Here is a 54,673-nt window from a genome sequence, read left to right on the forward strand (position 1 = left end):
AAATTGGCATTGAACATAGTGCACGCTGTTGAGTTCTCAAGAATCGGACACATCCCGCCTCCACACCAGAACGGTGCTTCACAACGAAAGTGATCGAAGAATTTGTTGCTTGCGTCATACGCGTCTTCTCGGTAGACTAGGAGAAGTTTCTTTCCCCTGTCGCCGTGGCAACTTGTATAACTTAGCACATCCGCAGGCCGTGTCAAATCCGGCTTCTTCGCGATGTCGTCACGCTCATAGGCGCTCCGACGTTGCTCGGTTCAGGACCTGAGTCCTGCGCCGGGCGGCGAAGTTGCTGGATCCGAGGGATCCTGCGAAGGCTTTACATCCGTGCGGCAGACCTGCTCCGAAAAGCTGTCTTGCCGAGTGGATGGTCCCGATTGAGGCCGGGACGTAGGAGCTGCTGCTCTTTCCGTTTCCCTGCGGCCTTTGTGGCGACTCGGAATAAGTTACGCAGCGATCGCGGTGCTGTCAAACGACGGGCCGAAATCGCACATCCCGGGCGTGTCGGGATCAGGGGTCCTCCCCGTCGGCGCCCGGTTCCGCGGGCGGATCCGGGGTCCGAGCCGGCTGCATCGGACCGAGGCGGGCACCCGCGCGCGGGATCCGACTCCACCGAGTGGAAGGACCCTCCCCGGAAACGACGAGGAGCGCGCGACCCGGATCGCTCCGGTACCGCGCGCTCCTCGAGGGGATGCCGGGACTACGCCCCGATGCCGACCGCCTCGGGGGAGACGTCCGCACCGGGAGCCGCGGGCTCGAGCGCCTCGGCGACGCGCTGCGAGAGCGACGAGTCGACGTTCGCCCAGTACTGGAGCACGCGCTGCCGCAGCTCCGGACGGGTGACCTTCGACACGTGGCCGGCGATGTTCGCGACCAGGCGGGCGCGCGCGTCGTCGTCGAGGACCTCGCGGTAGAGCGTCCCCGCCTGACCGAAGTCGTCGTCCTCCGGGTGGAGGGTCGCCGCGGCGCGCGTCAGCTCGCCGTCGGTCTCCCAGCCGGCCGACTCCGCCGCCCGGGCGGGATCGGCGTGGGCGCCGCCCATCGTGTTCGGCGCGTAGACGGGCACCTCGGACTTCTGGAAGTCGAACCGCATGGGGCCGTCCTTCGAGTACGAGTGCACCGGCGACTTCGGCGCGTTCACCGGCAGCTGCGCGTGGTTGGTCCCCACGCGGTAGCGGTGCGCGTCGGCGTAGCTGAAGATGCGCGCGAGGAGCATCTTGTCGGGGCTTGCCGCGATCCCGGGCACGAAGTTCGAGGGGGCGAACGCCGCCTGCTCGATCTGCGCGAAGTAGTTCTCGGGGTTCCTGTCGAGCGTCATGGTGCCGACCTGGATCAGCGGGTAGTCCGCGTGGGGCCAGACCTTGGTGAGGTCGAACGGGTTGAACCGGTAGCTCTTCGCGTCCTCGTACGGCATGACCTGCACTGACAGCGTCCACGAGGGGAAGTCGCCGCGGTCGATGGCGGAGGACAGGTCGCGGATGTGGAAGTCCGCGTCCTCACCGGCGATCTGGTCGGCCTGCTCCTGGCTCAGGATCTCGACGCCCTGATCGGTCTTGAAGTGGTACTTGACCCAGAAGCGCTCGCCGGCGGCGTTGATCCACTGGTAGGTGTGCGAGCCGAAGCCGTCCATGTGCCGCCACGAGGAGGGGAGGCCGCGGTCGCCCATGAGCCATGTGACCTGGTGGGCCGACTCGGGCGAGAGGGTCCAGAAGTCCCACTGCATGTCGTGGTCGCGCAGGTGGCTGCCGGGCAGGCGCTTCTGCGAGCGGATGAAGTCGGGGAACTTGATGCCGTCGCGGATGAAGAAGACGGGGGTGTTGTTGCCGACGAGGTCGTAGTTGCCCTCGCTCGTGTAGAACTTCAGCGCGAAGCCGCGGGGGTCGCGCCAGGTGTCGGGCGAGCCCTGCTCGCCGGCGACCGTGGAGAACCGCGCGAGCATCTCGGTCTCGACTCCGGGCTGGAAGAGCGCGGCACGCGTGTAGGCGCTGACGTCGGCGGTGGTGGTGAAGCGTCCGAAGGCTCCGCCGCCCTTGGCGTGGACGACCCGCTCCGGGATGCGCTCGCGGTTGAACTGGGCCAGCTTCTCGACGAGGTAGTGGTCGTGGAGCGCGAGGGGTCCGTCGGCTCCGACGCTCAGCGAGTGGTCGTCACTCGCGACCGGTGCTCCGGAGTTCGTGGTGGTGAATCGTTCCTCGGTCATGTTCCTCCTGTCGGCGAGGGGCACGGGGCCCGCCGCTGCGGTGTAGCGGATGTCGGTCAGTGGGCCAGGGCCAGGCAGTCGGGGCAGGTGCCCCAGAACGTGACGTCGGCGGTGTCCACGGCGAAGCCGCTCGCGGTCTGCGGATGCAGGCACGGCGCCTCCCCGACGACGCAGTCGACGTCGGCCACGGCCCCGCAGCGCCGGCACACCACGTGGTGGTGGTTGTCGCCGACCCGCAGCTCGAACCGGCGGGGGTGGCCCTCCGGCTCGATGCGGCGGACGATCCCGGCGTCGGTGAACGCCGAGAGCACTCCGTAGACCGCCTGGGCCGAAGCCTCGGGGAGGCCCTCGCGCACTCGGGCCAGGACCGCGTCCACCCCGGAGTGCGGGTGCTCCTCGAGAGCGAGGAGCACCGCGCGCCGGGTGGCGGTGACCTTGAGCCCGGAGGCTCGGAGCCGCTCGTCCACTGTCGTCATGCCGAGGACACTACCCGAGTTGTCTTGAGCGGATCAAAACAACGGGCGGCGTGGCGCGCTCGTCCGGGTGAACGGCCGGGAACGCTCCGGCGGCCACGCGGAGGCTCCGATCAGGCGACCGGACCCTCGACCAGCACGACCTGGGCGGAGCGGGCGGCGCCCGCGGAGTCGGTCCACGAGATCGTCACCGACTCCCCGGGCTCGCGCTGCGCGAGCGAGGCGGACAGCTGGTCGGCCGAGGCGACGGTGACCCCGTCGACCGCGGTGACGACGTCCCCCGCCTCGAGGCCCGCCTGCGCGGCCGGCCCGCCCTCGACGACTCCGCCGATCACGGCGCCGGACGCGGTGGTCGCGAGCGCGCGCGAGGTCGGCGACGCGGTGCCGGAGGAGAGGGAGACGCCGAGGAAGGCCGGATAGCCGATCTCGACGGTGGCCGTGTCGGCGCCCGCCTCGATGGTGGCCACGATGTCCAGGGCCTTCGAGATCGGGATCGCGAAGCCGGTGATGTCGACCGTCCCGCTGGAGGCGGCGGTGTCCATCCCCACGACGCGGCCGGCGGAGTCGACGAGCGGGCCGCCGGAGTCGCCGGAGACGATGTCTGCGTCCGTCTGGATCAGCCCGGTCAGCGTCTCGGCGGAGATCCCCGACTCGGAGCGGGTGGTGATCTGCTGATCGAGACCGGTGACCGTGCCGGTGGCGGCGACCAGGTCGCCCGTCCCTCCCGCGTTGCCGACGGCGGTCACGGTGTCGCCCACAGCGACCCCGTCCGTGTCGAGCGAGGCGGGGGTGAGGCCGGAGGCGTCCTCCAGCTGCAGGACGGCGACGTCGTTCGTCGCGTCGGTGCCGACGACGCGGGCGGTGTAGCTGCGGCCCGTCGACTCCACCGTGACCGAGATCGCGGTGGCGCCCTCGACGACGTGGTTGTTGGTGAGGATCATGCCGTCGGAGGTGAGGATCATGCCGGTGCCGGCCGAGCGGGCGCCCTGGTAGGTGAGCTCGGAGGTGATCGTGACGACGCCGGCGGTCTGCGCGGTGCTCGCGGCCACGGCGTCGGTCGCGCCGGTGGCCGGCTCGGCGGCGGAGGAGCCGCCCTGCGTCGAGCCGTACGGGGAGGAGCCGCCCTGCGTCGAGCCGCCCTGCGTCGATCCGCCCTGCGTCGATCCGCCCCAGGAGGGGACGATCACGTACCCGCCGCCGAAGGATCCCCGCGAGCCGCCGGGGTAGACGATCGTAGCGGCGCCGGCCGAGGCGGAGGAGGCCGCCTCGGTGCGGCCGGCGGTGGCGACTCCGCCTGCTGTCACTCCGATCAGCACGGCGAGGCCGAGGCCGCCGGCGATCAGCGCCCGACGACGACGACGGCGGTCGTCCGCGCGCAGCGCGCGCACCTCGTCGGCGCCCGTCGCCTCGGTGGTGGCGGGCTGGTCGGTGAGCTCTCGCTCGTCGGATTCGTGTCGCTCGTTCATGGTGTCGTCCTCGTGCCGGGGCCGCCCCTGACGGCGACCGGTTCCCATTCCACGCCCGGCCTCCCGGCGCCGCCTGGACGATGCTTATGCGGTTCCTATGAGCGCTCGCCCCTCTGAATGGTTGTAGCTTCAACCAAAAGCAGGTAGCGTCTCCGCCGTGACCACCTCCTCCCCCGACCTGCTCGCTCCCGACACCGCGATGGGCGCGGTGACCCTCCGCGTCGCCGACCTCGACGGGATGATCGCCTACTACCGCGACGCCGTGACGCTCGAGCTGCTCTCGCACGACGGACCGGTCGCGGTGCTCGGCCGCGGCGGAGTGCCGGCCGTGATCCTCCAGCACGCGCCCGAGCTGGTGCACGCCTCGCCGCGCAGCGCCGGCCTCTTCCACACGGCGATCCTCTTCGAATCGGAGGCGGCGCTCGCCGCGGCCGTGTACAGCGTCGCGAGCCGGCACCCCGGCTCCTTCACCGGCAGCTCCGACCACCTGGTCAGCAAGGCCTTTTACTTCGACGACCCCGAGCACAACGGCGTCGAGCTCTACTGGGACCGCGACCGTACGCAGTGGTCGTGGACGCACGGGCGGATCGAGATGAGCACGCTCTTCCTCGACCCGAACGCGTTCCTGCAGGAGCACCTCACCGAGGAGTCGATCGCGCAGCCGCGCCTCGGCGGCGCCTCCGTCGGCCACGTGCACCTGAGCGTGGGCGACGTCGCCACGGCGAAGGAGTTCTACGTCGACCGGCTCGGCTTCGAGACGACGATCGCGTACGGCGGGCAGGCGCTCTTCGTCTCGGCGGGCGGCTACCACCACCACATGGCGATGAACACCTGGAACTCGGCGGGCGCCGGACGCCGGCAGCAGGCCCTCGGCCTCGGACAGGTGGAGATCGTGGTGCCCGGCGCCGACGACCTCGGCGCGCTCGGCGAGCGGCTGGCCCGCTCCGGAGTCGCCACCCGCGACGACGGCCGCACCCTCGCCTTCGAGGACCCCTGGGCGAACGCGATCCGCGTCACGACCTCCTGAGCGCCGCCGATCGCGGGGACCCCCGCGGGTACGATGGTCGCGCGGAAGACCGCACTCCCCCGAGACTCCGGAGAACACGGTGCCCACGATCGTCGTTGAAGTCATGCCCAAGGCCGAGCTGCTCGACCCGCAGGGGAAGGCCGTCGCCGGCGCGCTCGCGCGGCTGGGCCACTCCGCCCTCCACGGCGTGCGGGTGGGCAAGCGCTTCGAGATCACCGTCGACGAGGTGACCGACGAGGTGCGCGCCTCGGTGCAGCGCATCGCCGACGAGATGCTCTCGAACTCGGTGATCGAGGACGTCGTCGGGATCCACTACCCGGCGGAGGCCGCCCGATGAGGATCGGCGTCATCACCTTCCCCGGCTCGCTCGACGACCGCGACGCCCAGCGCGCCGTCCGGTTCGCGGGTGCGGAGCCGGTCGCGCTGTGGCACGGCGACCACGACCTCGACGGCGTCGACGCGATCGTCCTGCCCGGCGGCTTCTCCTACGGCGACTACCTGCGCTGCGGCGCCATCGCCTCCCACTCCCCGATCATGCGCGAGGTCGTCGACGCGGCGAACGCCGGGACCCCGGTCCTCGGCATCTGCAACGGCTTCCAGATGCTCACCGAGGCGCACCTGCTGCCCGGCGGCCTGATCGCGAACGACATCGGATCCTTCGTCTGCCGCGACCAGCGCCTGATGGTCGCGAGCACCGAGACCGCCTGGACGAACGGCTTCGAGCCCGGCCAGGAGATCACGATCCCGCTGAAGAACGGCGAGGGCGGCTACATCGCCTCGGCCGACACGCTGCTCGAGCTCGAGGCGGAGGGACGCGTCGTCGTCCGCTACCTCGGCCACAACCCGAACGGCTCCATGAACGACATCGCCGGCATCAGCAACCGCCGCGGCAATGTGGTGGGGCTCATGCCGCACCCGGAGCACGCCGTCGAGGAGGGCTTCGGGCCCGACACGGCCGCCGCGATGCGCTCGGGTGTGGACGGGCTGACGTTCTTCACGTCGGCGCTGAAGTCGCTGCTCGCCTCCGCCTGACGCATCCGGTCCGGGCGGCTCCGCCCGCCCGCGACGCACGAGACCCCCGGTTCCGGCCGGGGGTCTCGTGCGTGATGGGCGATGTTCACGGAGCCGCTCAGGGCCCGGTCAGGACCTCGGGCTCGGGGGTCATCGAGATGGTGGGGATCGAGGCGGTGATCACGGTGCCGTCGGAGCGGCGGGTGCCCTCGATGTCGGACGTGGTCGGCGCGCCGTGCAGGCGGCGGCCCTGGTGCGTGAGCGGGACGCGCACGGGGCTGCCGGCGGCGACGTGCACGCGCTCGTCGCGGACGGTGATCGCGGCGGAGTCGCCGGTCTCGACCGTCAGCAGGACCTCGGTCTGCGTCACCTCGACGCGCACGCGCGTGCCGTGGAGGGTGATGCGGAAGGCGAGGCGGTCCCAGTCGTCGGGAAGGCGCGGATCGAGCGTGATCCGGCCGCCGTGGTCGCGCATCCCGCCGAAGCCGTAGACGAGGGCGCTCCAGACGCCGCCCGTCGAGGCGACGTGGATGCCGTCCGCGGTGTTGCGGTGCAGGTCGGCGAGGTCGACGAACAGCGCCGACAGGAAGTAGTGGCGGGCCAGGTCGCTGTAGCCGACCTCGGCGGCGATGATCGACTGCACGACGGCCGAGAGGGTCGAGTCGCCGGTGGTCAGCGCGTCGTAGTACTCGAAGTCGGCGCGCTTCTGCTCGGCGGTGAACTCGTTGCCCTGCAGCAGCAGCGCGAGCACGACGTCGGCCTGCTTGAGCACCTGGAAGCGGTAGATCACCAGCGGGTGGAAGTGCAGCAGCAGCGGGCGCTTGCTCGCGGGGGTGTTCTCGAGGTCCCACAGCTCCTTCTCGAGGAAGGCCGCGTCCTGCGGGTGGATGCCCGCCCGCGCGTCGAAGGGGATGTGCATCTTCTCGGCGGCGCGCGCCCACTCGAGCACCTCGCCCTCGTCGAGAGCGAGGCGGTCGGCCATCCGCTCGTACGCGGCGGGCTCGACGGCCTTCAGCAGCTCGACGGCGCGTGCGGCCGAGCGGAGGTTCGCCCGGGCCATGACGTTCGTGTACAGGTTGTCGTTGACGACGGTCGTGTACTCGTCCGGCCCCGTCACTCCGTGGATGTGGAAGTGATCGTCGCCGTTGCTGCGCCAGAAGCCCAGATCGGCCCACATCCGCGCGGTCTCGACGAGGATGTCGATCGCTCCGCGGGCGAGGAAGTCGTCGTCGCCCGTGGCACCCACGTACTGCATGAGCGCGTAGGAGATGTCGGCGTCGATGTGGTACTGAGCGGTGCCGGCGGCGTAGTACGCCGACGACTCCTGCCCGTTGATGGTGCGCCAGGGGAAGAGCGCGCCGCGCTGGTTGAGCTCGGAGGCGCGCGCGCGGGCGGCCTCGAGCATGTTCTGCCGGAAGCGCAGGGCGTTCCTGGCGACGAGGGGCGCCGTGTAGCTGAGGAACGGGAGGACGTAGACCTCGGTGTCCCAGAAGTAGTGGCCGCCGTAGCCGGAGCCCGAGACGCCCTTGGCCGCGACTCCGCCGCCGTCGGTGCGGGCGGTGGACTGGGCGAGCTGGAAGAGGTTCCAGCGGGTGGCCTGCTGGATCGCGGGCTGGCCGTCCAGCTGCACGTCGGAGCGGGTCCAGAAGTCGTCCAGCCACTCGCGCTGCTTGACGAACTGCTCTTCGACCGGCGTCTCGCGGGCGCGGTCGAGCGTGCGGTCGCAGCGGTCGGCGAGCTCGCGCACGGGCACGCCGCGGGAGGTGTGGTAGGTCAGCGTCTTGACCAGGCGGACCGGCCGGCCGGCCTTGGCCTTCACGCGGTAGACGTGCTTGGCGAGGTCGTCGTCGATCTGGGAGGTCTGGTCCCACTCGTTCTCGGTCTCGAGCTGGTGCTCGGCGCCGCAGGCGACGGTCATCTGGGAGTTGGTGGTCCGGTAGCCGAGGAGGTAGCGGGTGCCGCTGACGCGCTTGAGGCGCGGCTGGAGCACGCGGTCCTCGAACGACTCCGCCTTGCGCGGGTCGAAGCCGGCCCCCTCGCTGCCGGAGGGGGCGTGGTACTCGTCGACGCCGTCCTGGCGGTTGAGGATCTGGCTCGAGATCAGCACGGACGCGTCGTGGTCGAGCATCTCGACCTCGTAGTCGAGGATCGCGAGGTGCCGGTCGGTGAACGAGACCAGGCGGCGCGAGCGGATCAGGACGCGCTTGCCGGAGGGGGTGCGCCACTCCAGCTCGCGGGTGAGCACGCCGTTCGCGAAGTCGAGGCGGCGCGAGTAGGCGAGGACGTCGGCCTCGCTCAGCACGAAGGGCTCGTCGTCGACGTAGAGGCGGATGATCTTGGCGTCCGGCACGTTGACGATGGTCTGGCCGACGCGGGCGAAGCCGAACGCCTCCTCCGCGTGGCGGATGGGCCAGGTCTCGTGGAACCCGTTGATGAAGGTGCCGTAGGCGTAGCCGTCGCGCCCCTCCTCCACGTTGCCGCGGAGGCCGAGGTAGCCGTTGCCGGTGGCGAAGAGCGTCTCGGTGCGGCCCTGCAGCTCGGAGGCGAACTCGGTCTCGACGAGGGCCCACTCGTCGATCGGGAAGCGGTTCCGGTCGAGCGGGTCGGAGGTGATGGGGTTCATGCGGCGTCCTCGGGGGCGGGAGCGGTGGGGAGGAAGGGGAGCAGCTCGGCCAGGTCGTCCACGACCAGGTCGGCGCCGTGCTCGAGCAGGGTGTCGGCCCCGACTCCGCGGTCGACGCCGACGACGAGGCCGAAGCCTCCCGCGCGGCCTGCCGCGACTCCGGAGTGCGCGTCCTCGAGGACGGCGCACTCGGCGGCCGGGAGGCCGAGGAGCTCGGCCGCGTAGAGGTAGGTGTCGGGCGCGGGCTTGCCGGCGATCGAGCGCTCGGCGGCGAGGAGCCCGTCCACGACGACCTCGAAGCGGTCGCGGAGGCCGGCCGCCTCGAGCACCGGCACGCCGTTGCGGGAGGAGGTGACGACGGCGACCTGCACGCCCGCGGCGATCGCGGCGTCGACGAAGCGGAGCGAGCCCGGGTAGGGAGCGACGCCGGTCTCGGCGAGGGTGCGGTTGAAGGCGTCGTTCTTGCGGTTGCCGAGCCCGCAGACGGTCTCGAGCGACGGGTCGTCCTCGGGCGCGCCCTCGGGGAGGGTGATGCCGCGCGAGGCGAGGAGCGCCCGGACGCCGTCGTACCGCGGGCGTCCGTCGATGTACCGGAAGTAGTCGGCGTCGGTGTAGCCCTCGGCGATCCCGCGCGAGGAGAGGTACTCCGTGAACAGCCGCGACCAGGCCTGCATGTGGACGTCGGCGGTCGGCGTGAGCACGCCGTCGAGGTCGAACAGGAGCGCGCGGACGCCGCGGAGGGCGGAGGCGTCGGGGCGCGTCGGGGATGCAGTCACGGCGGGGAGGACCTCTGATCGGGGGCAGGCGTTCGGCGGTTCCGCCGATGACGGTCGTCCGCCGCGGACTGCAGGTATCGTATACGCCCCCCGGCCGCCGTGTGGAACCGTTTACACGTCCGTCATCTGCGCGCCGCCGGGGGCGTCGATCCGCTCGGGGGCGAGGCGGTGCCGCCCGAGGGGGAGCATCAGCGGGGTGCCCGAGGTCGGGTCGGTGATGATGCGGCTGTCGAGGCCGAACACGGCGAGCACCGTCTCCTCGGTGAGCACCGCGGCCGGGGTGCCGGAGGCGTGCACCGCGCCGTGCGCGATGGCCACGAGGTGGTCGGCGTAGCGGGCGGCCATGTTGAGGTCGTGCAGCACCATCACCACCGTCGTCCCGCGGGTGCGGTTGAGGTCGACGAGCAGGTCGAGCACCTCGATCTGGTGGCTGACGTCGAGGAAGGTGGTCGGCTCGTCCAGCAGCAGCACGTCGGTCTCCTGCGCGAGGGCCATCGCGATCCAGACGCGCTGGCGCTGCCCGCCGCTGAGCTCGTCGACGGAGCGGTCGGCCAGGGCGGCGGTGTCGGTCGCGTCGAGCGCGGTCGCGACGGCCTCGTCGTCGTGCGCGCTCCAGCGGCTCAGCATCCCCTGGTGCGGATGGCGGCCTCGGCCGACGAGATCCGCGACGGTGATGCCCTCCGGGGCGATCGGCGACTGCGGGAGGAGGCCGAGCGTGCGGGCGAGCTGCTTCGCCGGCGTCCGGTGCACGGCCCTGCCGTCGAGCAGCACGGCGCCGGAGCGGGGCGCGAGCAGGCGCGACATCGAGCGCAGGAGCGTCGACTTGCCGCAGGCGTTCGCTCCGACGATCGCGGTGATGCGGCCGGGCGGGACGACGAGGTCGAGGCCGTCGACGACCGTCCGGTCGCCGTAGCCGAGGGTGACCCCCTCGGCCGTCAGGGTGTGCGCGGTGGTCACAGTGAGCCTCCCGCTCTGTTGCTGCGGACGATGAGGTAGACGAGGTACGGCGCCCCGAGGACGCCGGTGACCACTCCGACCGGATAGCGCAGGCCCAGCCCGAACTGCCCGACGAAGTCGGCGACGAGCACGAGCAGCGCGCCGACGAGGGCCGAGGGGATGAGGAGCGACGCGCCGGGCCCGATCAGGCGGGCGGCGATCGGGCCGGAGAGGAAGGCCACGAACGCGATCGGGCCGGCGGCGGCGGTCGCGAAGGCGATCAGCCCGACCGCCGCGACGATCACGACGAGGCGGGTGGCGTTCACGCGGATGCCGAGCGCGGAGGCGGTGTCGTCGCCGAGCTGCGTGGCGGAGAGATCGCGCGAGCGCGAGAGCAGGACGGGAGTGAGGACGACGACCGCGGCGAGGACCGGCACGACCTCGCTCCAGCTCGCGCCGTTGAGGCTCCCGGTGAGCCAGCGGGACGCCTCCTGCAGGTCCCACGCGGCGGCCTGCGAGAGCACGTAGGCGGTGAGGGAGTCGAGCATCGCGGCGACCCCGATGCCGATCAGGATCAGCCGGGTGCCGGCGACTCCGCTGCGGTAGGACAGGGCGTAGACGAGCAGGGCGACCACGAGTCCAGAGACGATCGCGAGGGCCGAGACCTGCGCGGCCCCGAGCGAGAGCGTCACGATCGCGAAGGCCGCGGCGGCGCTCGCCCCGGCGCTGATCCCGATGATGTCGGGGCTGGCGAGCGGGTTGCGGAGCATGGTCTGGAAGCTCACTCCGCCGAGCCCGAAGCACAGGCCCACCAGCAGGGCGAGGACGGCGCGCGGGAGGCGGAGGCGCCCGACGGTGAAGCTCGCCCCGGGGACCTGCTCGCCGAGGATCACGCGCAGCACCTCGTCGGGCGAGTAGACGGTCTGGCCGACCAGCAGGGAGACGGCGAGGACGGCCGCGATCAGGACAGCGAGCACGGCGACGACGATCCGGCGGCGGGCCCCGCGGCGGCGGCGGCCGGCCGCGACGGCGCGGGCGGTGGCGGAGGGCGCCTCGAGCAGCGCGGTCACAGCTCGCGCACCTTCTGGCGGCGGACGATCGCGATGAACACCGGGGCGCCGACCAGCGCGGTGACGATGCCCACATCGATCTCGCTCGGGCGCGCGACGACGCGGCCGACGATGTCGGCGGCGATCAGGAGCACGGCGCCGGTCACCGCCGAGAACGGCAGCAGCCAGCGGTGGTCCACGCCGACGAGGAGGCGGCAGGCGTGCGGGACGACCAGGCCGACGAAGCCGATGGGCCCGGTGACCGCGGTCGTCGCTCCGCAGAGCACGACCGCGCCCAGGGCGGCCCCGCCGCGCGCGAGGGCGACCCGCTCCCCCAGGCCCGCGGCGAGCTCGTCGCCGAGCGCGAGGGTGTTGAGGCTCTTGGCCGAGAGAACGCAGAGGACGAGGCCGGCCAGGAGGAAGGGGAACACCTGCGCGATGCTCGCGGACGTCGCGCCGCCCACTCCGCCGATCTGCCAGGAGCGGATGCCGCCCGCGATGTCGGCGCGCGGCAGGACGATCGCGCTGATCACCGAGACCAGCGCGGCCGAGGTGGCGGCGCCGGCCAGGGCGAGCTTGAGCGGAGTCGCGCCGCCGCGCCCGAGCGAACCGACCGTGTAGACGAAGACCGCGGCGACCGCGGCCCCGCCGATCGCGACCCAGACGTAGGCGGCGGAGCTCGTCAGCCCGAAGAAGACGATGCCCGTCACGACCGCGAGCGAGGCTCCGGTGTTCACCCCGAGGATGCCGGGGTCGGCCAGCGGATTGCGGGTCACCCCCTGCATCAGCACGCCGGCGACGCCGAGGGCCGCGCCCGCGATCGCGGCGAGCACGGTGCGCGGGATGCGCTTGGCGACCGCGGCCTGCGCGAATCCGTCCGTGGACCCGCCGAACGCGGCGACGACGTCGCTCCACGCCACCTCCCGCGACCCCACCAGCACCGAGACCACGGCGGCGGCGAGCAGCACGGCCACGGCCGCGACCAGCCAGAGGGCGCGCAGCCGCCTCGGGCGGCGCACGGCGGCGACGCCCGAGGCGGCGGGAGGAGCGGCGAGGGTCACGCGGGTCGGATCCCGGCTCAGGCGGCCGGAGTGCTCTGCGCGGCCTTGGCGGCGGCCTCGTCGAGCAGGTCCAGGTAGTCGTCGAGGACCCACGAGATCGAGAGCGGCGTCGGGTTGGCGGCGGTGCCGAGCGGGGTGGAGGGCAGGCGCACGATGGCGTCGTCGGCGACCGCGGGGATCTGCGAGAGCAGCGGGTCGGCCTTGAGGGTGCTCACGAGCTCGTCGTCGCCGTAGGTGACGATCACGTCGACGTCGCTGAAGGCGTCGGCCTGCTCGGCGCTCTGCGTGAGCGAGAACTTGTCGGTCGCGGCGGAGGCGGTGGCGATGCTGCCCGGGGTCGCCATGCCGAGGTCCTCGAAGAACGCGGGGCGGGTGTCGTGCGAGGTGTAGAAGCTGACCTGGCTGAGGTCCGTCGGGTCGACGTGGGTGAGGAACATCGCCGAGGTGCCGGCCAGCTGCGGGTGCGCGGCGACCTTCTCCTCGATCTCGCCCTCGAGCTCGGTGATCAGGGCGGCGCCCTCGTCGGCCCTGCCCATCGCCTCGCTGTTCAGCGTGATCATGTCGCGCCAGGAGGTGCCCCAGGCGGTCTCGGGGTAGGCGACGACGGGGGCGATCTCGCTCAGGGTGTCGTAGTCCTCCTGCGTGAGGCCGGAGTAGGCGGCGAGGATGACGTCCGGGTCGGTGTCCGAGACGGCCTCGAAGTCGATGCCGTCGGTCTCGTCGAAGAGGACGGGGGTCTCGGCGCCGAGCTCGTCGAGCTTCTCGCTCACCCAGGGGAGGAGCCCGTCGCCGTCGTCGTCGCCGAAGTTGGCGGCGGCCATGCCCACGGGGACCACGCCCAGCGCGAGCGGGACCTCGTGGTTGGCCCAGTTGACCGTCGCCACGCGCTCGGGGGCCGACTCGATGGTGGTGGTGCCGAGAGCGTGCTCGATCGTGATCGGCGCGAAGCCGCTGTCGGCGGCGGCGGCGTCTCCGGCGGCCGAGCCGCTGCAGCCGGCGAGGCCGATCGTCAGCGCGGTGGCGGCGAGCAGGGCGAGGGGCGTGGTGGCGCGGGGCATGGGTCCCTTTCGAGAGGCTGTGCGGGAGGCGGCGCAGGGTCCGAGTGGACCGGCACTAAGGACAGCCTAACCAAAGAATGTGCGTGCTCTCAGCCCCGATTCCTCGCCTCCCGAGGTCGGAGGCGCCCGGAGGTGCCGCTCGCGGAGCCCGGCGACGGCCCTGCCACGGCCGCGGACGTCACGCCGTCGCGAGCCTCTCGACGGTGCGCAGGTTCCGGGTCGTGGTGCTCGAGCGGTAGGCGGATCGGGCTAGGATCCGTGCGACCGGCGTGTCCGTCGAGGAGCCGCGCGGGCAGCGCCAGTAGAGGACACCGGCGCCCCGGGTGACGAGCTCGACCGCCGGATCCGGCTCGCCGATCGCGGCCTGCGCGGCGTCGAGCGCCTCCTCGTCCGAGCCGAAGACGACGTACGGATGCGCCTCCTCGTCGATCCGCGGGAACGGGTAGGCGGCGAGCACCGCGGCGAGCGCCTCCTGCGTCACGAGCACGATCCAGGCGTCGTAGCCGAACCGCTCGGCGAGCGCAGCCTCGAGCGCGGGCTTCAGCTCGGCGGCCGGGCGGTCGGAGTCGAAGGCCGCGTTGCCGCTCGCGAGGACCGTCCGCACCCGGTCCACGCCGATCCCGGCGACCGTCTCGGCGAGCTCGGCGCTGCGGACGGTGCGGCCGTTCACGTTCACTCCGCGGAGGAGTGCGAGGAACCGGGTCATGCGGCCGACGGTAGCGTGACGGCATGGCGCGCGGAAGCGGACGACGACGACCCCGGCGGACCCTCGAGGAGGAGATCCTGCGGGCGAGCGGGCGCGGACCCGGGGCGAGGACGCGGGCGGAGACCGTCCCTCCCTCCGGACGCCGGCTGGTGGCGCCGCCCGCCTCGGGCACCCTTCTCCACGTCGACGTGGACGCGCTGGTGGCGCTCGCCGCGCGGGAGGACCTGCTGATCGCGCTGGAGCGGCGGATCGGCGAGCACGCGGTGGCCGCGACTCCGGTGCTCTCGTGGTGGTCGGCGACTCCGTCGGTCCCGGGCGAGGAGGAGGAGCACCGGCTCGACGCGCTCGTGCTGCGGACGGTGGAGCTCGGGGCGGGGCCGGCCGAGGACGTGGACTCGCGGCTGCGGGAGCTGGCGCACGAGGGCGATCTGGACGAGCTGGGCGCCGCACTGGCGCTGCTCGCGCGGGTCCCGGATCCGCCGGCGGCGTTCCAGGATCCGGACGGGTTCCTGCGCGTGACGGTCCCGGAGTCGCCGTTCGAGCGGCGGCTCGAGGTCCTCGCGGAGGCGCAGGGCCGGGCGGGCGAGCTGCTGGTGCTGCTGCGCGACTGCGCGTTCACCGCGACCCTGCCGCGGCGGCGCTCGGCGATCGCGGCGATGAGCGGGCGGATCCGGGCGGCCGCGGACCCGGGGCGCCTCGACTCCCGGCGGCTGGACGAGCTCGCGGAGGCGGTGGACGCGGCGCTCGAGAAGCGGTGGACCGTGCTCTGACGGCGGTCCGCGTTACGGGCGCGCCCGTCGCGGTGACCCTTCGCGCACCGGTTCAGCCCCCGCGCACCCCGGGTGAATAGGCTGGACGGATGCCTCTCACCGGTCTCGACCTCCGCCGCTTCCCCGCCGCCCTGAACGACGAGGGCGGTCCCGACGCCGCCACCGCCGCGTGGGCCACCGCGATCAACGCGGGCTTCCACGAGAAGGAGTTCACGCCGGAGAAGCTGCGCGACTGGGCCGAGCACATGGTCGCCGACCAGCGCGTGCTCACCGCGGTCGTCGACTCCTCCGCCCCCGAGGGGCTCGACGGCGCGGGCGTGCCGGTCGGCACCTACGCGGCGTTCCCCGGTGCCCTGCAGGTCGGCGGCGGACGCGAGCTGCCGGCGCACCTGGTGTCGCAGGTGACCGTGCGGCCCACGCACCGGCGCCGCGGCATCCTGCGCGCGATGATCACCGAGGACCTGCGCCTGGCGAAGGAGGCCGGCACCCCGGTCGCCGCGCTCACGGCGAGCGAGGCCTCCATCTACCGCCGGTTCGGCTTCGGCCGCTCGGCCTTCACCCGCTCGATCCGCGTCGACACCGGACCGCGCTTCGGCCTGCAGACCGAGCCCGCCGGCCGCGTCGAGGTGGTCGCGACGAGCTGGCTGCAGCCGCGCATCCCCGCGGTGTTCGCCGCGTTCCAGGCGTCGACCCCCGGCTCGCTGACCCGCCAGTCGCGCTACGAGGCGAACTCCGTCGGCACCGCGTCCGGCGAGACCACGCCCGGCCTCGACGTCCGCTCGGCCGTCCACCTCGACGAGGAGGGGACGCTCGACGGCTTCGTGACCTACCGCGCGGTCGGGCCCGAGGACGACAAGACCCTCGAGATCGTCGACCTCGTCGCCCCCGGCGCCGACGCCTACCTCGCGCTCTGGGGCTACCTCGGCGCGGTCGACCTCGCCTCCGCGGTGACCTGGGACATGGCGCCGGTAGACGATCCGCTGACCTGGGCGCTCCGCGACGCGCGCGTGGTGCAGGTGAGCCACGTGGGCGACCTGATCTGGCTGCGGATCCTCGACGTCGCCGCCGCGTTCTCGGCCCGGCCGTGGACCGCTGACGGCTCGGTCGTCGTCGAGGTGGCCGACGGGCTCGGGCTCGCCGACGGCCGCTACCGCCTCACCGCCTCGGGCGGCGCCGCCACCGTGGAGCGCACCGGGGACGAGGCCGAGCTCGCGCTGGACGTGGCCGACCTGGGCTCGCTGCTGCTGGGCTCGGTGCGGCCGTCGATCCTGGCGAAGGCCGGGCTGGCGCGCGTCACGGGCGAGGCGGGGCGGATGGACCGCCTGTTCGCGCCGATCGCGACGCCGTACTGCATCTCGTTCTTCTAGGGGGCACCGCCCTCCCGGCGGCACCGCCGTGGGGGCAGCGCGCGGCCGGCGGTGTCCGGCTCCCGCGCCGCCGCCGCCGCCCCCGCGCATCCGCGGCCGCCGCGGACTGCCAGCCGCCTCCGGGCGTCCGCGCATCCCGCGTCGGTCATGCTGGAGGACCCGTCCCCGACACCGGCAGGAGTTCCGCGTGGGTGCATCCGTGATCGTCGACGTCATCGTCGTGCTGAGCCTCATCGGCGCGCTCGTCGACGGTCTGCGGCGCGGTCTGCTCCGGACCCTCGGCGGTCTCGCCGGGATCGTCGCGGGCGCGATCGGCGCCTCGTTCGCCGTGCCCGCCGTCTCGTCGTGGGCGGCCGGCAGCGAGTGGCGCCTGCTCGCCGTGATCGGCACCGCCGTGCTGCTGCTGGGCGTCGGCTACGCGATCGGAGCGACGCTCGGCGCGGTCATCGGCCGCGGAGCCGACCGCGTGAAGCTCGGCCTGCTCGACCGGCTCGCGGGCGGCGTCGCCGGCGTCGCGATCTCCGGCCTGGTCTGGATCGCCGTCACCTCGGCCGTCTCCCTCCTCGGCGTCCCCCTCGTCACGACCTCGGTCGCCGGCTCGACGGTCATCCGCACGATCGACGACCTCACCCCCTCCCCCGTCCGCGCCTTCCTCGCCCAGCTGCAGTCGACCGTGGTCGACGAGGGCACGTCGTGGGTCGTCGAGGCGCTCGACGCTCCCACCCGGGCGCCCGCGATCCCGGACGTCTCGACCGACGACCCGGAGGTCGCCGCCGCCACCCGCTCGGTCGTGCGCGTCTCCGGCACGGCCTGGGCCTGTGACGTCGGAGTGACGGGCAGCGGCTTCGTCGTCTCGGACGACCGCGTGATCACCAACGCGCACGTGGTCGGCGGAGTCTCGCAGCCGGTCGTCGAGGCGCCGGGCGAGGCCCCGCGCACCGGCCGCGTCGTCTACCTGGACCCGGCCGCCGACCTCGCCGTGATCGCCGTCGACGGGCTCGACGCCTCTCCGCTCCCGCTCGACGACGCCGTCGCCGCCGGGGACGACGCCGTGGTCGCGGGCTACCCCTTCGGCGGCCCGCTGACCCTCGGCTCGGCCGAGATCTCCTCCGACGCCACGGTCTCGCTGATGGTCGACGGAGCACCGACCTCACGGGAGGTGCTGACCCTCGCCGCCGTCGTCAACCAGGGCAACTCTGGCGGCCCGCTGCTCTCTCTCGAGGGCACCGTGTCGGGCGTCGTCTTCGGCAAGGCCGCCTCCGTCGACAACGTCGGCTACGCCATCCCGCTCTCGGTCCTCACTCCCGTGGTCGAGCAGGCCGCCTCGCTGACGGACGCCGTCGATCCGGGGGCCTGCCGCTCGAAGTGAGCGGTCACGGCAGCGGTCCGTCGACCAGCACGAGGGTGAGGTCGTCGAGCCGCACCGTCTCGGGCCGCGCCGACTCGAGGTAGGCGGACACGCGCGGATCGACGGGGAAGCGCGCCGACCGCTCGATCGCGATGGCGACGATCCCGGCAGACGACGGATCGGTCGTCACCCGGTCGCCGATGTAGGGCACGTAGACGCCCGAGGACATGCCCTGCGCGAGGACCAGGCCGCCGTCGAGGCCGCGCTCGCGCAGCACGTCGGCCACCCGCGCGATCCCGGTCGGCCGCTCCTGGGCGATCCCCGCCGAGGTGGCGATCGCGATCACGAGGGAGGCGGCCACCAGCACCGCGCCGACGCCGCGGGCGAGGGGTGCTGGCAGCACGATCCCGCCGCGCAGCGCCTCCGCGATGCCGATGCCCGCCAGCGCGCAGAGGAGCCACGCCCACGCCGCGTAGTAGTGCGGCAGCGCGACCGAGCTGATCGCCAGGTGGAACACGAGGAGGAGCAGCGTCGCGGCGCCCAGGTAGAGCACCAGCGCGCGGCGCCGCGGAGCGAGCAGGGCCAGCAGGGTCCCGAGGAGCAGCACGGCGAGCGCCGCCGGCCCGATGCCGACGACCATGAACCAGAGGTTCGCCCACCACGGAGGGAAGACGTACGCGGTCCCGGCGACCTCGATCAGGTGGCCGTCGGCGTTGTGCTCGGACTGGAACTCGAGCAGGTACCGGACCGCCTCGACCGGGTGCACCGGCAGGTAGGCGAGCACCCCGGTGACGACGAACGCGACGGAGAGGGCGAGACCGCCCCGCAGAGCCCGGGCCCTGCTCCCCGACCACAGCAGCGGCAGCAGGAGCACGGGCGCGAGGACCGCGGTGGTCAGCTTCGAGGTGACCGACAGCGCCAGCAGTGCACCGGCCAGCGCGATCAGCCAGCCGCTCCGCCTGCCCGGCGAGGCGCGCGACCAGGTCCACGCCGCCGCCATCGCCGCGACGGCGAAGAGCACCATGAACGGCTCCAGGAGCGCGAGGCGGTCGATCCGGGTGCCGGCGCCCACGGCGGTGCGCGGGAGGAGGAGGAACAGGCCGGCCGGGACGAGCGCGAGCGTCGGGCCGAGCTCGCGCCGGAACCAGAGCCAGAGCACCACCCCGGTGAGGAACGCGGCCGCGCCGGCGGCGATCCTGCCCGCGAGCAGCCCCTCGCCGAGCAGCACCTGCGCGAGCCCGATCAGGTACTTCGCCGTCGGCGGATGCTCGAGGTTCGCGCTCACGTCGCCGTGCAGGTAGTCCCACCCCGCGGCGAGGTACACGGGCTCGTCCGACGAGATGTTCGCCGCTCCGAGGTTCCCGAAGCACTGGTAGAGCCCCCACAGCACGGTCCCGATCAGAGCCGCCCGCTTCACCCGCCCGATCCTAGGCGCCGGTGCCCGCACCGCTCCACCGGAGGGCCCGGACCCCGGCGACCGCGGCGGGTAGGATCGACGCGCATCCCGTCCCCCTCCCCTGGAGCCTCCAGCACATGGCAGACAGCCGCACCGCCGTTCCCGACACCACTGCGAACGCGGAGGCGACGCCCGAGCGGGAGCAGCCCTACGCGGCCCTCGGACTCAAGCCCGACGAGTACGCGAGCATCCGCGAGATCCTCGGCCGCCGCCCCACGAGCGGCGAGCTCGCGATGTACTCGGTGATGTGGAGCGAGCACTGCTCCTACAAGTCGTCGAAGATGTACCTCCGCCAGTTCGGGCAGAAGGTCTCCCCCGCCATGAAGAAGAACCTCATGGTCGGCATGGGCGAGAACGCCGGAGTGGTCGACGTCGGCGAGGGCTGGGCCGTCACCTTCAAGATCGAGAGCCACAACCACCCGAGCTACATCGAGCCCTTCCAGGGTGCGGCGACGGGGGTCGGCGGCATCGTCCGCGACATCATCTCGATGGGCGCCCGGCCGGTCGCGGTGATGGACGCGCTGCGCTTCGGGGCGATCGACGACCCCGACACCGCGCGCGTGGTGCACGGCGTCGTGGCCGGCATCTCCTTCTACGGCAACTGCCTCGGCCTGCCGAACATCGGCGGCGAGACCTACTTCGACTCGGTCTACCAGGGCAACCCGCTCGTCAACGCGCTGGCCGTCGGCGTCCTCCGCCACGAGGACCTGCACCTCGCGAACGCCCGCGGCGTCGGCAACAAGGTCGTGCTGTTCGGGGCGCGCACCGGAGGCGACGGCATCGGCGGCGCGTCGATCCTCGCCTCCGACACCTTCGCCGACGGCGGACCGACCAAGCGCCCCGCGGTGCAGGTCGGCGACCCGTTCGCCGAGAAGGTGCTCATCGAGTGCTGCCTCGAGCTGTTCCGCAAGGACCTCGTCGAGGGCATCCAGGACCTGGGCGCCGCGGGCATCTCGTGCGCCACCTCGGAGCTGGCCTCCAACGGCGACGGCGGCATGTTCATCGAGCTCGACTCGGTGCTGCTGCGCGACCCCTCGCTCACGGCGGAGGAGATCCTCATGTCGGAGTCGCAGGAGCGGATGATGGCCGTCGTCACGCCCGAGAAGCTCGACGCGTTCCTCGAGGTCGTCGGCAAGTGGGACGTCGAGACCAGCGTGCTCGGCGAGGTCACCGACTCCGGCCGCCTCATCATCAACTGGCACGGCGAGGAGATCGTCAACGTCGACCCGCGCACCGTCGCGGTCGACGGCCCGGTCTACGAGCGCCCGATCGAGTACCCCTCCTGGCTCGACGCGCTGCAGGCCGACTCCTCCTCCCGACTGCCCCGCTCGACCGGCGGCGACGCGCTGCGCGCCGAGACCCTGGCGCTCCTGGGCTCGGCGAACCTCGCCGACAAGAGCTGGATCACCTCGCAGTACGACCGCTACGTGCTCGGCAACACCGCGCTCAGCTACCCCGACGACGGCGGCATGGTCCGCGTCGACGAGGAGTCGGGCCTCGGCTTCGCGGTCGCGACCGACGCGAACGGGCGCTGGTGCCACCTCGACCCGGCGCAGGGCGCCCGCCTGGCGCTGGCGGAGGCGTTCCGCAATGTCGCCGTCACCGGAGCGACCCCGGTCGCCGTCTCGGACTGCCTCAACTTCGGCAGCCCTGAGAACCCCGAGGTGATGTGGCAGTTCCGCGAGGCCGTGGGCGCGCTCGCCGACGCCTGCCTCGAGCTCGAGATCCCCGTCACCGGCGGCAACGTCTCGTTCTACAACCAGACCGGCGACGTGCCGATCTTCCCGACCCCGGTCGTCGGCGTCCTCGGCGTGATCGACGACGTCGCGCGCCGCATCCCCTCCGGCTGGCAGGACGAGGGCGACAACCTCTACCTCCTCGGCACCACCCGCGACGAGCTCGACGGCTCCGCGTGGGCCGGCACCATCCACGACCACCTCGGCGGGCTGCCCCCGCAGCTCGACCTGGCCGCCGAGCGCGCGCTGGCCGAGCTGATCTCGGCGGGCGCGAAGGAGTCGCTCATCGCCTCCGCCCACGACCTCGCCGACGGCGGGCTCGTGGTGGCGCTGGCCGAGTCGGCGCTGCGCTTCGGCGTCGGGGCGCGCATCTGGCTCGACGAGCTGATGGAGCGCGACGGCGTCGACGCGACGGCCGCGCTGTTCTCGGAGTCGACCGGCCGCGTGCTCGTGTCGGTGCCGCGCGAGGACGACGTGAAGTTCCGCGGGCTCTGCGAGGGCCGGGGCTACCCGGTGCTGCGCATCGGCGTGACCGACGCGGCGACCCCCGCGGTCGAGGTGCAGGGCCTCTTCACGCTGCCGCTGGACGAGCTCCGCTCGGTGAACGGCGCCGTGCTGCCGCGCCACTTCGGCTGAGCCTCCGGGCGATCCGAGTCCGCAGGAGTCGCGGTGGTCGAGCTGGACCACCGCGACTCCTGCGGTACCGGTCAGCTCCGGAGTTCCGTGATTACGGAATGTTTGCAATAGTGGAGGCATGACCTCCTCCCGAGACCTCGCCGGCGAGGTCGACGAGCTCCGAGCGCGGCTCGACCGCCTCGAGCGCGCCGACACCCCCGCCGCGCCCGCCGCCGACGATCCGCTCTGGGCCCTGACCGCTCTCCGCGAGCGCCTGCCCTCTCCCGGCGGAGTCGTCTTCGCCGGCTCGGTCGCCACTCCGGCCGGCCCCGTCGAGTGGCAGTACGGCCTCAGCACCGACGCGTTCTTCGAGCGCGACTGGGGAGCGAGCCCCGGGCCGACCGCGCTCGCAGCGCTGGGCAGCCCCGTGCGCCTGCGGTTCCTGCAGGCGGTGGCCGGCGGAGTCGAGACCGTCGCGCAGCTCGCCGAGAGCGAGGGCGCGGGTACCACCGGACAGATCTACCACCACGTCAACCAGCTGGTCGCCGCCGGCTGGCTGGAGGCGCGCGGCCGCGGCCGCTACGGCGTCCCGCCGGAGCGCCTCGTCCCCCTGCACGTGATCCTGCTCGCCTCCGGAGGACCCCGATGACCCGCCGCCGCCTCGCCCTCGCCGCCGCCTCCGCCGCGGCCGTCGTCCTGCTCGGCGGAGTGCTGCTCCGCCCCTCCGCTCCCACCCTCTCGACCGAGGCGACGGGCGACGCCGAGATCGCCGAGTGGCTCCGGACCGACGTCGGAGACGGCGCGCGGAACCACCTCGTCGCCGCCGTGATCATGCCCGACGGCGTGCGCTACGGCGGACTCGGAGCCGACGAGCGGACCGAGGTCGAGATCGGATCGGTCACGAAGACGATGACCGCGCTCCTCCTCGCCCGGAGCGCCTCCGAGGGGACGGTCGGGCTCGAGGACCCCGCCGCGGAGCACGCCGACGTCGGCGGCTTCACCGGGACGCTCGAGGAGCTGGCGACCCACCGCTCCGGCCTGCCGCGCCTCCCCACCGGTGTCGGCGACCTCGCCTCGACGCTGTTCGCCCAGCTGCGCGGCACGGACCCCTACGCGGGCTGGTCGGCCGACGACGTCCTCCGGCAGGCCGCCGAGGCGGACCAGGGCGAGCACGTGCACGCCTACTCGAACCTCGGTGCGGCGGTGCTGGGCCAGACGCTCGCCCGCGCCGAGGGCCGCGACTACGCCGACCTCCTCCGCGAGCGCGTCCTCGATCCGCTCGGGATGACCGCGACCTCCGTCCCGGAGACCGCGGACGCCCTCCCCGGCGACGCGCCGACCGGCTTCTCGGCGAGCGGGCGGTCCGTCGACGCGTGGACGATGGCGGGCTACGCGCCGGCGGGCGGCGTCCGCTCCACGGCGGCGGACATGGCCCGCTACGCGCAGGCCCTCCTCACCGACGACCCCGCGCTGGGCGTGCCCGCCGCGAGCGTCCTGGATCCCCGGTTCGACGCCGACGGGGCGCGGATCGGCCTCGGCTGGTTCACCTCGGAGTCGGAGGACGGCGGATCCGTCACCTGGCACAACGGAGGGACCTCCGGCTACTCGACGATGCTCGCGATGGACCGGGAGCGCGGCCTAGCCGTGTTCGTCAACGGGGACACGGCGAGCTCGGTCGACGAGCTCGGTCTGCGCCTGCTGCAGCGCGCCGGGGAGGAGTCGTGATGATCGCCTCGATCCTCGTCCTGCTCGTCGTCGCGTTCACCGTCGGCCGCTTCGCCCTGGGGAGCGTCCCCCGGCGCCGGGCGGCCGGGCTCCTCGACCGCGACCGCGTCCGGACGCTCGCCCGCGGCGTCGAGGCCGTCGCCGTGCTGCTGCTCGGGCGGGCGCTCGTCGACTGGTCGGCGCTGACGCTGCTCCCCTGGGCCGCGCTGGTGGCTCTCACCGCGGCCGGGGCGGCCGGCGCCGTGCTGCGCTGGGGCGGGCTGCCGTGGTTCGAGGACCCGGCGCGCCGCCGCTCGCGGACGACCGGGCTCGCGGCGACCGTCGCCGTGTCGGCGGTCCTGATCGGCGTCCTGGGCTGAGCGCCGCGCACGTGCCGTCGGATCCGCGCCTTCCGCGGTGGTCGCGTGCTGCTGCGAGGCGGGAGGGAGTGGCGGCGGGCGCGGGCGGGAGCGGCGTCAGCCGGTCTGCGCGGGGAGGTCGTCGGGCTCGGCGTTGTCGAGGACGCGGCCGTTCTGGTCGCCGACGCTCAGGACGGTCGTCGGGCGGAGGTTGAGGGTGTCGCCGCCGTACAGGCTGTCGATGTCGACGCCGTCGCGGCGCACCGAGTTCAGCGCGGAGAGGTAGTCGGAGCTGATGCAGAACCGGTCCGCGATCCGCTCGCTGATGTCGCCCGCTGCCACCAGGTAGGAGGCCGGGGCGCCGTCGGAGGCGGTGCTCGCCGTCCCGGTCGCGCCGACGCGGGTGCCGCGGTCGCGCACGCGCTCGAGGTCGACGCCGTCGAGCGTCCCCTCGTCGAGCGCCTGGACGACGCACTCGCCCGAGACGTCCTCGACGGGTGCGGGAGTGGTCGAGACGCTCGGCACCGGCCGCGGCGTGGACTCGGCTCCGGCGGCGGGCGGTGCGGTGGAGGCGGTCGGCTCGGCGGGTGGGGCGGCGGGGCTCGTCGCCTCCGCCGTGCAGCCGGCGAGCAGGACCACGGCGGAGAGGGCGATCACGAGGCGCTGCGTCGTCCGGACCATTCCGCGACTCTAACCCGGCACCCGGGCGGCCGGGCGCCACCGCGCCCAGCGGGCTGCGGGCGATCCGGTCGAGGCCGCTGGACCCGGCCGACGCGCAGGCCCGAGGCGGGGCGCGGGGTGGCCCCTGGACGGCGCGCCCCCGATTGACCTCCCCCGTCGATCGCACCCATGCCGAGCACCTGTTGGACACGCGGCCCGAACCGGAGTCGACTGGGACCATGCAGTACACGCACCTCGGCCGCACCGGCCTGTCCGTCTCCCGCACCGTCCTCGGCACCATGAACTTCGGCATGCAGACCGAGGAGTCCGACTCGTTCGCGATCATGGACCGCGCGCACGAGCTCGGCGTCAACTTCTTCGACACGGCCAACGTGTACGGAGGCGAGGCCGGCCGCGGCGCCACCGAGGAGATCGTGGGCCGCTGGTTCGCGCAGGGCGGCGAGCGCCGCGAGCGCACCGTCCTCGCGACCAAGGTCTTCGGCGACATGGGCGAGTTCGCCGCTCCCGGAGCCGAGCGCGGCCGCGACTCCTGGCCCAACGGCGGCCGTCTCTCGGCGCTCACCCTGCGCCGCGCGCTCGACGAGAGTCTCCGCCGCCTGCAGACGGACCACATCGACCTCTACCAGTTCCACCACGTCGACCGGACGACTCCCTGGGACGAGATCTGGCAGGCGATGGAGGTCGCCGTCCAGCAGGGCAAGGTCCTCTACGTCGGCTCCAGCAACTTCGCCGGCTGGCACATCGCCCAGGCGCAGGAGGCGGCGCGCGCCCGCCACTTCACCGGCCTCGCCTCCGAGCAGTCGATCTACAACCTGCTCGTCCGCGACGTCGAGCGCGAGGTCCTGCCCGCCGCGCTGCACTACGGGCTCGGCGTCATCCCCTGGTCGCCGCTGCAGGGCGGACTGCTGGGCGGCGTGCTCGAGAAGACCGCGGAGGGCGGGCGCCGCTCCTCCGAGCGCACCCTCGCCGCGATCGAGGAGCACCGTCCCGCGCTCGAGCAGTGGGAGGCGTTCGCCCGCGAGCGCGGCGAGGCGCCCGGCGAGCTGGCGCTGGCGTGGCTCCTCCACCAGCCCGCCGTCACCGGTCCGATCACCGGGCCGCGGACGCTCGAGCAGCTCGAGAGCGCCGTCGCCGCCGTCGACATCACCCTCGACGCCGAGGCCCTCGCGCGCCTCGACGAGATCTTCCCCGGCCACCGGACAGCCCCCGAGGACTACGCCTGGTGACCACCCACCCCACTGCGAAGGAGCATTCATGAAGCAGCGCACTCTCGGCGACCTCCAGGTCGGCGCGATCGGACTCGGCGGCATGCCGATGTCGATCGAGGGCCGCCCGGACCGCGAGCGCTCGATCGCCACGATCCACGCCGCCCTCGACGCCGGCGTGACCCTGATCGACACGGCCGACGCCTACCACCTCGCCACCCAGGACGACCTCGGCCACAACGAGCTGCTGATCGCGGAGGCGCTGCGCAGCTACGGCGGCGACACCTCCGCCGTGCTCGTCGCCACCAAGGGCGGCCACCTGCGGCGCGAGCCCGGCCCCTGGGACCAGGACGGCCGCCCCGAGTACCTCAAGGAGGCGGCCCGCGCGTCCGCGAAGCGCCTCGGCGTCGACGCGATCGGCCTCTACCAGTACCACCGGCCCGACCCGGCGGTCCCCTACGCCGACTCGATCGGAGCGCTGGCCGAGCTGCTCGACGAGGGCGTCGTCCTCCGAGCGGGCATCTCGAACGCCGACCCGGACCAGATCCGCGAGGCGCACGGCATCCTCGGCGAGCGCCTGGTCTCGGTGCAGAACCAGTTCTCGCCGTCGTTCCGCTCCAGCGAGCCGGAGCTCGAGCTCTGCGCCGAGCTGAAACTGGCGTTCCTGCCGTGGAGCCCGCTCGGCGGCATCTCCTCGGCGGGCGAGCTCGGCTCGCGCTACTCCGCGTTCGCGGCGGTCGCCGAGGCCCGCGGCGTGACGCCGCAGGTCGTCTGCCTCGCCTGGGAGCTGGCGAAGGCCCCGGTCGTTCTGCCGATCCCGGGCGCCTCCCGCCCCGAGAGCATCCGCGACTCCGCCACGGCGGCCGACCTGGATCTCACGCCCGAGGAGTTGGCCTCGCTCGACTGAGCCCGTTCATGACGGAGGAGGGATCCGGTCGAGGCACCGGTCCGACGCGCATCGCGGGATCTCGGCGCTGGTCCCTCCTCCGTTGCGAGCACGATCCGGCTCAGACCGCGTCCTGCAGCGGCTGCGGGAGGGCCGAGACGAACGCGCGGGCCGCGGCGCTCGGCCGTTCCGGCACCGCCACCATCGTCCGCCACACCAGGAGCGGATCGGCGAGCGCCACCGCCCGCAGCCCGGCCGGGCGCTTCTCGGCGAAGTGCGCCGGCACGACCGCGATCCCCATGCCGTACTCGACCAGGTCGAGCAGCGTGTGCACGTCGTTCACCTCGAGCTCGACCTCGAACGCGAGGCCGTGCGCCGCGAACGCCCGCGCCGCGAGGTGACTCGCCGCCCAGTGCTCCTGCAGCCCCACGATCGTCTCGCCCGCCAGGTCCGGGATGCGGCAGCCGACGCGGCTCGCGAGCGGGTGACCCGGGCGCACGAGCACCGCGAAGCCCTCGCTCGCCAGCGGCATCGTCCGCACGCCGCCCGGCACGGCTCCGATGTCGGCGACCAGCGCCAGGTCGAGGCGGCCGGCGGCGACGGAGTCGAGCAGCGTGCCGGACCCCTCGTGGATCAGCCGGAGCGCGACTCCCGGGTGCTGCTCGCGGAAGGTCGCGAGCTCGCGCGGCAGGTGCACGCCGCCGAGGCACTCCTCCGTGCCGACCGCGAGGCTCCCGCGGAGCACCCCCTGCACGGCGAGCACCGCGTCGCGGGCGGCGAGCGCGCTGGCGACCGAGCGCTCCGACTCCGCGAGCATCGCCCGACCGGCCGGCGTCAGCTCGACCCGGCGCGTGCTGCGGGTGAAGAGGGGGCTGCCCAGCTCGCTCTCGAGCGCGCGGATCGACGCCGAGAGGCCCGACTGCGAGATCTGCAGAGCGCTCGCGGCGCGGGTGAAGTGCTGCTCCTTCGCGACGGCGAGGAAGTGTTCGAGCTGACGCAGTTCCATGGGTCCATCCTCGTCGCGCGGGCGGAGGAGCGGGGACCGGACCCGGCACTCCCCAGCGGCCGCTCGGCCTCCCGGTGCGGAGCCGGCCGTCTGGTACGGCGGCGGCCGTCGCGAGGGCCGGCCCGGCTCAGGCGTCGGCGGACGAGATCGCGAGGACGATCGCCGTCAGCGTCGCCCGCAGGCGCTCTAGCGACGCGGGCTCCGACTCGTCCTCGAGGATCGACTGCTTGACCGCGTCGTCGTAGCCCGCCACCAGCAGGCGCACGGCCGTCGTCGGCTCGAGGGAGAACTCGCGGCGCACCTGGCGCAGCGCCCCGTGCACGATCTGCACGAGCGAGGCGTCGAAGCCGGCGCGGAAGTCGCGGTACTGCGGAGCGATCCGGGGGTCGCGGAGCGCGAGCAGCTCGAACTCCGACTCGACCACGCACCAGCGGCGGTTGTCGGTGGCAGGACCCTGGAGGAAGTCGAGGATGACCACGGCCAGCGTCTCGGCCGTCAGCGGCTCGTCGGCCGAGACGACGCGCGGGATCGTACGGTCCATCTGCTCGACGAGGGCGGTCACCCGGGCGCCGTTCTCCCGCTCCATGAGCGCGAAGAACAGCTCCTCCTTGGTGGAGAAGTTGGAGTAGAAGGCGCCGCGCGAGAACCCGGCGCGCTCGCAGATCTGCTCGACGGACGCACTGTGCACGCCGGTCTCGGCGAAGACGTCGTAGGCCGCGTCGAGCAGGCGCTCGCGGGTGCGGCCGCGGCGGGAGGTCTCGGGAGGGGTGGAGTCGATCGCCGTCATCACCAGCCTCCTGCCCGCCCTGTCAACACCTTCGACGCCGTTCACCTTATCCGATACATTCACGTATCGAATACGGTCCTGTATCGGATACGCTCGTGTATCGGAGCCCGGCTCCGCCCTGGTACAGAGACGTATCGCCACCCTCCCCACCCATCGTCAGGAGACCGCGTGTCGTCGCTGCTCTACCGTCTCGGTCGTCGCGTGTACCGCGCCCACCGCCTCGTCGCCGTCCTGTGGCTGCTGATCGTGGTGGCGGGCGGAGGAGGAGCGCTGCTGCTCAACCAGGGCACCGACAACACGTTCTCCATCCCGGGCACGCAGTCGCAGACCGCCCTCGACCAGCTCGAGCGCACCTTCCCCCAGGTCAGCGGCACGTCCGCGCGGTACGTGGTCGTCGCGCCCGACGGGGGCAGCGTCCAGGACGCCGACGTGAAGGGCCCCGTCAGCGACGCGGTCGCCGCGCTCGGCGACGTCGACGAGGTCGCGGCCGTCACGGACCCCTACTCCGACAGCGTGTCCGGCACGATCTCCGACGCCGGGAACGCCCTCGTCATCACCGCCCAGATGGACGGCTCCGCCACCACCACGAGCCCCGAGAGCCGCGACGCGCTGAAGGCCGAGGCGACGACCCTCCAGGACGCGCTGCCCGCCGGCTCCGTGGTCTCGCTCGGCGGCGACCTCTTCGCCCAGAACCTCCCCGGCGTGACCATCACGGAGGCGATCGGCCTCGTGGTCGCCCTCGTCGTCCTCGTGCTCACCTTCGGCTCGTTCCTGGCCGCCGGCATGCCGCTGGTCACCGCACTGCTCGGCGTCGCCCTCTCGATGTCGGCCATCTTCATCGCCACCCGCTTCGCCTCGATCTCCTCGACCACGCCGCTCCTGGCGCTGATGCTGGGCCTGGCGGTCGGCATCGACTACGCCCTCTTCATCATCAGCCGCCACCAGGACCAGCTGAAGCAGGGCATGGACCCGGAGGAGTCGACCGCGCGGGCGACCGCGACCGCGGGCTCCGCCGTCGTCTTCGCGGGCCTGACCGTGATCATCGCGCTCGTCGGCCTCTCGGTCGCGGGCATCCCGTTCCTCACCACGATGGGCGTCGCGGCGGCGGGCGGAGTCGCGATCGCCGTGGTCATCGCGCTCACCCTGACCCCCGCCCTCCTCGGCTTCGCCGGCGCGCGGCTGCGCCCCAAGGAGCGCCGGGCCAAGAGGAAGGCCGCGAAGGCCGCCGCCGCCGCGGGCACCCACGTCGACACCGAGGCGCACGAGGAGGCGGCGACCGCCTCCCCCGGCGGCCACGTGCACGCCGAGGTCCCGCGCGGGTTCTTCCGCGGCTGGGTCCGGGTCGTCACGCGCTTCCCGATCGTGACGATCATCGCGGTGATCGGCGTGCTCGGCGTCGCGAGCATCCCGGCGCTCAGCCTCCGCCTCGCCCTGCCGGACGCCGGCTACCAGGCCGAGGGCACTCCCGCGCGCACCACCTACGACCTGCTCGCCGAGAACTTCGGCGCCGGCTACAACGGCCCGCTCATCGTCACCGGCACGATCATCGGCTCGACCGATCCGCTCGGCCTGATGGACGACCTCAAGGGCGAGATCGAGAAGCTCGACGGAGTCGCCTCGGTGCCGCTCGCGACGCCCAACGAGACCGCCGACACCGGCATCATCCAGGTCATTCCCGAGGGCGGCCCCGACTCCGAGGCCACCAAGGCGCTGGTCGCCGAGATCCGCGACAAGCACGACTACTTCCAGCAGGAGTACGGCGTCGACCTCGCAGTGACCGGCCAGACCGCGGTCGGGATCGACATCTCGGACACTCTCGCCAAGGCCCTGCTGCCGTTCGGCCTGCTCGTCGTGGGCCTGTCGCTGGTGCTGCTGACGATGGTGTTCCGCTCGCTCTGGGTGCCGATCAAGGCGACGCTGGGCTACCTGCTGTCGGTCGGCGCGTCCTTCGGCGCCGTGGCGGCGGTGTTCGAGTGGGGATGGTTCTCGGACGCTCTGCACGTCGACAAGACGGGCCCGATCATCAGCTTCATGCCGATCATCCTGATGGGCGTGCTCTTCGGCCTCGCGATGGACTACGAGGTGTTCCTGGTCTCGCGGATGCGCGAGGACTACGTGCACGGGAGGCCGGCGCGCGCCGCTGTCGAGTCGGGCTTCGTCGGCTCGGCCAAGGTGGTCACGGCCGCCGCGGTCATCATGTTCTCGGTCTTCGCCGCCTTCGTGCCGGAGGGGGACACCAACATCAAGCCGATCGCGCTCGGGCTCGCCGTGGGCGTCTTCGTCGACGCGTTCATCGTGCGGATGACGCTGGTGCCCGCCGTGCTGCACCTGCTCGGCGACCGCGCCTGGCACATGCCGCGCTGGCTCGACCGCGTCCTGCCGTCCTTCGACGTCGAGGGCGAGGGCCTCACGAAGGAGCTCGCGCTGGCCGACTGGCCGGAGCCCGGATCCACCGACGTGATCGCGGCCGAGGACCTCCGCCTCGACGGACCCGACGGTCCCGTCTACAGCGGCGTCTCGCTGCGGGTCGCTCCCGGCTCCTCCCTCGTGGTCCACGGGCCGCACCGCTCCGGCCGCACCGCGCTGCTGCTGAGCATCGCCGGCCGGCTCGCCCCCGACTCCGGGCGCCTGAAGGTCGCGGGCCTTGTCGTGCCGATCCGCTCCGCCGCCGTGCGCGGGCGGGTCGGGCTGGTGCGCCTCGCCGGAGCCGCCGACCCCGTCGCCGACGTCCGGTCGGCCCTGGAGTCGGCCCCGCCGATCCTGGTACTCGACGACCTCGACACGGTCACCGACCCGCAGCTGCGCGGCGCGATCCGGGCCGAGCTCGACGCCGCCCGCGCCGCCGACGACGCGTTCACCGTGGTCGCCTCCTCCGTCGACGCCGAGGCGCTCGACGACCTCCTCCCCTCCGACCGCGGCGTGCTCGCGGTCTCGCCCGCGGCCGAGCGCCGCGCGATCGCAAAGGTCCTCTGACAGATGGCTCTCCTCTCCCTCGAACGCCCCCGCGGCGTCAAGAAGGTGTCCTGGCTGACCCTTCTCGGGATCGTCCTGGTCCCCCTCGTCATCGGCGGCCTCCTGGTGTGGGCGCTCTGGAACCCGACCGAGCGCCTCGACACGATCACGGCCGCCGTGGTCAACGAGGACACCCCGGTCGAGATCAACGGGCAGACCGTGCCGCTCGGGCGCCAGCTCGCGGCCGGCCTGGTGACGGGCGGCACCGACTCCGCGAGCTCGGACGCCCCCTCCTCCACCGCCTCGGCGAGCGCGACGCCGTCCGCGAGCACGACCCCGGTGCCCAACGTCTCCGGCTCGGACTCGACGGGCAACTTCACCTGGGTCCTCACGGACAAGGACGACGCCGCCAAGGGCCTCGCCGACGGCAGCTACGCGACCGTCGTGACGATCCCCTCCTCCTTCTCCGCCGCCGCCACCTCGTACTCCGGCGACGCCGCGGAGGCGACGAAGGCGACCATCGACATCGCCACCAGCGAGAAGGCCAAGCTCGTCGACGACGCCATCTCGGCCACCGTGACCAGCACCGCCACCTCGCTGCTCAACACGCAGCTGACCACGGCCTACCTCGAGAACGTCTACGTCGGCTTCAACACCCTCAACGAGCAGATCGGCCAGGCGGCCGAGGGCGCGGGCACGCTCGCCGACGGCGCCGACCAGCTCGGCACCGGCGCCTCGACCCTCGCCGACGGCACGAGCAGCCTCGCCGACGGGATCGACGAGCTCGCCACCGGCGCCTCCTCGCTCTCGGACGGCGTCGGGCAGATCGGCACCGGAGCCTCGTCCCTCGCCGACGGCGTGGGGCAGCTGGGCACCGGGGCCTCCGACCTCTCCGGCGGAGTCGCGCAGCTGGCCACCGGTGCGCGCGGCCTCTCCGGCGGAGTGGGACAGCTCGCGACGGGCGCCCGCGACTCGGCGACCGGGGCGACCGCGCTGCAGGGCGGCGCCTCCGACCTGGCCGACGGGCTCGACCAGCTGAGGGAGGGAGTGGTGAGGACCGGCGACGGGACCCAGCAGGTCGCCGCCCTCAGCGCCGGCGCCGCCGCCGCCACTGCGGGGACCTTCGAGGCGCTCAGCGCCGCGCTCGAGGGCTGCGAGACGACGCAGTGCCTCGCCGCGCGCGCCGTCATCGCCTCGGCGGACGGACCCACCGGCGCGACCACCCTCGCCACGACGACCGCGGGAGCCGTCGCCGGGATCGACGCGGGCATCCGCCTCGGCGGCGACGGGCAGCCCTCGCTGATCGACGCGGTCGGGCAGTCCGCCACCGGCGCGCGCACTCTCTCGGGGGGCATCGGACAGCTGTCCGGCGGCCTGACGCAGCTCGCCGACGGCGCGGACGACGCCGCGGGCGGAGCGTCCCAGCTCGCCGACGGCCTCGACACCACGGCGGCCGGGTCGGCGCAGCTCGCGACCGGCGCCACCACCGCCGCGGCCGGTGCCCGCGACCTCGCGGCCGGCGCGACCACGGCCGCGGGCGGCGCCGCCGACCTCGCCGCGGGAGCCTCCTCCGCCGCCGACGGAGCCGACCAGCTCGCCGACGGCGCGAGCGGGGTCTCGGACGGCGCCGTGCAGCTCGCCGACGGCACCCGCACGCTCGCGACCGGCCTCGACGCCGCGGTCGCGCAGCTCCCGACCTACACCGAGTCGGAGTCGACGAACCTCGCCGACGTCGTCTCGGACCCGGTCGAGAACGCGAGCAGCGCGACCGACCTGTTCGGAGCCTCCAGCGTCCCGTTCTTCGCGACGATCGCCCTCTGGCTCGGCGCCCTCGCGACGTTCCTGGTGCTCGCCGCGTTCTCGCACCGCGCGCTCTCCTCGACCCGCTCCTCCGCCGCGCTCGCCCTCTCCTCCTACGTGCCGGCGCTCGTGATCGGCGTGGTGCAGGGACTCGCGGTCGCGATCGTGATGAGCGGGGTCGCGGGCCTGGAGCCGGGCCGCTGGGTCGGCTTCGCCCTCCTGGCGATGCTCACCGGCGCCTCGTTCGCCGCGGTGAACCAGGGGCTGGTCGCCCTGCTCGGAGGGATCGGCCGCTTCCTCGCGATGGTCGCGGCGGTGATCGCGCTCGGCGCGGGCATCATCTCGACGGTCCCCGGGCTGTTCGACGACGTGCTCGGGTTCCTGCCGCTCTCGGCGGCGCAGAACGCGCTGTCCGGAGTGGTCGAGGGCACCGACGGCACGGCCGGCGCCGTCGTCGGCCTGGTGATCTGGCTGCTGTTCGGCCTGCTGCTCACCGTCGCCGCGATCGCCCGTCGCCGGGTCGTCTCGGTCCGCGCCCTGCACCGCACCGCGGAGGCGTAGGCCGCGCCTCGCGCCACTCCTCCCCCGAACCGGGGACGGGTGGCGCGAGGATCGCGCCACCGCCGCGCCTCTCCGGGCGACCGGCCCCGGCCGGGGCTAGCCTGACGCGATGGAGTCGGAACCGATGGCGATCCGGACGCGACGGGTGTACGGCCCATCGGTCCTGCGGCGCCTCCGCGCCCTCCTCCTGCGGCTCCTCGGCGCCGGCCTCGCGGCCGTGCTCATCCCGTTCGCCGTCCTCGCGGACCGCCGCGGGGTCCTCGACGAGTCGGTGCTCGCGCTCGGGCTCCTCGCCCTCACCGTCGTCATCGGACTGGCCTCGGCGGTCTCGCTCTTCGTCGTCTCCCCCACCCGCGTGATGACGACCGAGACGCAGGTCGTGCTGATGCGCGGCCGCCGCCGCCGCGAGCAGTGGCCCCGCCGGTCGGTCCGCTTCCTCGAGTCCGCCGACGGCGACGGCTTCGTCGCCTGGTGCCGCGGCGACGGAGTCGAGGTGCGCTGCGGCCACTTCCGCCCGGAGGACCTCGCCGCCCTGCTCGCCGACCTCGGCGCCGCCGCCCGCGTCCGCCACGCCCTGCCGCCCGCTCTGGCCGGGCCCGCCTCGGCCGTCCGCTTCCGGCCGCACCGCGCTCCGCTCCAGCGCCGGGCGGTCGCCCTGGTCGTCGTCGCCACGGAGGCGTTCGCCGCCGGCGTCCTGGCCGTCGCCCTCGCGGGATCCCCGTCGGGCGACCGCGCGCAGATCGCGCTGGGGGCGGTCGTCGTGGCGCTCTCCCTCCCGCTCGGGCTGGTCGCCGCGCGGCTGGCGCTGCGGCCCGGGCTGCCGGGCTCGATCGTGGTGTCGGAGTCGGCCATCCAGATCGACGGGCTGATCTTCCCGCTCGAGGCTCTGCGCTCGGTCGTCGCCTCGAGCCCGACGGGGAGCCATAGCCTCCGCCTGACCCTCACCGAGACGAACGGCCGCGTCACGGAGGTCCCCCTCGGGCTGCGGGTGCCGACGCTGCGGCGCGACCAGCTCTTCCCCGACTACCCGCTGCTGCTCGGCGTGCTGCGCGAGCGCACGGCGGGGCTGCTGCGGATCGAGGGCTGAGCCTCAGTCCTCGGCGCCGTCGGCGATGCGCTGGTGGTGGTGGATGACCTCGGCGACGATGAACCCGAGGAACTTCTCGGCGAACGCCGGGTCGAGGTGCGACTCCTCGGCGAGCGCCCGCAGCCGCGCGATCTGGCGGGCCTCGCGCTCGAGGTCCGCGGCGGGCAGCCCGTGCGCGGCCTTCAGCCGGCCGACCTTCTGCGTGAACTTGAAGCGCTCGGCGAGCAGGTGGATCAGCGCCGCGTCGATGTTGTCGATGCTCTGACGGATCTGCACGAGCTCGGCCCGCGCCAGGGACTCCTCGTGCGACGGCTCCTCGTGCGACAGCTCCTCGGTCATGCCCCGACCCTAACGGACCGCCCCCGGACACGACGACGGCCCCTGCCCGGAGTCCGGGAGGGGCCGTCGAGAGGGCCCGGTCAGTCGACCAGGTTGATCTGCACGGGGATGTTGCCGCGGGTGGCGTTGGAGTACGGGCAGAGCTGGTGCGCCGCATCGGCCACCTTCTGCGCGTCCTCGGAGCTCGCCTTCGGCACGTAGACGTCGAGCTCGACCGAGAGGCCGAAGCCGTCGGAGTCGTTCTTCCCGATCGAGACGCTGGCCGAGACGGCCGCGTCGGTCGTGTCGATCTTCAGCTGGCGACCGGCTCCGTGCAGGGCGCTGAGGAAGCAGGCGGAGTAGCCGGCCGCGAACAGCTGCTCGGGGTTGGTCCCCTCGCCGGAGCCGCCGAGCTCCTGCGGGGCGCGGGTGTCGAGGTCGAGACGGTCGTCCTCGGTGCGGACGTGGCCGTCGCGTCCTCCACCGGAGGCGTGGGCGATGGCGGTGTAGAGAGCATCCATCCCCCCATCCCACCACTCGGCCGCCGTGAGTCGGGTGAACGCGGGATGCACGTCCGTGCGTTCTCCCGGGAATCCCCCTCGGGAACGCTCCGGGGAGCGTCAAGCCCCTCCCCCTCGGCGCCCTCCGGGTGTGCGGTGGAGGGACACCGACCCCGACCGGCGCGAGCCGGAGAACGGACACGAGCATGCGAGCACTCACCTGGCAGGGCATCGAGAAGGTCTCGGTCGAGACCGTCCCCGACCCCCGCATCCAGCAGCCGACCGACGCGATCGTCCGGATCACCTCGACCGCGATCTGCGGCTCCGACCTGCACCTCTACCGCCTCCTCGGGCCCTACATCGACCGCGGGGACGTGCTCGGCCACGAGCCCATGGGCGTCGTCGAGGAGGTGGGCTCCGGAGTCACCACCCTGAAGCCCGGCGACCGGGTCGTCGTGCCCTTCACCATCGCCTGCGGCGAGTGCTTCATGTGCCGCCGAGGGCTGCAGTCGCAGTGCGAGACGACGCAGGTCACCGAGTACGGCTCGGGAGCGGCGCTCTTCGGCTACACGAAGATGTACGGCCAGGTCCCCGGCGGGCAGGCCGAGCTGCTCCGCGTGCCGCTGGCCGACTACAACACGATCGTCGTCGGCACGGACCTGCCGGACGAGCGCTACCTCTTCCTCAGCGACATCGTGCCCACCGCGTGGCAGGGCGTGGAGTACGCGCAGGTGCCCGACGGCGGGACCCTGGTCGTCTTCGGACTCGGCCCTGTCGGCCAGTTCGCGGCGCGGATCGGCGCCCACCGCGGCTACCGCGTCCTCGCCGTGGAGCCCGTCGCCGAGCGGCGCGCGATGGCCGAGCGGTACGGCGTGGAGACGTTCGACCTGTCCGACGACATCGCCGCGCAGCTGCGCGACCTCACGGACGGGCGCGGCCCCGACTCCGTCGTCGACGCGGTCGGCATGGAGGCGCACGGCTCGCCGGTCGGCTCGTTCGCTCAGTCGATGGCGGGGCTCCTGCCCGACCCGATCGCCCGCAAGGCGATGGACACGGTCGGCGTCGACCGCCTCGCCGCGGTCCACGCGTCCCTCGATCTGGTCCGCCGCGGCGGCACCGTCTCGCTGAGCGGGGTCTACGGCGGAGAGGCCGACCCGATGCCGCTGAAGTCGATGTTCGACAAGCAGGTGACGGTGCGGATGGGCCAGTGCAACGTGAAGCGCTGGATCGACGATCTGCTGCCGCTGGTGGAGGACTCCTCCGATCCGCTCGGCGTGATGGACCTCGTGACCCACCGGGCGCCGCTCGAGGACGCTCCGGCCCTCTACGAGACCTTCCAGAAGAAGGAGGACGGCTGCATCAAGGTCGTCCTGCACCCCTAGCCGGGGAACAGCGAAGGCGGCGCCCCCCGAGGGGAGCGCCGCCTTCGCGGTACTGCCGAGACCTACTTGAAGACGTCCTTGACGTCCTCGCCGGCCTTCTTGGCCGAGGCCGCGGCCTGGTCCTTCTGGCCTTCGGCCTTCAGGCTGTCGTCGTTCTTGTGGTCGCCCAGGGCTTCCTTCGCCTTGCCGGCGATGTCCTGAGCGGCGTTCTTGATCTTGTCATCGAGCCCCATGGTGGTGCCTCCTTCGCTGATCGTTGGCACGACCGTAGGACCGGGAACTGCTCGCTTCCTGGGAGCGGGAAGGGGCTTGCCCGGGCGCCCGCTGGACTGCGATGATTCGCGCCCTCGACCGGGGCCGGCCGGCCGAGGGCGCGGGATCAGGTCGCCGGGGTGGCGGACTCGGACGGAGCGGACTGCGAGGGCGCGTTCGTGGGAGTCTGCGACGATCCGTCGTCGGCGCTGGTGGGCACCGCGCTCCCCGACTGGTACGGCGTCTGGGCGTCGCCGGTGCAGCCGGCCAGCAGGCCGATCGTCAGAGCGGAGGCGCCGAGCGCCCCGAGGACCCGTGCGGCGCTCACTTGCCCGTCACCGCGTCCTTGACGGCCCCCACTGCCTTCTCGACGATGTTCGGCTTCGGGTCGGTGCCGTAGAGGCGCTCGTCCGGCTGGGTGGGCGGGGGCATCGGGACGTTGCCGCCGGGCTCCGCGACGCGGTAGCTGAACTCTCCCTTGCCGTCCGGGGTCGGGCCCGAGGCCCAGCTGCCCTCGGAGGCCGCTGCTCCGTCCGAGAAATTGATGTACTCGTACGACACGGAGCGCTCCTCCTTCGAGATCGGGAAGTTCGAGGGCACGGGCAGGTCCTCCCGGCCCTCCGCGCGCAGCTCGGCGGCCGCCGCGATCCACTGGTTCTGGTGCATGGTGTCGCGGGCCAGGAGGAACGACAGGAGGTCGCGCACGCCGTGGTCGTCGGTCATGTGGTAGAGCCGGGCGACCTGGAGCCGACCCTGCATCTCCGCGTTCGCGTTGGCGGTGAAGTCGGCCAGCAGGTTGCCGCTGGCGGTGATGTAGGAGCCCTGCCACGGGTTGCCCATGCTGTCGACGGGGCGCGCGCCGGCGCCGGCCACGATGGCGTGCTGCACGTCGGAGCCGCCGATGACCGCCGCGAGCACGGGGTCCTTCTTCATCGCGTCCTCGGACTGCTCGACCGGGGCCTTCTCGAGCAGCTGGGCGATCATCACGGCGATCATCTCGACGTGGCCGAACTCCTCGGCGCCGATGCCGAAGAGCAGGTCCCGGTACTTGCCCGGGTCGTGGGCGTTCCAGGCCTGGAAGCCGTACTGCATCGCCACGGTGATCTCGCCGTACTGGCCGCCGAGCACCTCCTGGAAGCGGCGGGCGAAGACCGCGTCGGGCTTCGAGGGCGTGGACGTGAACTGGAGTTCCTGACGGTGGAAGAACATGACTGGTTGCCTTTCCGGGGTAGCCGGGCGGATCCGGGTGCGGACGTCCGATGTCTGTCCTCTCGACGGTAGGGAGCCCTGTTCGCGGGTCAGAAGGGGCTTGACGCGGTGGCGGAGCAGTCGATCCACGGGCTCTCGGGCCCCGCCCTCGTGGGCGCGGGATGGTAGCCCCATCGGGGGGTCAGCCGCTATGCCCTTCCCGGTACTCGAGGGCCCGAACAGACTGGCGACGCCGGCACGCATTCATTCCCCACTCGATCCTGGAAGGGACAGACGATGTCGAACATCGATCCCGCTTCACCTCCGTTCGGAGACGGCGCCGCGAACTTCGGCGCGACCGAGACCCCCATCGACAGCGGGGCGCACGTCGCCTCCACGGACACCTCCTCCGGCTCCTCCTCGGGCAGCACGGCCGACTCCGCGAAGGAGAAGGCGAGCGCCGCCGCGGGCACCGCCAAGGACCAGGCCGGCGCCGTCGCCGGCGACGCCAAGCAGGCCGCGAGCGAAGTGCTCTCGACCGGCAAGGACGAGGCCGCCAACGTGGTCCAGGAGGCCAAGGTCCAGGTCAAGGACCTCTACGACCAGAGCCGCACCCAGCTCACCGAGCAGGCCCACGCCCAGAAGGAGAACGCCGCCAAGGGCGCCCGCGCCTTCAGTGACGACCTGACCGCGCTGGCCAACGGCGAGGGCGGCAGCGACAACGCCGCCGCGAAGCTCGTCTCCCAGGCGGCCACCCGCGTGCAGGGTGTGGCCTCGTGGCTCGAGAACCGCGACCCGTCCGAGCTCCTCGACGACGTCCGCGCGTTCGCCCGCCGCCGCCCGGGTGCCTTCATCCTCATCGCCGCGGCGACGGGACTCGTCGGCGGGCGCCTCATCCGCGCCCTGACCGCCGAGGCGAAGGACGAGAAGGAGGCGACGAGCACCCGCACCGACGGACCCGAGTTCGACGCCCCCGCCTCGACCACCGCGCACTCCGACGCCTCCGCGTACGACGCGCCCGTCGCGTCCGCCTACGGCACCGTCGGCTCGAGCTCCCTCGAGCGCGACTACGCGCCGACCGAGCCCGTCTCCGACCCGCTCGACGGCGGCTTCCCGAACGGCGGCCGGCTGTGACCGACCCGACGGGCGTCCACCGCTCGACGGAGACGCCCGACCAGCGGGCCGGGTCGACGTCGCTGGGCGATCTGCTCGGCGAGGTCTCGCGCGACCTCTCCACGCTGATCCGCCAGGAGATGGCCCTCGCCAAGGCCGAGCTCAAGGAGTCCGCCGGCAAGGCGGGCAAGGGAGCGGGCCTCCTCGGCGGGGCGGGCTACGCCGCGCTGATGGCCGTGCTCTTCCTCTCGATCGCCCTCTGGTGGGGCCTGGGCACTCTGATCGGCAACGGCTGGTCCGGAGTGGTCGTGGCCGTCATCTGGGCGATCGTGGCCGCGATCCTCTACGCGGTGGGCCGCAAGAGCCTGAAGCAGGTCGACGGCGCTCCCGAGACGGTCGACTCCCTCAAGAAGATTCCCGACACCCTCAAGCCGAACGGGGCAGGACGATGACGTACGACGCAGGACAGAACAAGACACCCGAGGAGATCCGGGCGGACATCGAGCGCACGCGCCTCGAGCTGGGCGGGGACGTCGACGCGCTGGCCGAGAAGGTCAGCCCGTCCGCCATCGCGCAGCGTCAGACCGACAAGGTCAAGTCGGCCGTGGGCTCCGTCCGCGACCGCGTGATGGGCTCGGCGCACGACGCCTCCGACTCGCTCTCGAGCGGTGCGGGCTCGGCGAAGGCCAAGGCCGAGGGCAACCCGTTCGCCGTGGGGCTCATCGCCCTCGGCGCCGGACTCCTCGTCGCCTCGCTCATCCCCGCCTCCAGCAAGGAGAAGGAGGCGGCGAGCCGCGTCAAGGAGCAGGCCCAGCCGGTCGTCGACAAGGTGACCGACGCGGCCAAGGAGGCGGCGAGCGAGCTCCGCGAGCCCGCGCAGCAGGCGTTCGCCTCCGTCAAGGAGACCGCGACCGACGCCGCGCAGAACGTCAAGGAGGCGGGTACCTCCGCCACCGACGACGTGAAGGACTCGGCCCGCGAGGCCAAGCACGCCGTCCAGGAGGACGTGCAGCACTGATCCGTCGGCGCTGACAGGGCGGTGGGCCTCCGGGCCCGCCGCCCTTCGTCGTGCCGCCGGGAATACACCGCCGCCCGCGCTCCTTGCCCTCCGTATGCGATCGATCGTCTACTCCCGCACCGGTGACTCCTCCGTCCTCTCCCTCGTCGACCGGGAGGAGCGGGTGCCGGGCGCCGGCGAGGTCCGCGTCCGCGTCCTGGCGTCGGGCGTGAATCCGACCGACTGGAAGGCGCGCGCCGACGGCGACCTCGCGTTCGACGAGGTCGTGCCGAACCAGGACGGCGCCGGTGTCGTCGAGGCGGTCGGCGAGGGCGTCGAGGGCCTGGCCGTCGGCGACCGGGTCTGGATGTACCTCTCCGCGCACCGCCGCCCCACCGGCACCGCGCAGGAGTCGGCGGTGCTCGCCGCCGAGCACGTCGTGCGCCTGCCCGAGGGCGTCGGCACCGACGTCGCCGCGAGCCTCGGCGTCCCCGCGATGACCGCCCACCGCGCCCTCACCGTGCACGAGCACGGCCCCTCCCGCCTCGCGCCCGGCGCCCTCGCCGGTCGCACCGTCCTGGTCCAGGGCGGCGCCGGAGCCGTCGGGCACGCCGCGATCCAGCTCGCGGTCTGGGCCGGGGCGACCGTCATCGCGACGGTGAGCAGCGACTCCAAGGAGCGGCTCGCCCGTGCGGCCGGTGCGCAGCACGTGCTGCAGTACCCGGACGACGCGCTCGCCGACCGGATCCGCGAGCTCGCCCCCGAGGGCGTCCAGCACGTGGTCGAGGTCGCACCGGCTCAGAACGCCGCGCTCGACGTCGAGGTGCTCGCCAACCACGGCAGCATCGGGTACTACGCGAACAACAACGGCGACGAGTTCACCGTGCCGATCGTCGCGAGCTTCGCGAAGAACGCCCGCTGGCAGGGCCTGCTGCTCTACACCGTGGGCGAGGAGGCGCTGCAGGCCGCGGCCGAGGACATCACCGCGGCGCTCGCCGACGGCGCGCTCCCGGTGGGCGAGGAGGCGGGCCTCCCGCTGACCTGGTTCCCGCTCGAGGAGACCGCGGCCGCCCACGACGCGGTCGAGCAGGGCGCGACGGGAAAGGTGCTCATCCGCATCGCCGACTGACCGGGAGGGCTCGCCTCTGATCGACTCCCGGCCGGATCAGCCCCGGAGCGGGGGCGAGCCCGGGACGGTCGAGCGGTCGGCCAGGCCGGTCACGAGCTCGGCGAGCGCCTCCTCCGCCGTGCGGGTCGGCGCCCAGCCGAGCTCGGCGCGGGCGCGCTCGGTCGACATCACCGGGACGTTGCCCGCGATGTCGAGCCAGCCCGCGTCGGTGCGCTGCAGGCGCAGGTGCCAGGTCGCGGTGACGACGGAGCGGAGCAGCCCGAACGGCACCGTGACCAGGCGGGCGCCGAAGGCGTGCGCCAGCCGCTCCGGGGTGAGGACCGGCTCGGCCGCGATGTTGAAGGCCCCGCCGGCGCGCCGGTCGAGCGCGCGCCAGAAGGCGTCGGCCACGTCGTCGGCGTGCACGCCCTGGAAGACGATGCTTCTCGGCAGCGGAAGGACCGGGATCCGGACCGCCTTCAGCCACCGCGTCGGGTAGTGGGGTCCGGCGAAGAGCCCGGCGATCTCGGTCGCCGCTCCGCGCTGGAAGACGAGCCCCGGGCGCAGGCGCGTGACGACGATCTCGGGGTGCCGCTCCTCGAAGGCGTCGAGCTGCCGCTCGTTCGCGGCCTTGTGGCGGCTGTAGGTCGAGGTGTGCAGGCCGCCCGTGGGCCAGTCCTCGGTCACCCGGATCGACTTCGGCGCCGCGCTGTAGGCACCCACGGACGAGGCGACGGCGACCTGGCCGACTCCCGCGGCGGCGACCGCCTCGAGCACGGCCGCGGTGCCTCCGACGTCGACCAGCCGCTGGAACGGCTCGTCGTGGCTGGGCTGCAGCGCCCAGGCGAGGTGCACGACGGCGTCGACGCCGGCGAAGGCCTCGCGGAGCCGCCGCGGGGCGACGCTCGACGCGAGGTCGATCTCGACCCAGCGCACGTCGCGGTACTCCTCCGAGCGGAGCCGAGGGGCGCGGCGGGCGATGCCCACGATCTCCTCCACCCCGGCTTCGCCGTGCAGGCGCCGCAGCAGCGCCGTACCCAGGTTGCCGGTCGCCCCGACGATCGCGATCCGCATGGCGTCATCCCTCCTGGGAGCGGCGCACGCCGGCCCCCTCCTTCGAGGCTAGGCAGGGGCGCCGCCGCGGAGGAGCCGCTTGACAGCGCCCACACGTCCGGCGCTGCAGGCCCAGCTCCAACGAGGACCATGAGCACTCAACCCATATGGCCCCGCTCGAGCCCGCGCGCCGCGCCGTATACTCGCGCGTCCTGCGACTCTCCTGGCGGAGGGCCGATAGGGTGCGGGAGAGTCCACCCGCGAACAGAACGGTGCCTGCATGCCCTCGACCATCGAACGACTCCGCGTCAACGACTTCACCGTATTCTCCGGCCTAGATCTTCCGATGGCTAGCGGCATCAATGTATTCGCGGGTGAGAACGGGGCTGGGAAGTCTCACCTCCTCAAGGCGATGTACTCAGTACTCTCCGCGGACGAGACGCCACGAGACTCGCTTTCCGCGAGCCTAGGTAATCAGCTCGCCGCGAAACTGGTTAGCGTCTTCAGGCCGGAAAGTCTGGGGCGCCTCGTCCGTCGACGTGTAGGGCGCGGTCGCGCGGAAGTCGAGCTGCAGTTCTCGGGAGCCCGTCAACGCATCGCCTTCTCGTTTGCAACGAACTCGCAATCAGAGGTCAAGGTTGAGCACCGACTCGCCGCGCCCCTTCAAGGCACGCCCGTCTATCTGCCCACGCGGGAACTACTGACGATCTACCCCGGGTTCGTGTCACTGTACGAAAGGACTTCCTTGGAGTTCGAGGAGACGTGGCGTGACACGTGCGTCCTTCTAGGTCTTCCACTCAGCCGCGGTCCTCGTCAGGAACGCGTGAAAGAGTTACTCGCACCTCTTGAGGACTCCTTGGGCGGTAGCGTCGTCGAAGAAGGAGGTCGTTTCTATCTCAAGGTCTCGGGCGGCGGCAAGTATGAGATGCCGCTTGTCGCCGAGGGAATGCGGAAACTGGCGATGCTTGCTAGGCTCATCGCCAATGGAACCCTGTTTGACAGTGGTTTCCTCTTTTGGGACGAACCGGAAGCGAATCTGAACCCGCGGGTGCTTCGTCACGTCGCGCGCACGATAGCGCAGCTCGCCCGCTCGGGCGTCCAGGTCTTCGTCGGGACGCATAGTCTTTACCTGATGAAGGAACTCGAGATCCTTAAGCGCACCGAAGGCGACACGTTCCCGGCCATGCAGTTCGTCACTCTTTCCAGAGGTGAAGACGGGGTCAGGACAGACGCAGGTCAGTTCCTCGACGAATTGGAGAGTCTCGCTGTCCTCGATGAGTCGCTCGCCCAGTCGGATCGTTACCTCGACGCCATGAGCGAAGCATGATCCTCGACGTAGATGGCGCCGACTTCTCGTTTCCCGAGAACTGGGACGTCCTTAAGTACGACGAGTCCGACTTCTTTCGGAATATTTTCCTTCGAGTTCACGACGGCATCAAGGCAGTCGACGTTGTCGCCATTGAGCGCAATCCCGACGGTATCGATCTCCGCCTGGTCCTGATAGAGGTCAAAGACTATCGGCACGCAAATGCAAGAGGATTGCATCCGACCGAGCTAGCCGTGACCGTCGCGAAGAAAGTTACCGCCACCCTCGCCGGACTAGCTGCCGCGACTCGGAAGGCGGAGGACTCGGCCGAGAAGAATCTCGCGATCCGCTCCGGTCAGGTCCTTTCCGTGAAGATCGTTCTCCATTGCGAGGACCGGGCCGTTCCGATCGTCGACCCGTCCGAGTTGCTCATCAAGTTACGGCAACGGCTCGGCCCGATCGCCGACGTCGTGACCGTCGGGTCGTCCCGGAACACCCGAGGAGAGTGGGCTGTGCGCATGCCGATTCTTTCGTGAGATCCGCAAGAGGCAAGCTCCCTTTGTTCTCTGTGCGTTCGACCAGGGCCTCGCCGCCTTAAGTCACAGAATCGATGGGCGAATCGCACCACGTCGACTGTCGAATCTCTAGCCTGGGGAAGTGCTCCTGAAACGACTTCGCCGCTCCGGCTTCATCCAGCACTCCGTCGACGGCGTCACGCTGCGGACGGTCGACACCGGTCCGGCCGGGGCGGGCGCGGTGTTCGTCCTGATCCACGGGATCGGGATGTCGCACCACACCTTCTCGCCGCTCGCCGCCCGCCTGAAGCGGCACGGCCGGGTGATCGGCGTCGACCTCGCCGGCTTCGGCGCGAACGGGCGACCGCGGCGGAGGGTCGGCCTCGAGGACCACGCGCGGCAGGTCGAGCAGGTCCTCCGCGGACTGGGCGTCTCGCGCGCGGTCGTCGTCGGGCACTCGATGGGGTCGCAGGTGGCGGTCGAGCTGGGGCTGCGCGCGCCCGGCCTCGTCGACGGCGCGGTGCTCATCGGGCCGGTGGTGGATCCGCAGCAGCCCGGAGCGGCCCGCCAGGGGCTCGCGCTGCTGCGGGACTGCCTCGGCGAGCCGGTGGGCGTCGACGCGATCCTGCTGGCCGACTACCTGCGCGGCGGCCTGCGCTGGTACCTGCGCCAGCTGCCCGAGATGCTGCGGCATCCGGTCCAGGAGCGCGTCGCCCGGCTGGAGGTGCCGGTCCTCGTCGCCCGCGGCCGCGACGATCCGATCGCCACCCGTGACTGGTGCGAGCGGCTCACGGCCCACGCGCGCGAGGGGCGGCTCGTCGAGTTCGCCGGCTCGCGCCACGTCGTCCCCCGCACCGAGCCCGGAGCGCTCGCCCGCGAGATCCTCCGCTTCGCCGCCGCGCTCGGCGAGAGGCCCGCCGCCCCGCTCCCCCTCCGGTCGGAGCCGGCCGCATGAGCCGGCTCCGGCGCCTGGTCCGCGACGCCGTCTGGTGGATCCGCGACTACGCCTACGCCGTCGCCTGGCAGGTGCGCGGCGTCCTCTCGCGCCGTGCCCCGGACGACTACCTCGACGGCGACCGGCGGCCCGTCGTGGTCCTGCCGGGGATCTGGGAGACCTGGTCCTTCCTCCGCCCGATCATCGATCCGCTGCACGAGCGCGGGCACCCTCTCCACGTGCTGACGAGCCTCGGCCGCAACGGCCGCCCGGTCGCCCGGACCGCGGAGGACGTGGCCGCCTACCTCGCCGAGCACGGGCTCCGCGACGTGGTGATCGTCGCCCACAGCAAGGGCGGACTGATCGGCAAGTACGTGATGACCGAGCTCGACCCGGACGGCCGGGTCGACCGGATGGTCGCCGTGGCGACTCCGTTCGGCGGCTCCCGCTACGCGCCCTACCTGGTCCTCCGGAGCCTGCGCGCCTTCTCGCCGCGCGACGCCACGACCCTGCTGCTGTCGAGCCGCTCCGGAGCGAACGCGCGGATCACCTCCGTGTTCGGCCTCTTCGATCCGCACATCCCCGAGGGCAGCATGCTCGAGGGCGCGGTCAACGTCCGGATCGAGACCGGCGGGCACTTCCGCATCCTGAGCGACCCCGAGACGCTCACCGCGGTCGTCACGGCGGTCTCGGCGGAGGAGCGCGCCGACGGAGAGGCGCCCTGACGGCGGCGGAACCCCTGACGACTCCGTAGCAACCCGCGTCGCCGCGGCGGAACCCCCTGGCGCCTCCGGCCCGCGAGGCGGAGCGTGGAGTCATGCCCGCCTCCTCCACCGGCCCGACCGAGCTCCTCCTCGTCCGCCACGGCGAGAGCCTCGCCAACATCGCGGCGAGCGCCGCCGAGGCCTCGGGGGCGCACGAGATCGCCGTCGACCGCCGCGACCCCGACGTCGAGCTCTCCCCCGCCGGCGAGGAGCAGGCCCGCGCGCTCGGCCGCTGGCTGGCCGAGGAGGCGCGGCCCGCCTCCGCCTGGACGTCGCCCTACCGCCGCGCCTCCGCGACCGCGCGTCTCGCCCTCGGCGAGGCCGGCATCGACCTGCGGCTGCGCCCCGACGAGCGCCTGCGCGACCGCGACCTCGGCGTCACCGACCGCCTCACCTCCGCCGGCGTGCGGGCCCGGATGCCCGAGGAGGCGGCGCGGCGCGAGTGGCTCGGCAAGTTCTACTACCGGCCGCCGGGAGGCGAGGCCTGGACGGACCTCGCGCTCCGCGTCCGCGCCTTCGTCGACCACCTCGCCGTCGCCGCGCCTCCCGGGCCGGCGATCCTCTTCTGCCACGACGCGGTCGTCCTCGTCCTCCGCTACGTCCTCGAGGGCCTCTCCGAGCACGAGCTGCTCGACATCGGCGCCTCGACGCCCGTCGCCAACGGCTCCGTCACCCGTCTCGTCCGCGACGGCGACGCGTGGCGCCTCGAGCTCTTCAACCGCACGTCCCACCTCGAGCGCTCCGGCGCCCCCGTCACCCGGCACGACGACCGCGCAGCCGGAGAAGGATACCCTCATGAGTGACCTCGTCTCCCGCGCCCTGCTCGAGCAGCGCTGGCCCCTCCCCGAGCCCGGAGGCTCGAAGCACTCCCGCGGCGACGTGGTCGTCGTCGGCGGCGCCCGCAAGACGCCCGGAGCTGCGATCCTCGCGGGGATCGCCGCGCTGCGGACCGGCGCGGGGCGCATCACGCTCTGCGTCGCCGAGTCGGTCGCGTCGGCCACCGCGGTCGCGCTGCCGGAGTGCGGAGTGGTCCCCCTCGCGCAGACGCGCACCGGCTCCGTCTCGGGCCGCGGGCTCGACGTCCTGGCCGGCGAGCTCTCCTCCGCCGACGTCGCCCTGATCGGACCCGGCCTGGACGACCCGCGCGCGACCGCCGCGACCCTCCGTGCCCTCGCTCCGCTCCTCGACGACGTGCCGGCCGTGCACCTCGACGCCTTCCCGCTCGGAGTCCTGCCCGGGCAGCGCCGTCTCGCGCGGAGGCTCGCGGGCCGGCTCCTGCTGACCCCGAACTCGGAGGAGGCGTCCCGGCTCCTCGGCGAGGAGGTCGACGACGTCGAGCGGGCCGCCCTCGCGGTCGCCGAGCGCTACGGCGCGGTGGTGAGCCTGTTCAACACCATCGCCTCGCCGGACGGCGACGCGGTGCGGATCGAGGGCGAGCACCCCGGGCTGGCCACCGCGGGCAGCGGCGACGTGCTCGCCGGAGCGACGGCGGGCCTGCGCGGGCGCGGCGTCGACCCGATGGGCGCGGCCGCCTGGGGCGCGTTCCTGCACACGGAGGCGGACACGCGCCTCTCCGCGCGGATCGGCCCGGCCGGGTACCTCGCGAGCGAGATCCCGGGGGAGTTCCCGCGCGTGCTGGCGGGCTGAGCGGCGCGGGTGCGCTGAGGACGGCAGTCGTTCCGAGGCGGGCCGGCGGTGCGAGCGCCCCGGCCCGGGCCGGCGGCGTGAGCGGCGGCGATCACCGTGACCGCGGCGTCGACCTCAGTGCGCGACGTCGGCGACCGAGAACGCCACTCCCGGCGTGATCAGGATCGAGGTCTCGCGAGGCTCGCCCTCGCCCTGGTTCACCGTGATCCAGCGCGACGCGGAGCCGTCCAGGGCGCGGTCGATGCTCTCGCGCACCTCCGCGGCCGACGTCTCGCTCAGGCTGAACGGCGCTCCGCCGTAGATGATCTCGACGCGCTTCACAGCATGCTCTCCTCGCTCTGACGGGCGGTCCCGTGGGGCTCCTCGCTGATCCGCAGCCCGTGCGCCGTGTGCGAGTCGGCGAGCAGCTGGCGGATCCAGTCCGGGTTGATGTTCGGGGCACGGCCGCCGTGGTACTTGAAGCGCAGCGGGATGGCGGGGTGCAGCCAGATCGAGGTGCGTCCGTCGCCGACCGCCTGCGAGTCCTTCCACGAGAAGTAGAAGGACTCGTTGCGCGCGAGCTTCGAGCCGATCACGATCTGCAGGTGCGCCAGCAGACGGTCGTCGAAGTCGGCCTCGAGGGTCGAGTCGTAGATCAGTCGCCCCATCAGGCGGTTCTCCGTTCGGGAAGTCGCCCGTCCGCGAAGGGTCGGGCGGAGTCGTGAGTGTCGATCCTACCGGCGCCCCGGATGCTCACCAGGAGTCGTCCTCGCCGTGGAAGTGCGGGATCTCGGTGTCGACGGCGGAGAGGGGCCCGGCGCCGCCGTCCTCCTCGGCCACGGGGTGCGAGACGCCCAGGCGGGCCGTCTCGCGGGTGAAGCGCTCGACGAGCTCCTCGTCGAGCAGCTCCTCGGCTCCGTCGTCCTCGGACTCCGAGAACAGCTGGCTCGCCGGTCCGATCAGCAGCGCCGCCCGTCCGGGCCGGCCGGACTCCTGGCGGATCGGGATGTCGACCGTGATCGACCCCTTGGTGAGCGCCAGCGCCTCCGCGTAGGCCAGCAGCGACCGCGCGATGGCGGTACCCGTCAGCACGGAGCTGCCGGCGTAGTGGATGCGTTCCATGCCTCCTTCCTACTCCTCGGGCGGCCGCCCGGTCAGCGGTTGCGCGGTCGAGGCGGGGAGCGCTAGCGCCGCGTCGATCCGGCGGTCGAGCGCGTCGCGGACGGCCGGCCACTCGGCCGCGAGGATCGAGTGGACGGCCGTGTCGCGCCACGAGCCGTCGGCCCGCCGCTGGTCGTGGCGGAGCACCCCCTCGAACACGGCGCCGAGGCGGAGGATCGCGGTCCGCGAGCGCGCGTTCACCGCATCCGCCTGGAGCTTCACCCGCTCGTAGCCGCTGTCGAAGGCGAGCCCGAGCACCAGCCGCTTCGCCTCCGGGTTCACGACGGTGCCCCACGTCTCGGGCGCGTAGGCCGTCCAGCCGAGGTGGGCAGCCTCGCGCGTCTCGTCGAAGTCGGCCAGCGAGGTCGTGCCGACGACGCGCCCCTCCTGCAGCACGGCGAACGGCAGGCCCGTGCCCCAGGGGTAGTAGCGGTCGACGAAGGCGCGGAACTCCTCCGGGGTGCCGGGGAGGCCGGCGGGTCCTCCTCCGTAGCCGCCGGCGAACACCTCCGGATGCCCAATCGCCCGCCCGAGCGGCTCGACGTGGTCGGCGGCGAGCGGCTCGAGGACGATCGAGCGGCCGACGAGCGTGACGGGACCGGGGCGGCGGGGACTGCTCATGCGATCAGTGTGGGGCACCGTGCCAGCATGGCTCCATGAGCACCGCCGCGCTGTTCGAGTCCGCCGCCGCCGCCCTCGTCGGCCTGCTCGCGCAGGTGCGGGACGACCAGTGGGAGCAGCCGGGGCTCGGCGTCTGGGACGTCCGCGGCCTCGCGGGCCACGCGTTGCGGGCGGTGCTGACGGTCGAGGCGTACCTCCTCGCTCCGGAGCCGCCCGAGCCGACCATCGAGGACGCGCTCGACTACTACGCCGCGCTGGCCGGGAACGTCGCCGACCCCGCGGCGGTGGCGCGGCGCGGGGTCGAGGCGGGGCTGCTGCTCGGCGACAGGCCGGCTCAGGCGCTGGCGGAGGCGGCGGGCCGCGCGGTCGAGCTGGTCGCCGCCCACCGTCCCGGCCGCCTCGTCGCCGTGGGCGACCACGCGATCGAGCTGGACGAGCACCTCCGGACCCGGCTGCTCGAGCTGGTCGTGCACACGCTCGACGTCTCGCGGGCCACCGGGATCCCGCACGTGCTGCCCGGCGAGGCCGTCGAGGCGTGCTGCGCGCTGACCGGCGGGCTGGCCGCTCGAGCCGGACGCGGCGAGGAGCTCCTGCTCGCGCTGAGCGGGCGGGAGCCCCTCGCCGCGGGGTTCTCGGTGGTGTGAGGGCGCCGGCCCTCCGGCTGCGGGTTCTGCGCGGCGCCGGCCCTCGGGGCACCGGGTCCTCCGTGGTGAGGGCGCCGATCCTCAGGCCGCGGGTTCTACGTGGCGCCGGTCCTCAGGCCACGGCGAGAGCGGCGACCGGCGACACCTTCGTGGCGCGGCGGGCGGGCAGCACGGCCGAGACGACCGTGATCACGACACCGACCACGAGCACCGCCACCAGGATCGGCACCGGGACGGTCGGCGGGATCAGTCCGATGCCCGGCAGCGAGCCGAACACCGAGATCGCGCCGCACCAGCCGTAGACGATCCCGAGCACGATGCCGAGCACCGCGGCAGCGATGATCATCTGCGCCGCCTCGAGCACCACCATCGACCGCACCTGCGAGCCGGTGAAGCCGAGCGCGCGGAGCAGGCCCAGCTCGCGCCGGCGCTGCAGCACGCTGAGCGACAGCGTGTTGACCATGCCGACGGCGGCCAGGACGACCGAGAAGCCGAGCAGGACGCTCATCACCGCGGTGCTCACCTGGATGAACTGCTCGAACGCCGCGATCACCTCGGGGTTCGTCTCGCCCGAGCGCTCCATGATCGTGCCGAAGGTGGCGGCGGCGACCGCGAACATCGTGACCAGCGACACTCCGATGACCAGTCCGATGACGGCGCGGGCGCTGCGCGCCGGATTGCGGACGGCGTTGGCGGACGCCAGGCGGGCGACGGGGCCCCGGCCGAAGGCGCGGCCCACGAGGGCCGTGAGCGGAGGGAGCAGGACGGGCGCCCCGAGGATCACGCCGGTGAAGGACGCCATGCCTCCGACCAGCCCGAGCAGGACGCCGCCGGGGTTGGCCAGCCCGAACACCACGCCGCCGGCGAGCAGCAGCGCGCCGACCACGACGAAGACGATCGCCGTGATGTTGCGGGCGGTGCGGCCGCGCAGCTCCTCGTAGCGGGGTTCGGCGGACGATCCGGCGGCCTGCGACGGCGCGACCGCGAGCACGCGGCGCGATCCGGACCACGAGGCGATGACCGTCGAGGCGACCACGGCGATCAGCGGCAGCACGAGGCCGGGCGAGACGAGCGGGTAGTCGAAGCGGGGCAGGGTGCCGCTCCGGATGGCGAGCTCCGCGGCGAGCGCCACGAGAGCGACGCCGGCGACCAGGCCGATCGCCGCTCCGAGGAGCCCCTGCAGGAGGCCCGTGCGGACGATCCCGCTGCGCAGCGACCGGCCGGAGGCGCCGAGCAGGCGCAGCAGGGCGATCTCGCGGGTGCGCCCGGCGATGACGGTCGAGACCGCGTTGGCCGTGACGATCCCGCCCACGAACACGGCGATGCCGAAGAAGACGGCGCCGACCATCCCGAGCATGAGGGCGACCTGGCCGATGCCGTCGATCCCCGCGGCTGCGAAGGCCGCGACCATGTCGGCGATGACCTGCACCAGCACGGCGCCGAACGCCGCGGCGAGTGCGGCGACGGTGACGATGGCGCCCCCGCCCTGGCTCGAGCCCGTGCGCACGCCGCTCACGCCGCGCCCTCCATCGTGAGCATCGCGCGCGAGATCTCCTCGGCGCTCATCCCGCGGCGGTCGTCGACGACGGCTCCGTCGCGGAGGAAGACGATGCGGTCGGCGTAGGCCGCCGCGATCGGGTCGTGGGTGACCATCGCGATCGACTGGCCGTACTCGCGGGTGGAGGCCCGGAGCAGGCTGAGGACCTCGCGACCGGTGCGCGAGTCCAGGTTGCCGGTGGGCTCGTCGGCGAAGATCAGCTGCGGCCGGGTGGCGAGGGCGCGGGCGATCGCCACGCGCTGCTGCTGCCCGCCCGAGAGCTCGTGGGGCCGGTGCGTGAGGCGCTCGCGGAGCCCGAGGGACTCGATCAGCCGGGCGATCCACTGCTCCTCGTCGCCGGTCACGGAGCGGCCGTCGAGCTCGAACGGGAGGCGGATGTTGCCGCGCACGTCGAGCGTGGGGACGAGGTTGAAGGCCTGGAAGACGAAGCCGACGCTGCGGCGGCGGAGCACGGTCAGCTCGGCGTCGCTCATCGAGGTGATCTCGGCGTCCCCGAGGAACACGCGGCCGGAGGAGGCGGTGTCGAGGCCGGCGAGGACGTGCATGAGCGTCGACTTGCCGGATCCGCTGGGGCCCATCACCGCGGTGAACTCGCCCCGCTCGATCGAGAGCGTGACGTCGTCGAGGGCGACGACGGGCGGCGTGCTGCCGTAGAGCTTGCGCACGCCCTCGACGCGCGCCACGACGGAGGAGGTCTGGTTCTGCATGTCCTCGACGCTACGGAGGCACCCGTGTCGCCGGCGTCGTCCGCAGTGGCTCGCGGCGTCATCCCTCCGGCGGACCCGCGGTGGTCCTGCGGGGTCAGCGGGGCCGGAGCCCCGCCCGGCGGAGGGCGAGGGCCGCCAGCGCGGCGGTGACGGCGGGGTCACCGGTCCGCCAGCCCGCGGCGGCGTCCGGGTGCGCGGCGAGGATGTCGCGGGGGGACGCCTGGGTGAGCGCGCGCAGGGCCAGCAGCTCGGTTCCGCCGCCGGTCGAGCCGAGGGCGCGCAGCTCGGCGGTCCGGCGGGCGAAGCGGAGCCGGGGCCGGAGCCAGAGCACGGCCAGGAGCAGGAGCGGGAGGCCCCCGACGGCGAGCCCGGCGACCACGGCCAGGGCGCTCGCGAGCTGCTGCTGGTCGCGTCCGGCGGCGGCGAGCACGGAGCCGGCCCCGCTCGCCTCGTCGAACGGAGCGCGCACGGCGTCGCCGAGCAGGGGGATGCCGCCGAGGGTGGTCCCGGCGTCGCTCATGGTCGAGCCGAAGCCGCTGCCGGCGCTCTCGAGCCGACGGCCGATCTCGGCCAGGCCGGCGATCAGCGAGCCGACCGCGATCCCCGCGGCGATCGCCACGACGGCCACGCCGAGAGCGAGGGCGTCGGCCAGGATCTGCCGCGCGCGGACGGCCGGGAGGTCGGCGTAGATCTGCATGCGCCGATTATCCGGCGCGCTCGGCGGCGTTCGTGTCCACACCGCAGGAAGGATTCGTCGACAGGGCCCGGGATCCGCGTCTCTCCGCGAGGTCACCGATGTTCTTGCTCCATTGTGACCACGTCGGCCGCCTCCGAGAGGGCTGCCCGGCCCGGCTCCTCGCCGCTTCTAGTCGAGCAGGTCGTGCAGCACGACGACCTGCTCGCGCTCCGGGCCGACGCCGATCGCCGAGAACCGGGCGCCGCTCATCGCCTCGAGCGCGCGCACGTAGTCCTGCGCGGTCTGCGGCAGGTCCGAGAACTCGCGGCAGCCGGAGATGTCCTCCTGCCAGCCGGGGAACTCCTCGTAGATCGGCTTCGCGTGGTGGAAGTCGCTCTGCGAGACCGGGACCTCGTCGTGGCGCACGCCGTCGACGTCGTAGGCGACGCAGACGGGGATGGTCTCGAGGCCCGAGAGCACGTCGAGCTTGGTGAGGACGAAGTCGGTGACCCCGTTGATCCGCGCCGAGTAGCGGGCGATCGGGGCGTCGTACCAGCCGCAACGGCGCGGGCGGCCGGTCGTGGTGCCGAACTCGAAGCCCTGCCGGCGGAGGTACTCGCCCCACTCGTCGAAGAGCTCGGTCGGGAACGGTCCGGCGCCGACGCGGGTCGTGTACGCCTTGATGACCGCGATGACGCGGTCGATGCGGTTCGGCGCGACTCCGGACCCGGTGGCCGCTCCACCCGAGGTCGCGTTGGAGGAGGTGACGAACGGGTAGGTGCCGTGGTCGACGTCGAGCATCGTGGCCTGGCCGGCCTCGAACAGCACCGTCCTGCCGGCGTCGAGCGCCTGCGAGAGGACCAGCGACGTGTCGGCGACCATCGGGCGCAGGCGCTCGGTGTACTGCAGCAGGTCCTCCAGCACCTGCTCGACCAGGATCGCGCGGCGGTTGTAGACCTTCACCAGCAGGTGGTTCTTCTGGTCGAGGGCGCCCTCGACCTTCTGGCGGAGGATGTTCTCGTCGAAGAGGTCCTGGATGCGGATGCCGACGCGGTTGATCTTGTCGGCGTACGCCGGGCCGATGCCGCGGCCGGTGGTGCCGATCTGGCGCTTGCCGAGGAAGCGCTCCGTCACCTTGTCGAGGGTGCGGTGGTAGCTGGTGATGACGTGCGCGTTGGCGCTGACGAGCAGCTTCGACACGTCGACGCCGCGGGCGCTCAGCGCCTCGAGCTCGTGGAACAGCACCTCGATGTCGACGACGACGCCGTTCGCGATGACCGGGACGACGCCCGGGGTGAGGATGCCGGAGGGGAGCAGGTGCAGGGCGTACTTCTCGTCGCCCACGACGACGGTGTGCCCGGCGTTGTTGCCGCCGTTGAACTTCACGACGTAGTCGACGCGGCTGCCGAGGAGGTCGGTGGCGCGTCCCTTGCCCTCGTCGCCCCACTGGGCGCCGGTGATGACGATTGCTGGCATGGCGTGTCCTTCTCGACGGGAGGGGCGGGGGCGGCTCCGAGTGCGACGACGGCGAGGAGGCTTGC

The 54,673-nt window shown here is 73.0% G+C and carries 55 protein-coding genes; 27 read left to right on the top strand and 28 right to left on the bottom strand.

What is annotated here, in order from left to right; all coding sequences use genetic code 11:
- Positions 1-703: 703 nt before the first annotated feature.
- From C5C95_RS13125 to C5C95_RS17155, 3 genes are all read right to left on the bottom strand, one after another.
- A complete protein-coding gene (locus C5C95_RS13125) occupies positions 704-2,203 on the bottom strand; it encodes a catalase (RefSeq protein WP_104319373.1) in 1,500 nt (499 codons plus the stop codon).
- 56 nt (positions 2,204-2,259) lie between these two features.
- Positions 2,260-2,679 (bottom strand): Fur family transcriptional regulator, encoded by a 420-nt coding sequence (locus C5C95_RS13130; protein WP_104222735.1) that lies wholly within the window; start codon positions 2,677-2,679, stop codon positions 2,260-2,262.
- Between the two features lie 110 nt (positions 2,680-2,789).
- A complete protein-coding gene (locus C5C95_RS17155; RefSeq protein ID WP_146087086.1) occupies positions 2,790-4,142 on the bottom strand; it encodes a S1C family serine protease in 1,353 nt (450 codons plus the stop codon).
- 199 nt (positions 4,143-4,341) lie between these two features.
- Between C5C95_RS17155 and C5C95_RS13140 the strand changes: the two genes are divergently transcribed.
- The 3 genes from C5C95_RS13140 to purQ all read left to right on the top strand — a co-directional run bounded on the left by C5C95_RS13140 (position 4,342) and on the right by purQ (position 6,201).
- Positions 4,342-5,169: a VOC family protein gene (locus tag C5C95_RS13140; protein ID WP_104222842.1), complete on the top strand. Its 828-nt coding sequence runs from the start codon at positions 4,342-4,344 to the stop codon at positions 5,167-5,169.
- A 79-nt stretch (positions 5,170-5,248) separates the two neighbouring features.
- A complete protein-coding gene (gene purS / locus C5C95_RS13145) occupies positions 5,249-5,506 on the top strand; it encodes a phosphoribosylformylglycinamidine synthase subunit PurS (RefSeq protein WP_104222736.1) in 258 nt (85 codons plus the stop codon).
- Complete coding sequence (gene purQ, locus C5C95_RS13150; protein ID WP_104222737.1) at positions 5,503-6,201, top strand: phosphoribosylformylglycinamidine synthase subunit PurQ; 699 nt, start codon at positions 5,503-5,505, stop codon at positions 6,199-6,201. Before purS ends, purQ begins: the two co-directional genes overlap by 4 nt.
- A gap of 97 nt (positions 6,202-6,298) precedes the next feature.
- Here purQ and C5C95_RS13155 read toward each other — a convergent pair whose 3' ends face one another.
- The 7 genes from C5C95_RS13155 to C5C95_RS13185 all read right to left on the bottom strand — a co-directional run bounded on the left by C5C95_RS13155 (position 6,299) and on the right by C5C95_RS13185 (position 14,389).
- Complete coding sequence (locus C5C95_RS13155; RefSeq protein WP_104222738.1) at positions 6,299-8,803, bottom strand: glycoside hydrolase family 65 protein; 2,505 nt, start codon at positions 8,801-8,803, stop codon at positions 6,299-6,301.
- Positions 8,800-9,579, bottom strand: coding sequence for an HAD family phosphatase (locus C5C95_RS13160; RefSeq protein ID WP_104222739.1), 780 nt, complete (start codon positions 9,577-9,579; stop codon positions 8,800-8,802). Before C5C95_RS13160 ends, C5C95_RS13155 begins: the two co-directional genes overlap by 4 nt.
- A gap of 111 nt (positions 9,580-9,690) precedes the next feature.
- Positions 9,691-10,536: an ABC transporter ATP-binding protein gene (locus C5C95_RS13165; protein WP_104222740.1), complete on the bottom strand. Its 846-nt coding sequence runs from the start codon at positions 10,534-10,536 to the stop codon at positions 9,691-9,693.
- On the bottom strand, positions 10,533-11,585 hold the full coding sequence (locus tag C5C95_RS13170) for an iron ABC transporter permease (RefSeq protein WP_258072669.1): 1,053 nt from the start codon (positions 11,583-11,585) through the stop codon (positions 10,533-10,535). Before C5C95_RS13170 ends, C5C95_RS13165 begins: the two co-directional genes overlap by 4 nt.
- Positions 11,582-12,625 carry an iron ABC transporter permease gene (locus C5C95_RS13175; protein ID WP_104324610.1) on the bottom strand — a complete coding sequence of 348 codons (1,044 nt, stop codon included), beginning with the start codon at positions 12,623-12,625 and terminating at the stop codon, positions 11,582-11,584. Before C5C95_RS13175 ends, C5C95_RS13170 begins: the two co-directional genes overlap by 4 nt.
- 17 nt (positions 12,626-12,642) lie before the next feature.
- Positions 12,643-13,683 carry an iron-siderophore ABC transporter substrate-binding protein gene (locus tag C5C95_RS13180; protein ID WP_104324611.1) on the bottom strand — a complete coding sequence of 347 codons (1,041 nt, stop codon included), beginning with the start codon at positions 13,681-13,683 and terminating at the stop codon, positions 12,643-12,645.
- A 178-nt stretch (positions 13,684-13,861) separates the two neighbouring features.
- Complete coding sequence (locus C5C95_RS13185) at positions 13,862-14,389, bottom strand: DUF1697 domain-containing protein (RefSeq protein WP_104225684.1); 528 nt, start codon at positions 14,387-14,389, stop codon at positions 13,862-13,864.
- Positions 14,390-14,412: 23 nt separating this feature from the next.
- Between C5C95_RS13185 and C5C95_RS13190 the strand changes: the two genes are divergently transcribed.
- From C5C95_RS13190 to C5C95_RS13200, 3 genes are all read left to right on the top strand, one after another.
- A complete protein-coding gene (locus C5C95_RS13190; RefSeq protein WP_104324612.1) occupies positions 14,413-15,159 on the top strand; it encodes a DUF2254 family protein in 747 nt (248 codons plus the stop codon).
- An 89-nt stretch (positions 15,160-15,248) separates the two neighbouring features.
- The gene (locus C5C95_RS13195; protein ID WP_104324613.1) at positions 15,249-16,526 is read left to right on the top strand and encodes a GNAT family N-acetyltransferase; all 1,278 of its coding nucleotides are present in this window, start codon (positions 15,249-15,251) and stop codon (positions 16,524-16,526) included.
- Between the two features lie 187 nt (positions 16,527-16,713).
- Positions 16,714-17,895 (top strand): MarP family serine protease, encoded by a 1,182-nt coding sequence (locus C5C95_RS13200; protein ID WP_258072670.1) that lies wholly within the window; start codon positions 16,714-16,716, stop codon positions 17,893-17,895.
- Positions 17,896-17,899: 4 nt separating this feature from the next.
- On the opposite strand, the gene C5C95_RS13205 is transcribed toward C5C95_RS13200, so the two are convergent.
- Entirely contained in the window at positions 17,900-19,291 is a 1,392-nt protein-coding gene (locus C5C95_RS13205; protein WP_181125682.1) for a glycosyltransferase family 39 protein, read from the bottom strand.
- Positions 19,292-19,407: 116 nt separating this feature from the next.
- Here C5C95_RS13205 and purL point away from each other — a divergent pair, with 116 nt between their 5' ends.
- The 4 genes from purL to C5C95_RS13225 all read left to right on the top strand — a co-directional run bounded on the left by purL (position 19,408) and on the right by C5C95_RS13225 (position 23,765).
- Complete coding sequence (gene purL, locus C5C95_RS13210; RefSeq protein ID WP_104324615.1) at positions 19,408-21,702, top strand: phosphoribosylformylglycinamidine synthase subunit PurL; 2,295 nt, start codon at positions 19,408-19,410, stop codon at positions 21,700-21,702.
- A 118-nt stretch (positions 21,703-21,820) separates the two neighbouring features.
- Positions 21,821-22,330 carry a winged helix-turn-helix domain-containing protein gene (locus C5C95_RS13215; RefSeq protein ID WP_104324616.1) on the top strand — a complete coding sequence of 170 codons (510 nt, stop codon included), beginning with the start codon at positions 21,821-21,823 and terminating at the stop codon, positions 22,328-22,330.
- Positions 22,327-23,406 (top strand): serine hydrolase, encoded by a 1,080-nt coding sequence (locus C5C95_RS13220; protein ID WP_104324617.1) that lies wholly within the window; start codon positions 22,327-22,329, stop codon positions 23,404-23,406. The genes C5C95_RS13215 and C5C95_RS13220 overlap by 4 nt, the downstream gene beginning before the upstream one ends.
- Positions 23,406-23,765, top strand: coding sequence for a hypothetical protein (locus tag C5C95_RS13225; RefSeq protein WP_104225688.1), 360 nt, complete (start codon positions 23,406-23,408; stop codon positions 23,763-23,765). The genes C5C95_RS13220 and C5C95_RS13225 overlap by 1 nt, the downstream gene beginning before the upstream one ends.
- 96 nt (positions 23,766-23,861) lie before the next feature.
- On the opposite strand, the gene C5C95_RS13230 is transcribed toward C5C95_RS13225, so the two are convergent.
- A complete protein-coding gene (locus tag C5C95_RS13230) occupies positions 23,862-24,425 on the bottom strand; it encodes a hypothetical protein (RefSeq protein WP_104273145.1) in 564 nt (187 codons plus the stop codon).
- A gap of 218 nt (positions 24,426-24,643) precedes the next feature.
- On the opposite strand from C5C95_RS13230, the gene C5C95_RS13235 reads away from it, so the two are divergent.
- Positions 24,644-25,651 (top strand): aldo/keto reductase, encoded by a 1,008-nt coding sequence (locus tag C5C95_RS13235; protein ID WP_104324618.1) that lies wholly within the window; start codon positions 24,644-24,646, stop codon positions 25,649-25,651.
- A 28-nt stretch (positions 25,652-25,679) separates the two neighbouring features.
- The gene (locus C5C95_RS13240; RefSeq protein ID WP_104324619.1) at positions 25,680-26,537 is read left to right on the top strand and encodes an aldo/keto reductase; all 858 of its coding nucleotides are present in this window, start codon (positions 25,680-25,682) and stop codon (positions 26,535-26,537) included.
- A gap of 100 nt (positions 26,538-26,637) precedes the next feature.
- Here C5C95_RS13240 and C5C95_RS13245 read toward each other — a convergent pair whose 3' ends face one another.
- Complete coding sequence (locus tag C5C95_RS13245; RefSeq protein ID WP_104222755.1) at positions 26,638-27,522, bottom strand: LysR family transcriptional regulator; 885 nt, start codon at positions 27,520-27,522, stop codon at positions 26,638-26,640.
- Positions 27,523-27,649: 127 nt separating this feature from the next.
- Positions 27,650-28,309 (bottom strand): TetR/AcrR family transcriptional regulator, encoded by a 660-nt coding sequence (locus C5C95_RS13250; RefSeq protein WP_104292731.1) that lies wholly within the window; start codon positions 28,307-28,309, stop codon positions 27,650-27,652.
- Positions 28,310-28,477: 168 nt separating this feature from the next.
- Between C5C95_RS13250 and C5C95_RS13255 the strand changes: the two genes are divergently transcribed.
- From C5C95_RS13255 to C5C95_RS13265, 3 genes are all read left to right on the top strand, one after another.
- The gene (locus tag C5C95_RS13255) at positions 28,478-31,282 is read left to right on the top strand and encodes an MMPL family transporter (protein ID WP_104324620.1); all 2,805 of its coding nucleotides are present in this window, start codon (positions 28,478-28,480) and stop codon (positions 31,280-31,282) included.
- A gap of 3 nt (positions 31,283-31,285) precedes the next feature.
- Positions 31,286-33,622 carry a YhgE/Pip domain-containing protein gene (locus tag C5C95_RS13260; RefSeq protein ID WP_104324621.1) on the top strand — a complete coding sequence of 779 codons (2,337 nt, stop codon included), beginning with the start codon at positions 31,286-31,288 and terminating at the stop codon, positions 33,620-33,622.
- Between the two features lie 109 nt (positions 33,623-33,731).
- Positions 33,732-34,709 (top strand): hypothetical protein, encoded by a 978-nt coding sequence (locus C5C95_RS13265; protein WP_146087087.1) that lies wholly within the window; start codon positions 33,732-33,734, stop codon positions 34,707-34,709.
- 3 nt (positions 34,710-34,712) lie between these two features.
- Here the strand turns inward: C5C95_RS13265 and C5C95_RS13270 are convergent, their stop codons facing one another.
- Both C5C95_RS13270 and C5C95_RS13275 read right to left on the bottom strand, forming a co-directional pair.
- Complete coding sequence (locus C5C95_RS13270; RefSeq protein ID WP_104222760.1) at positions 34,713-35,048, bottom strand: chorismate mutase; 336 nt, start codon at positions 35,046-35,048, stop codon at positions 34,713-34,715.
- An 80-nt stretch (positions 35,049-35,128) separates the two neighbouring features.
- Complete coding sequence (locus tag C5C95_RS13275; RefSeq protein ID WP_104222761.1) at positions 35,129-35,548, bottom strand: organic hydroperoxide resistance protein; 420 nt, start codon at positions 35,546-35,548, stop codon at positions 35,129-35,131.
- Positions 35,549-35,733: 185 nt separating this feature from the next.
- Between C5C95_RS13275 and C5C95_RS13280 the strand changes: the two genes are divergently transcribed.
- On the top strand, positions 35,734-36,909 hold the full coding sequence (locus tag C5C95_RS13280) for a zinc-dependent alcohol dehydrogenase (protein ID WP_104222762.1): 1,176 nt from the start codon (positions 35,734-35,736) through the stop codon (positions 36,907-36,909).
- A 62-nt stretch (positions 36,910-36,971) separates the two neighbouring features.
- Here the strand turns inward: C5C95_RS13280 and C5C95_RS13285 are convergent, their stop codons facing one another.
- The 3 genes from C5C95_RS13285 to C5C95_RS13295 form a co-directional block, all read right to left on the bottom strand.
- Complete coding sequence (locus C5C95_RS13285) at positions 36,972-37,142, bottom strand: CsbD family protein (RefSeq protein WP_104222763.1); 171 nt, start codon at positions 37,140-37,142, stop codon at positions 36,972-36,974.
- 146 nt (positions 37,143-37,288) lie between these two features.
- Positions 37,289-37,489, bottom strand: a complete 201-nt coding sequence (locus tag C5C95_RS13290; RefSeq protein ID WP_104222764.1) for a hypothetical protein — start codon at positions 37,487-37,489, stop codon at positions 37,289-37,291.
- The gene (locus C5C95_RS13295) at positions 37,486-38,370 is read right to left on the bottom strand and encodes a manganese catalase family protein (protein WP_104222765.1); all 885 of its coding nucleotides are present in this window, start codon (positions 38,368-38,370) and stop codon (positions 37,486-37,488) included. Before C5C95_RS13295 ends, C5C95_RS13290 begins: the two co-directional genes overlap by 4 nt.
- A 276-nt stretch (positions 38,371-38,646) precedes the next feature.
- On the opposite strand from C5C95_RS13295, the gene C5C95_RS13300 reads away from it, so the two are divergent.
- The 4 genes from C5C95_RS13300 to C5C95_RS13315 all read left to right on the top strand — a co-directional run bounded on the left by C5C95_RS13300 (position 38,647) and on the right by C5C95_RS13315 (position 41,588).
- Positions 38,647-39,483: a hypothetical protein gene (locus tag C5C95_RS13300; protein ID WP_104309576.1), complete on the top strand. Its 837-nt coding sequence runs from the start codon at positions 38,647-38,649 to the stop codon at positions 39,481-39,483.
- The gene (locus C5C95_RS13305; RefSeq protein ID WP_104222767.1) at positions 39,480-39,914 is read left to right on the top strand and encodes a phage holin family protein; all 435 of its coding nucleotides are present in this window, start codon (positions 39,480-39,482) and stop codon (positions 39,912-39,914) included. Before C5C95_RS13300 ends, C5C95_RS13305 begins: the two co-directional genes overlap by 4 nt.
- A complete protein-coding gene (locus tag C5C95_RS13310; protein WP_104222768.1) occupies positions 39,911-40,480 on the top strand; it encodes a DUF3618 domain-containing protein in 570 nt (189 codons plus the stop codon). Before C5C95_RS13305 ends, C5C95_RS13310 begins: the two co-directional genes overlap by 4 nt.
- Before the next feature lie 94 nt (positions 40,481-40,574).
- Positions 40,575-41,588 (top strand): NADPH:quinone reductase, encoded by a 1,014-nt coding sequence (locus C5C95_RS13315; protein WP_104324623.1) that lies wholly within the window; start codon positions 40,575-40,577, stop codon positions 41,586-41,588.
- Positions 41,589-41,624: 36 nt separating this feature from the next.
- Here the strand turns inward: C5C95_RS13315 and C5C95_RS13320 are convergent, their stop codons facing one another.
- The gene (locus C5C95_RS13320) at positions 41,625-42,641 is read right to left on the bottom strand and encodes an NAD-dependent epimerase/dehydratase family protein (RefSeq protein WP_104255992.1); all 1,017 of its coding nucleotides are present in this window, start codon (positions 42,639-42,641) and stop codon (positions 41,625-41,627) included.
- Positions 42,642-42,900: 259 nt separating this feature from the next.
- On the opposite strand from C5C95_RS13320, the gene C5C95_RS13325 reads away from it, so the two are divergent.
- From C5C95_RS13325 to C5C95_RS13350, 6 genes are all read left to right on the top strand, one after another.
- Positions 42,901-43,947 carry an ATP/GTP-binding protein gene (locus tag C5C95_RS13325; RefSeq protein ID WP_104273155.1) on the top strand — a complete coding sequence of 349 codons (1,047 nt, stop codon included), beginning with the start codon at positions 42,901-42,903 and terminating at the stop codon, positions 43,945-43,947.
- Positions 43,944-44,462 carry a hypothetical protein gene (locus tag C5C95_RS13330; RefSeq protein WP_104255994.1) on the top strand — a complete coding sequence of 173 codons (519 nt, stop codon included), beginning with the start codon at positions 43,944-43,946 and terminating at the stop codon, positions 44,460-44,462. The genes C5C95_RS13325 and C5C95_RS13330 overlap by 4 nt, the downstream gene beginning before the upstream one ends.
- A gap of 121 nt (positions 44,463-44,583) precedes the next feature.
- Positions 44,584-45,396, top strand: a complete 813-nt coding sequence (locus C5C95_RS13335; RefSeq protein WP_104324624.1) for an alpha/beta fold hydrolase — start codon at positions 44,584-44,586, stop codon at positions 45,394-45,396.
- On the top strand, positions 45,393-46,100 hold the full coding sequence (locus C5C95_RS13340; RefSeq protein WP_104239324.1) for a triacylglycerol lipase: 708 nt from the start codon (positions 45,393-45,395) through the stop codon (positions 46,098-46,100). The genes C5C95_RS13335 and C5C95_RS13340 overlap by 4 nt, the downstream gene beginning before the upstream one ends.
- Positions 46,101-46,192: 92 nt before the next feature.
- Positions 46,193-46,942, top strand: a complete 750-nt coding sequence (locus tag C5C95_RS13345) for a histidine phosphatase family protein (RefSeq protein WP_104324625.1) — start codon at positions 46,193-46,195, stop codon at positions 46,940-46,942.
- Positions 46,935-47,786 carry an NAD(P)H-hydrate dehydratase gene (locus C5C95_RS13350; RefSeq protein ID WP_104324626.1) on the top strand — a complete coding sequence of 284 codons (852 nt, stop codon included), beginning with the start codon at positions 46,935-46,937 and terminating at the stop codon, positions 47,784-47,786. The genes C5C95_RS13345 and C5C95_RS13350 overlap by 8 nt, the downstream gene beginning before the upstream one ends.
- 114 nt (positions 47,787-47,900) lie before the next feature.
- On the opposite strand, the gene C5C95_RS13355 is transcribed toward C5C95_RS13350, so the two are convergent.
- From C5C95_RS13355 to C5C95_RS13370, 4 genes are all read right to left on the bottom strand, one after another.
- Complete coding sequence (locus C5C95_RS13355; RefSeq protein ID WP_104222775.1) at positions 47,901-48,107, bottom strand: hypothetical protein; 207 nt, start codon at positions 48,105-48,107, stop codon at positions 47,901-47,903.
- Entirely contained in the window at positions 48,104-48,433 is a 330-nt protein-coding gene (locus tag C5C95_RS13360) for an ATP-dependent DNA ligase (protein WP_104222776.1), read from the bottom strand. The genes C5C95_RS13355 and C5C95_RS13360 overlap by 4 nt, the downstream gene beginning before the upstream one ends.
- An 85-nt stretch (positions 48,434-48,518) precedes the next feature.
- Complete coding sequence (locus C5C95_RS13365) at positions 48,519-48,887, bottom strand: hypothetical protein (protein ID WP_104222777.1); 369 nt, start codon at positions 48,885-48,887, stop codon at positions 48,519-48,521.
- Between the two features lie 9 nt (positions 48,888-48,896).
- Positions 48,897-49,547 (bottom strand): GNAT family N-acetyltransferase, encoded by a 651-nt coding sequence (locus C5C95_RS13370; protein WP_104324627.1) that lies wholly within the window; start codon positions 49,545-49,547, stop codon positions 48,897-48,899.
- Between the two features lie 35 nt (positions 49,548-49,582).
- Here C5C95_RS13370 and C5C95_RS13375 point away from each other — a divergent pair, with 35 nt between their 5' ends.
- A complete protein-coding gene (locus C5C95_RS13375) occupies positions 49,583-50,191 on the top strand; it encodes a maleylpyruvate isomerase N-terminal domain-containing protein (RefSeq protein WP_104324628.1) in 609 nt (202 codons plus the stop codon).
- A gap of 112 nt (positions 50,192-50,303) precedes the next feature.
- Here C5C95_RS13375 and C5C95_RS13380 read toward each other — a convergent pair whose 3' ends face one another.
- The 4 genes from C5C95_RS13380 to C5C95_RS13395 form a co-directional block, all read right to left on the bottom strand.
- A complete protein-coding gene (locus C5C95_RS13380; RefSeq protein WP_104247483.1) occupies positions 50,304-51,707 on the bottom strand; it encodes an FtsX-like permease family protein in 1,404 nt (467 codons plus the stop codon).
- Positions 51,704-52,456, bottom strand: coding sequence for an ABC transporter ATP-binding protein (locus tag C5C95_RS13385; protein WP_104222781.1), 753 nt, complete (start codon positions 52,454-52,456; stop codon positions 51,704-51,706). Before C5C95_RS13385 ends, C5C95_RS13380 begins: the two co-directional genes overlap by 4 nt.
- 94 nt (positions 52,457-52,550) lie before the next feature.
- Entirely contained in the window at positions 52,551-53,153 is a 603-nt protein-coding gene (locus tag C5C95_RS13390; RefSeq protein WP_104234281.1) for a hypothetical protein, read from the bottom strand.
- Between the two features lie 168 nt (positions 53,154-53,321).
- On the bottom strand, positions 53,322-54,608 hold the full coding sequence (locus C5C95_RS13395; RefSeq protein ID WP_104222783.1) for an adenylosuccinate synthase: 1,287 nt from the start codon (positions 54,606-54,608) through the stop codon (positions 53,322-53,324).
- Positions 54,609-54,673 lie beyond the last annotated feature (65 nt).

It is taken from the genome of Rathayibacter sp. AY1B7, assembly GCF_002932735.1.
GTDB lineage: Bacteria > Actinomycetota > Actinomycetes > Actinomycetales > Microbacteriaceae > Rathayibacter.

Coding starts and splice junctions, on each gene's coding strand:
- C5C95_RS13125 (WP_104319373.1), bottom strand. CDS start 2,203: ATGACCGAGGAACGATTCACCACCACGAACTCCGGAGCACCGGTCGCG.
- C5C95_RS13130 (WP_104222735.1), bottom strand. CDS start 2,679: ATGACGACAGTGGACGAGCGGCTCCGAGCCTCCGGGCTCAAGGTCACC.
- C5C95_RS17155 (WP_146087086.1), bottom strand. CDS start 4,142: ATGAACGAGCGACACGAATCCGACGAGCGAGAGCTCACCGACCAGCCC.
- C5C95_RS13140 (WP_104222842.1), top strand. CDS start 4,342: ATGGGCGCGGTGACCCTCCGCGTCGCCGACCTCGACGGGATGATCGCC.
- purQ (WP_104222737.1), top strand. CDS start 5,503: ATGAGGATCGGCGTCATCACCTTCCCCGGCTCGCTCGACGACCGCGAC.
- C5C95_RS13155 (WP_104222738.1), bottom strand. CDS start 8,803: ATGAACCCCATCACCTCCGACCCGCTCGACCGGAACCGCTTCCCGATC.
- C5C95_RS13180 (WP_104324611.1), bottom strand. CDS start 13,683: ATGCCCCGCGCCACCACGCCCCTCGCCCTGCTCGCCGCCACCGCGCTG.
- C5C95_RS13185 (WP_104225684.1), bottom strand. CDS start 14,389: ATGACCCGGTTCCTCGCACTCCTCCGCGGAGTGAACGTGAACGGCCGC.
- C5C95_RS13190 (WP_104324612.1), top strand. CDS start 14,413: ATGGCGCGCGGAAGCGGACGACGACGACCCCGGCGGACCCTCGAGGAG.
- C5C95_RS13195 (WP_104324613.1), top strand. CDS start 15,249: ATGCCTCTCACCGGTCTCGACCTCCGCCGCTTCCCCGCCGCCCTGAAC.
- purL (WP_104324615.1), top strand. CDS start 19,408: ATGGCAGACAGCCGCACCGCCGTTCCCGACACCACTGCGAACGCGGAG.
- C5C95_RS13215 (WP_104324616.1), top strand. CDS start 21,821: ATGACCTCCTCCCGAGACCTCGCCGGCGAGGTCGACGAGCTCCGAGCG.
- C5C95_RS13220 (WP_104324617.1), top strand. CDS start 22,327: ATGACCCGCCGCCGCCTCGCCCTCGCCGCCGCCTCCGCCGCGGCCGTC.
- C5C95_RS13225 (WP_104225688.1), top strand. CDS start 23,406: ATGATCGCCTCGATCCTCGTCCTGCTCGTCGTCGCGTTCACCGTCGGC.
- C5C95_RS13230 (WP_104273145.1), bottom strand. CDS start 24,425: ATGGTCCGGACGACGCAGCGCCTCGTGATCGCCCTCTCCGCCGTGGTC.
- C5C95_RS13235 (WP_104324618.1), top strand. CDS start 24,644: ATGCAGTACACGCACCTCGGCCGCACCGGCCTGTCCGTCTCCCGCACC.
- C5C95_RS13240 (WP_104324619.1), top strand. CDS start 25,680: ATGAAGCAGCGCACTCTCGGCGACCTCCAGGTCGGCGCGATCGGACTC.
- C5C95_RS13245 (WP_104222755.1), bottom strand. CDS start 27,522: ATGGAACTGCGTCAGCTCGAACACTTCCTCGCCGTCGCGAAGGAGCAG.
- C5C95_RS13250 (WP_104292731.1), bottom strand. CDS start 28,309: ATGACGGCGATCGACTCCACCCCTCCCGAGACCTCCCGCCGCGGCCGC.
- C5C95_RS13260 (WP_104324621.1), top strand. CDS start 31,286: ATGGCTCTCCTCTCCCTCGAACGCCCCCGCGGCGTCAAGAAGGTGTCC.
- C5C95_RS13265 (WP_146087087.1), top strand. CDS start 33,732: ATGGAGTCGGAACCGATGGCGATCCGGACGCGACGGGTGTACGGCCCA.
- C5C95_RS13270 (WP_104222760.1), bottom strand. CDS start 35,048: ATGACCGAGGAGCTGTCGCACGAGGAGCCGTCGCACGAGGAGTCCCTG.
- C5C95_RS13275 (WP_104222761.1), bottom strand. CDS start 35,548: ATGGATGCTCTCTACACCGCCATCGCCCACGCCTCCGGTGGAGGACGC.
- C5C95_RS13280 (WP_104222762.1), top strand. CDS start 35,734: ATGCGAGCACTCACCTGGCAGGGCATCGAGAAGGTCTCGGTCGAGACC.
- C5C95_RS13285 (WP_104222763.1), bottom strand. CDS start 37,142: ATGGGGCTCGATGACAAGATCAAGAACGCCGCTCAGGACATCGCCGGC.
- C5C95_RS13295 (WP_104222765.1), bottom strand. CDS start 38,370: ATGTTCTTCCACCGTCAGGAACTCCAGTTCACGTCCACGCCCTCGAAG.
- C5C95_RS13300 (WP_104309576.1), top strand. CDS start 38,647: ATGTCGAACATCGATCCCGCTTCACCTCCGTTCGGAGACGGCGCCGCG.
- C5C95_RS13310 (WP_104222768.1), top strand. CDS start 39,911: ATGACGTACGACGCAGGACAGAACAAGACACCCGAGGAGATCCGGGCG.
- C5C95_RS13315 (WP_104324623.1), top strand. CDS start 40,575: ATGCGATCGATCGTCTACTCCCGCACCGGTGACTCCTCCGTCCTCTCC.
- C5C95_RS13320 (WP_104255992.1), bottom strand. CDS start 42,641: ATGCGGATCGCGATCGTCGGGGCGACCGGCAACCTGGGTACGGCGCTG.
- C5C95_RS13325 (WP_104273155.1), top strand. CDS start 42,901: ATGCCCTCGACCATCGAACGACTCCGCGTCAACGACTTCACCGTATTC.
- C5C95_RS13330 (WP_104255994.1), top strand. CDS start 43,944: ATGATCCTCGACGTAGATGGCGCCGACTTCTCGTTTCCCGAGAACTGG.
- C5C95_RS13340 (WP_104239324.1), top strand. CDS start 45,393: ATGAGCCGGCTCCGGCGCCTGGTCCGCGACGCCGTCTGGTGGATCCGC.
- C5C95_RS13345 (WP_104324625.1), top strand. CDS start 46,193: ATGCCCGCCTCCTCCACCGGCCCGACCGAGCTCCTCCTCGTCCGCCAC.
- C5C95_RS13350 (WP_104324626.1), top strand. CDS start 46,935: ATGAGTGACCTCGTCTCCCGCGCCCTGCTCGAGCAGCGCTGGCCCCTC.
- C5C95_RS13360 (WP_104222776.1), bottom strand. CDS start 48,433: ATGGGGCGACTGATCTACGACTCGACCCTCGAGGCCGACTTCGACGAC.
- C5C95_RS13365 (WP_104222777.1), bottom strand. CDS start 48,887: ATGGAACGCATCCACTACGCCGGCAGCTCCGTGCTGACGGGTACCGCC.
- C5C95_RS13370 (WP_104324627.1), bottom strand. CDS start 49,547: ATGAGCAGTCCCCGCCGCCCCGGTCCCGTCACGCTCGTCGGCCGCTCG.
- C5C95_RS13375 (WP_104324628.1), top strand. CDS start 49,583: ATGAGCACCGCCGCGCTGTTCGAGTCCGCCGCCGCCGCCCTCGTCGGC.
- C5C95_RS13385 (WP_104222781.1), bottom strand. CDS start 52,456: ATGCAGAACCAGACCTCCTCCGTCGTGGCGCGCGTCGAGGGCGTGCGC.
- C5C95_RS13390 (WP_104234281.1), bottom strand. CDS start 53,153: ATGCAGATCTACGCCGACCTCCCGGCCGTCCGCGCGCGGCAGATCCTG.
- C5C95_RS13395 (WP_104222783.1), bottom strand. CDS start 54,608: ATGCCAGCAATCGTCATCACCGGCGCCCAGTGGGGCGACGAGGGCAAG.